The sequence below is a fragment of the Burkholderia sp. Bp9099 genome, assembly GCF_003857805.1.
In the GTDB taxonomy this organism is placed as follows: domain Bacteria; phylum Pseudomonadota; class Gammaproteobacteria; order Burkholderiales; family Burkholderiaceae; genus Burkholderia.
In genome coordinates this window covers 57,672-113,240 of record NZ_QTPU01000019.1, presented here as the reverse complement: position 1 = coordinate 113,240, position 55,569 = coordinate 57,672, and the positions used below count along the sequence as shown (strand labels likewise).

The window sequence follows — 55,569 nt, the reverse complement described above, 5'->3', positions numbered from 1 at the left end:
CGCGGCCGCCGGCTTCAGTTCGCGAGCAGCAGGAAGATGGCGGGGCGCTTCTGCAGATTCGGCGCAGGCGTCTTTTTCCAGTCTGCCACGGAGCGGCTGGCGATCGTCTCGGTCTCGAGGGTCAGGTCGGCCGCGACGCAGATTTGCGTCGACGGCGCGCAGGTCGCGACCAGCGTATCCAGCATCGCCTGGTTCCGGTACGGCGTCTCGATGAAGATCTGCGTCTGGCGCGCCTTGCGTGACAGTTGCTCAAGTTCGCGCAAGCGCTTCGCACGTGCGGCCGCATCGACCGGCAGGTAGCCGTTGAACGCGAAACTCTGGCCGTTCAGGCCCGACGCCATCAACGCGAGCAGGATCGAACTCGGCCCGACGAGCGGCACGACCTTCACGCCGCGCTCGTGCGCGCGGCGCACCAGCAGCGCGCCCGGATCGGCGACGGCCGGGCAGCCGGCCTCCGACACGAGGCCGGCGTCCGCGCCGGCCAGTATGGGCGCGAGCAGCCGGTCGATGGCGCCGGCCGGCGTATTGACGTTCAGTTCGCTGATCTCGATTTCCTGGATCGGCCGCGTCGTGCCGATCTTCTTCAGGAACGCGCGGGTCGTTTTCGCGTTTTCGCCGATGTAATAGCCGAGTGTGCCGGCGCGCGCCTGCACGGCGGCCGGCAGTACGGCGGCGAGCATCGATGCGTCGCCCTCGCCGAGCGTGTTCGGGACGAGATAGAGCGTGCCGGCGGTCATGCGCGGTCTCCTTGGGGGGCGGCGAACAGTGGATAACCGACGGCGCGCAGCATCCGCGTGAGCGCGATCAGCGGCAGGCCGACGAGCGCCGTCGGGTCGTCGGAGTCGATGGCATCCAGCAGCGCGATGCCGAGCCCTTCGGACTTCGCGCTGCCGGCGACGTCGTACGGCGTTTCCGCGCGCAGGTACGCATCGAGTTCGGCTTCGGGCAGCGAGCGAAAGCGCACGTGCGTGACGACGTCCTCGCTCTGCGTTTCGCCGGTGCGGCTGTCGTAAAGGCTGAGCGCGCTGTGGAATTCGACGTCGCGGCCCTGCATCGACAGCAGCTGCGCGAGCGCGCGCTCGTGCGTGCCGGGCTTGCCGATCTGGTGGCCGTCGAACGTCGCGACCTGGTCCGACCCGATCACCAGCACGCCGTCCGGCGCGTCGATCGTCGCGGCGACCGCGCGCGCCTTCGCACCGGCGAGGCGCAGCGCGGTCGCGGCCGGCGCTTCGCCCGCGAGCGGGGTTTCGTCGAGGTCGGGCGACACGACGTCGAACGGCAGGCCGAGGCGCTCGAGGAGCGCGCGGCGGTAGCGGGAACTGGAGGCGAGAATCAGCCGCGGCGGGCGGCAAACGGTATCCGGCATGGTCGGTTGGGTCGGTGAGTCGTCGGGTGTGGCGCGGTGTTGCAAGGGCGCAAGCATAAGTGATTGACCGCAAAAGGTAAAACAGGTATGCTTTCCCGCTTTTCGTCGGCAGGCTTTCCGCAGTGGTGGCGCCTGCCGGGTCTTCGGAAGTAAAGTACGTAATCGTGCGAGGCGTACGCGGCGTGGATCGCGTACGTGCGCGGCGTCAAATGAGTGGCGCCAGCAAGCCGGATCCCGCAAGTCAGCCTGTAGGCAGGAGCGCAACATGAACACTTCTTCTGGCAAGCCTGCGGCAGCGCTTGATCCGCACGCGGTCGATCTGTTCGAATTCGCCCGCAGCGGGCGGCAGGCAGCGGGTGCCGTGCGCCTGTCGCAACTGCCGCGCATGCTGAACGAAGTGCCGGCGGACGCGCCCGATCGCGACACGGTCTTCACGTGGCAGGCCGAAGGGTTCACCCAGAAGGAGTTGCAGGACGACGGCGCCGATGGGCAGCAGCCGTATCTGCGCCTCGCGGTGCATGGCCATGCGTGGCTCACGTGTCAGCGCTGCATGACCCCGTACGACCAGACGTTCGACGTCGACATGACGTACCGGGTCGTTGCGACCGAAGAAGAAGCTGAAGAATTTCCGCTCGACGACGATGAAGCCGATGTGATCGTGGGCTCACGCCAGTTCGATCTCGTCGACTTGATCGAAGAGGAGTTGCTGCTTTCGTTGCCGCTCGTGCCCAAGCACGAGGTTTGCCCGGCAGTTCACGAAAGCCTCGTGTCGGGTGCGAGCGGTCCTTCGGAAGACGCGGACGACGAGTCCGCCGAAGACGAGGACGAAGGCAAACGGCCGAATCCGTTCGCAGCGCTGGAAGCGCTGAAGAAGGGCGGGGACGGCAGCAAGAAACACTAAGCAGTTGTGGCGCGGGAAGGCGTAAGGGCTTTGGGCCAGGGTAGTTAAGCGCCGGATCGGGCTGTGTTAGAATCCGGAAAATTATTTAGGAGTTAGTCATGGCAGTCCAGCAAAACAAGAAGTCGCCGTCGAAGCGCGGCATGCATCGTTCGCACGATTTCCTGACGGCAGCGCCGCTGGCAGTCGAGCCGAGCACGGGTGAAGTGCACCTGCGTCACCACGTCAGCCCGAACGGCTACTATCGCGGCAAGAAAGTCGTCAAGACGAAGAACGACTAAGCGTCAAGTCACGCGTTGCGCGCTACGATCGCCGTTCGCGTGACAACTGGTTCGCTTGACACTTTCCTGGCTCAACAAAAAGGCGGCATTCAACTGCCGCTTTTTTGTGCCTGAAATTCGTCGCATTCCATGACCGTAAAGCTCACAATCGATTGCATGGGAGGCGACCACGGCCCGTCCGTGACCGTTCCCGCGGCAGTCAAGTTCGTCCGCGCGCATCCCGATGCGCACCTGATGCTCGTCGGCATCGAAAGCGCGATCCGCGCTCAGCTGAAAAAGCTGAAAGCCCTCGACGATCCCGCGCTGACCATCGTGCCCGCCACCGAAGTCGTGGCGATGGACGACCCTGTTGAAGTGGCGCTGCGCAAGAAGAAGGATTCTTCGATGCGTGTCGCGCTCAACCACGTCAAGGAAGGCGCGGCCCAGGCCTGTATTTCCGCCGGCAACACCGGCGCGCTGATGGCCGTTTCCCGTTATGTGCTCAAGACGCTGCCCGGCATCGAGCGGCCTGCGATCGCGTTCGCGCTGCCGAACCCGACCGGCTACACGATGATGCTGGACCTCGGCGCGAACGTCGACTGCGAGCCGCAGCACCTGCTGCAGTTCGCGGAGATGGGGCACGCGCTCGTCGCCGCGCTCGAAGGCAAGGAGCGTCCGACGATCGGCCTGCTGAACATCGGCGAAGAGGTCATCAAGGGCAACGAGACCATCAAGCGCGCCGGCGAACTGCTGCGCGCCAGCACGCTGAATTTCCGTGGCAACGTCGAAGGCAACGACATCTACAAAGGCACGGTCGACGTGATCGTCTGCGACGGCTTCGTCGGCAACGTCGCGCTGAAGACGTCCGAAGGGCTCGCGCAGATGCTGTCCGACATCATCCGCGAGGAGTTCGGCCGGTCGCTGATGTCGAAGCTGATGGCGCTGCTCGCGCTGCCGGTGCTGATGCGTTTCAAGAAGCGCGTCGATCACCGCCAGTACAACGGCGCGGCGCTGCTGGGGCTGAAGAGCCTCGTGATCAAAAGCCACGGTTCGGCCGACGCCTACGCGTTTGAGTGGGCGATCAAACGGGGTTATGATGCCGTCAAAAACGGCGTGCTGGAGCGCCTCACGCGTGCGATGGCGGACAATTCGGTGTCGCTCGGCGACGGCGAACACGACGCGGGCGGCGCAGGCCCGACGAGCCCGGCCGCAGGCCACCACGCCGAACCTTCCGCTGCGCAATCCTCTAAAGCATAAATGGCCCAATCGACTCTCTATTCCCGCGTGCTCGGCACGGGCAGCTACCTGCCGCCCGACCGGGTCACGAACCAGCAGCTCGCCGACCGTCTCGCGAAGGAAGGCATCGAGACGAGCGATGAGTGGATCGTTGCGCGCACGGGCATCCATGCGCGCCATTTCGCCGCACCGGACGTCACGACGAGCGATCTCGCGCTCGAAGCGGCGCGCCGTGCGATCGAGGCGGCCGATATCGATCCGCAGTCGATCGACCTGATCATCGTCGCGACTTCGACCCCCGATTTCGTGTTCCCCAGCACGGCTTGCCTGCTGCAGAACAAGCTCGGCATCAAGAACGGCGGCGCGGCATTCGACGTGCAGGCCGTGTGCTCGGGCTTCGCCTATGCGATGGCGACGGCCGACAGCTTCATCCGCAGCGGCCAGCACCGCACGGCGCTCATCGTCGGCGCGGAGACGTTCTCGCGCATTCTCGATTTCAAGGACCGCACGACCTGCGTGCTGTTCGGCGACGGCGCGGGCGCGGTGATCCTGTCCGCCTCGGAAGAGCCGGGCGTGCTCGGCAGCGCGCTGCACGCGGACGGCAGCTATTCGAACATCCTCTGCACGCCGGGCAACGTCAATCGCGGTGTGATCGACGGCAGCGCGTTCCTGTACATGGATGGGCAGGCCGTGTTCAAGCTCGCGGTCAACGTGCTCGAAAAGGTCGCGATCGAGGCGCTCGCCAAGGCGAATCTCGCGCCCGAGCAGGTCGACTGGCTGATTCCGCACCAGGCCAACATCCGCATCATGACCAGCACCTGCCGCAAGCTCGGCCTGCCGCAGGAGCGCATGGTCGTGACGGTCGACCAGCACGGCAACACGTCGGCTGCGTCGATCCCGCTGGCGCTCGACGCCGCGGTGCGTGACGGCCGCATCCAGCGCGGTCAGCACGTGCTGATCGAAGGCGTCGGCGGCGGCTTCACGTGGGGCGCGTCCGTCTTCCGCTACTGATCCGCGGCGCGCAATTGCTGCGCGCGGATCCCGAACCGGCGCGCCGTTCGTGCGCGCCGTCCGAATCGATTCAATTGGGGACGATATGAAATTCGCATTCGTTTTTCCGGGGCAGGGCTCGCAGTCGGTCGGCATGCTCAACGCATTCGCCGATCTCGCCGTCGTGCGCGAGACGCTCCAGGAAGCATCCGATGCACTCAATCAGGATCTCGGCAAGCTGATCGCCGCAGGTCCGGCCGAAGAGCTGAATCTGACCACCAACACGCAGCCCGTGATGCTGACGGCCGCCTACGCGTGCTATCGCGCATGGCAGCAGGCCGGCGGTCCGGCACCGTCGATCGTCGCGGGCCACAGCCTCGGCGAATACACGGCGCTCGTCGCCGCGGGCGCGATCGCGTTCAAGGACGCGGTGCCGCTCGTGCGCTTCCGCGCGCAGGCGATGCAGACGGCCGTGCCGGTCGGCCAGGGCGGCATGGCGGCGATCCTGGGTCTCGATGACGACACGGTGCGCGCCGTGTGCGCCGAAGCCGCGGAAGCGGGCATCGTCGAAGCGGTGAACTTCAACGCGCCGGCGCAGGTCGTGATCGCGGGCGCGAAGGCGGCCGTCGAGAAGGCCTGCGAGATCGCGAAGGCGAAGGGCGCGAAACGCGCGCTGCCGCTGCCGGTATCGGCGCCGTTCCATTCGTCGCTGCTCAAGCCGGCGTCGGACCAGTTGCGCGACTATCTGGCGAGCGTCGACGTGAAGGCGCCGCAGATTCCGGTCGTCAACAACATCGACGTCGCGGTGGTCAGCGATCCGGCCGCGATCAAGGACGCGCTGGTGCGCCAGGCCGCGGGCCCGGTGCGCTGGGTCGAATGCGTGCGGCACATCGCGGGCACGGGCGTCACGCACGTGATCGAATGCGGTCCGGGCAAGGTGCTGGCAGGCCTGACGAAGCGCATCGACGGCAACCTGGTCGGCGCATCGGTGTTCGATCCGGCTTCGCTCGACGAAGCACTGAAGCTGGCGACCGCCTGACGCGGCGCCTTTCCTCAAGAGACGGATATTCGATTCATGGAAAAGACTCTCGATAAACAGGTCGCGATCGTGACCGGCGCATCGCGCGGCATCGGCCGGGCGATCGCGCTCGAACTCGCGCGCCTGGGCGCGACGGTGATCGGCACGGCGACGAGCGAATCGGGCGCCGCCGCGATTACCGCCGGGTTCGCGGAAGCGGGCGTGACGGGCCGCGGCGCGGTGCTGAACGTCAACGACGCGGCGGCAGCCGAAGCGCTGATCGACGCGACCGTGAAGGAATTCGGCGCGCTCCACGTGCTCGTCAACAACGCGGGGATCACGCAGGACCAGCTCGCGATGCGGATGAAGGACGAGGACTGGGATGCGGTGATCGACACCAACCTGAAGTCGGTGTTCCGCCTGTCGCGCGCGGTGCTGCGCCCGATGATGAAGGCCCGCGGCGGCCGCATCATCAACATCACGTCGGTGGTCGGCTCGGCCGGCAACCCGGGCCAGGTCAACTACGCGGCCGCGAAGGCCGGCGTCGCGGGCATGACGCGTGCGCTTGCACGTGAAATCGGCAGCCGTGGCATCACGGTGAACTGCGTCGCGCCGGGCTTCATCGACACCGACATGACGAAGACGCTGCCGGAAGAACAGCAGGCCGCGCTCAAGACCCAGATTCCGCTCGGCCGCCTCGGCAGCCCGGCAGACATCGCCCATGCCGTCGCGTTCCTCGCATCGCCGCAGGCCGGTTATATCACCGGCACGACGCTGCACGTGAACGGCGGCATGTACATGTCGTAACGGTTTTCGTTTACCATCCGCGCCGTATCCCGTTTTTCAGGCGGATCGGTGCTTGATCGACCATCAAGCCAACGCGCGTTTTGCCGTCAGCAAACCTGATAAAATGCGCGCACTTGTAAATCTGAACTTTCCCTCGGAGGGGTAATGGATAACATCGAACAACGTGTCAAGAAGATCGTCGCTGAGCAACTGGGCGTCGCGGAAGCCGAGATCAAGAACGAAGCATCGTTCGTGAACGATCTGGGCGCGGATTCGCTCGACACGGTCGAACTGGTGATGGCTCTGGAAGACGAGTTCGGCATGGAAATCCCGGACGAAGAAGCAGAGAAGATCACGACCGTTCAGCAAGCGATCGACTACGCTCGCGCAAACGTCAAGGCGTAAGCGCCTTTCGCGCTTGTCCGCCACGTCGCCGCGATCTTCGCGATTGACGCGCCATCCTGCCGGCTTCGTGCCGGACGGACTAACAGCCACAGGGCTCGCAGGGCTGGTTCCTGTGGCCACTGTGGCTTTTGTTTTTGTCATCCAATAATGGAAAAGAGGTTACCGTGAGCCGCCGTCGTGTTGTTGTTACAGGCCTGGGGCTGATTTCGCCTGTTGGCAATAATGTTGCCGACGGCTGGGCCAATCTCGTCGCCGGCAAGTCCGGTATCGCCACCGTCACGAAGTTCGATGCGTCGAACCTCGCCTGCCATTTCGCGGGCGAAGTGAAGGGTTTCAGCGCCGAGGAGTACATCCCGGCGAAGGAAGCCCGCAACATGGATACGTTCATCCATTACGGCATCGCAGCCGGCGTCCAGGCGATCCGGGACAGCGGCCTCGAAGTGAACGAAGCCAATGCGGAACGCATCGGCGTGCTGGTCGGCTCCGGTATCGGCGGCCTGCCGATGATCGAAGACACGCACCAGACCTACGTCGATCGCGGCCCGCGCCGGATTTCGCCGTTCTTCGTGCCGGGTTCGATCATCAACATGATCTCGGGTCACCTGAGCATCATGTTCGGCCTGAAGGGCCCGAACCTCGCGGCCGTGACGGCCTGCACGACCGGTCTGCACAGCATCGGCCTCGCGGCGCGCCTGATTCAGGCCGGCGACGCCGACGTGATGGTCGCGGGCGGCGCCGAATCGACGGTGTCGCCGCTGGGCATCGGCGGTTTCGCGGCCGCGCGCGCGCTGTCGACCCGCAACGACGATCCGGCCACCGCGTCCCGTCCGTGGGACAAGGACCGTGACGGCTTCGTGCTGGGCGAGGGTGCAGGCGTGATGGTGCTCGAGGAATACGAGGCGGCGAAGGCACGCGGCGCGAAGATCTATGCGGAGGTCTCGGGCTTCGGCATGACGGGCGATGCGTACCACATGACCGCGCCGAACATGGACGGTCCTCGCCGCTGCATGGTCGCGGCACTGCGCGACGCCGGCGTGAACGCGGACGAGGTCCAGTACCTGAACGCGCACGGCACGTCGACGCAGCTCGGCGACAAGAACGAGTCCGATGCGGTGAAGGCGGCATTCGGCGAGCACGCGTACAAGCTCGTGGTGAACTCGACGAAGTCGATGACGGGTCACCTGCTGGGTGGCGCGGGCGGCCTCGAGTCGGTGTTCACGGTGCTGGCGCTGCACAACAACGTGTCGCCGCCGACCATCAACATCTTCAATCAGGACCCCGAGTGCGATCTCGACTACTGCGCGAACACCGCGCGTGACATGAAGATCGACGTGGCCGTGAAGAACAACTTCGGCTTCGGCGGTACCAACGGCACGCTGGTGTTCAAGCGCGTCTGACGCTGAAATCGCTTGACGAGTCCATTCGATGCTCCGGCCGGGCGTCCGCAATGCTTTGCATTGCGGGCCTCGGCCGTGTCGTATGTGGTGCTGGCCGCGTTCGTCGCGGCGGCGGCCGTCTCCGCGTACCTGTTCTGGGCGCCGCGGGCCGGTGCCGCTGCCGGCGCGTGCGTGTCGGCGGCGACGGCCGCGCTGCTTGCCGTGTGCGCCGCGCGAGCCTGTGCCCGCCGGCTGCCGGCCGAGTTGCGGATCGATGCATTCGGGGAGATTGCGGCGTTTGGCCGCACCGGGCGCTTGCTGGCCCGGGGCCGCGTGACGGGTCATGCACACTGGAGCAGCCTGCTGCTCGTGCTGTCGGTCGGGCAGGGCGCCCGGCGCGCGCGGCCGTTGCTGATTCCGGCCGATGCGCTCGACACCGCGTCGTTCAGCGCGCTGTCCGTGCTGGCGCGTACCGCGGGCACGGCGGGGCGGGCATGACGGCGGCGCGGTTACCAGCCGTAACCAGCGGCCGGCGCCGGAACGCTACAATAACGCTCCGCGTTGCATCCCTAGTTAACGGATTTGTCAGGTGAGTGAAAAAGAAATCGATCAGGCTCTGGTCGAGCGCGTACAGAAAGGCGACAAGGCAGCGTTCGAACTCCTGGTCTCCAAATACCACCGCAAGATCATTCGGCTGATCTCGCGCCTCGTGCGGGATCCCGCCGAGGTCGAGGATGTGGCCCAGGACGCGTTCATCAAGGCGTATCGTGCGCTGCCGCAATTTCGCGGCGAGTCGGCGTTCTACACGTGGTTGTACCGGATTGCCGTCAATACGGCGAAGAACTACCTTGCGACGCAGGGCCGGCGGGCACCGACCTCCACCGAGGCCGATGCCGAGGAAGCGGAAACTTTCTCCGACGCAGACCAACTAAGGGATATCAACACGCCTGAGTCGATGTTGATGAGCAAGCAGATTGCCGAGACGGTCAACGCTGCAATGGCCGTCCTGCCCGAAGAGCTGCGCCAGGCGATTACGCTGCGCGAGATCGAAGGCTTGAGCTACGAAGAGATCGCGGAAATGATGGATTGTCCGATCGGGACGGTCCGGTCGCGGATCTTCCGGGCGCGCGAGGCAATCGCTGCGAAATTGCGTCCGCTGCTCGATACGCCCGAAGGCAAGCGCTGGTAAGCGCGACGGGCGCAACGACGCGGGTCGGGGTCTATTACGGATAGAGTCGTGAAATCACGACGGGGTGTGTGCAAGATGGGGAGCATCATGGGGTCGGTCAATACGCAGTCGCAAGCGTGCTCGCGCGGCGAGCGCCTTTCCGCTCTGGTCGACGGTGAACTGTTCGACGGCCCGGATCACGGGCAGTTTCTGGCTGAGCTCGACCGCGCGGATCGCGCTGCGTGGGCCCATTACCACCTGATCGGCGATGCGCTGCGCTCGGACGAGCTCGCGCTGTCGCCTGCGCTGAGCGTCGCGTTCACCGCGCGCATGTCCGCCGCGCTCGAAAGCGAGCCGCACCTGCTCGCGCCGGCCGCCGCGCCGGTCGCGCGCAAGCTGCTGTCGCTGCGCCGGCGTGTCGTGCCCGCGTTCGCGGTGGCCGCCGCGGCAGCCACGCTGACGTGGATCGTCGTCCCGCAGATGCAGACGGCGGGTGTGCCGGGCGCCGTCCAGGTCGCATCGGCAGGCGCGCCGCAGAGCGGCAACCTGCAGCGCGTGACGGTTGCACAGGCATCCGCGCAGCCGGGCCTGCAGGACGTCAACATCATCCGCGACGCAAGTCTCGACCAATACCTTGAAGCGCATCAGCAATTCGCGCAGCAGCCCGTCGTCACGGGCTCGATGCCGCTGATCCGCGCTGCCGTGACCACCACGCCAGGCCAATAAACCCGATGCGGACATTGCAGTTGAATCACGCCATCTCCGGATGGAAGCGGCTGCCGGCTCTCCTGCTTTGCGCAGCCGCCCTGTTGTCCGTTCAATCCCTGCCTGCCAGCGCCCAGCAACCGGACGATCCCGTCGCGACCCGCAAGGGTGCGGCGGACTGGCTCGACCGCATCCAGCAGGCGGCGCAGCAGCAGAGCTACGAGGGTACGTTCGTCTACCAGCGCGGCGGGTATGTCCAGTCGTCGCGCATCGCGCATGTGGCGTCCCGCGACGGCGAGTTCGAGCGGATCGAGTCGCTCGACGGCAAGCCGCGCAAGGTGCTGCGGCATAACGACGAGCTGTACACGTTCGTGCCCGAGCGCAAGCTGTGCGTGGTCGAGCGCCGCCAGACGCGCGATTCGTTCCCCGCGCTGCTCGGTGCCGGCGGCGAGCACGTGATGTCCGTCTACGACGCGAAGCTGCTCGGCAAGGACCGTGTGGCCGGGATCGACGCGCAGGTGGTCGAGCTCGTGCCGAAGGACGCGTACCGCTTCACCTACAAGCTGTGGGCCGACACCCGCACCGGGCTGCTGCTGCGTTCACAGACGCTCGATGCGAGCGATCACGTGCTCGAGCAGGTCGCGTTTTCGCAGCTGCAGACGGGCGGCGCGACCGGTGACAAATCCGCGATCGCGGCCGGCATGCGCAACCTGAGCGGCTGGACGGTGGTCCGCCCGCCGGTCGCGGCGGTCGACATGGAGGCGCAGGGCTGGCAGATCGCGCCGACCATCGCCGGCTTCCGGAAGATTCGCGAGGTGCGCCGGCCGATGGCCGCGCGTGACGCCGGTGATCCGCCGATTCCGGTCGACCAGGCCGTCTTCACGGACGGCCTCGCGACGATCTCCGTCTTCATCGAGCCGGCCGAAAAGAATACGCGCAAGGAAGGCGCGGGCAGCACCGGCGCGACCCACGTGCTCGTGAAGCGTCGCGGCGACTACTGGATCACCGTGCTCGGCGAAGTGCCGCCGGCCACGTTGCAGCAGTTCGCGTCTGCCATAGAATACAAGGCTTCCAAGTAACGCTACGGCTTCCGACATGACGAAACTCACGCTGCGCAAAGTGTTCGCGGCGGCGGTGCTGTGTGCCTGCCTGCCGCTCGCCCCGCATACCGCGGCCGCGGTCACGCCTCCCGCTGCCAGCCTTCCCGATTTCGCCGATCTGGTCGAAAAGGTCGGGCCGGCTGTCGTGAACATCCGGACCACCGCGAACGTGCCGACGCCCGGCCCGCGCGGCGTGCTCCCGCCAGGCTTCGATAATGGCGACATGTCGGAATTCTTCCGGCGCTTCTTCGGCATTCCGCTGCCGCAGGCGCCCGGCAACGGTGGTGGCGGCGGTAATGGCAATCCGAAGAACGCGCCGGCGCCGGACAATCCGCCCGACACCGAACAGAACCGCGGTGTCGGTTCGGGCTTCATCGTGTCGGCAGACGGCTACGTGATGACCAACGCGCACGTCGTCGACGACGCGGACACCATCTACGTGACGCTGACCGACAAGCGCGAATTCAAGGCGAAGCTGATCGGCGTCGACGACCGCACGGACGTCGCGGTCGTCAAGATCCAGGCGTCGAACCTGCCGGTCGTCGCGATCGGCGATTCGAACAAGGTGCGCGTCGGCGAGTGGGTCGTCGCGATCGGTTCGCCGTTCGGCCTCGACAACACCGTGACGGCCGGCATCGTGAGTTCGAAGAGCCGCAACACGGGCGATTACCTGCCGTTCATCCAGACCGACGTCGCGGTGAACCCCGGCAACTCGGGCGGCCCGCTGATCAACATGCAGGGCGAGGTGATCGGCATCAACTCGCAGATCTACAGCCGCACCGGCGGTTTCATGGGCATTTCGTTCGCGATCCCGATCGACGAGGCGATGCGCGTGGCCGACCAGCTGAAGGCGACCGGCAAGGTCACGCGCGGCCGCATCGCGGTGGCGATCGGCGAGGTGACGAAGGACGTGGCCGACTCGATCGGGCTGCCGAAGGCGGAAGGCGCGCTCGTCAGCAGCGTCGAACCGGGCGGTCCGGCCGACAAGGCCGGTATCCAGCCGGGCGACATCATCCTGAAGTTCAACGGCCGGCCGGTCGATGCGGCGTCGGATCTGCCGCGCATGGTCGGCGACACGAAGCCGGGCACCAAGGCGACCGTCAGCGTATGGCGCAAGGGTCAGGCGCGCGATCTGCCGATCACGATCGCCGAGACGCCGGCCGAGACGACGGCGAAGGCCGAGCAGCGCAAGAGCGCGCCGCAGAAGCCGCGCCAGGCGAATTCGCTCGGCTTGACGGTCAGCGACCTTTCCGCGGATCAGCTGAAGTCGCTGAAGCTGAAGAACGGCGTGCAGATCGACGGCGTCGACGGCCCGGCGGCCCGAGCGGGGCTGCAGCGCGGCGACATCGTGCTGCGCGTCGGCGACACCGACATCACGAGCGCGAAGCAGTTCGCCGACGTGACCGCGCAGCTCGATCCGCAGAAGGCGGTCGCGGTGCTGGTGCGGCGCGGCGACAACACGCAGTTCGTGCCGGTGCGCCCGCGCGCGGTTCAGAAGTAACGCGCCGATGTTCACGCTCTACGGCCGCGGCTGGTGCCATCTGTGCGACGACCTGCGCGATGCGCTGGCGCCGCTGGCGGCCGAATTCGGCGTCGCGGTCGACTACGTCGACATCGATGCGGATCCGGCACTCGTTGCGCGTTACGACGAGGACGTGCCGGTGCTGTTGCTGGATGGCACGGAAGTGTGCCGCCACCGGTTCGACGAGGCGAGGGTGCGCGGCGCGCTCGCGGCTCGGCGCTGAACCCGGCTCTGCTGCCGGCCGGCCGCGCGTTGCGCGGGGCTTCCGGCGGCGGACGCGCCGGCCAGGGCCTCCGGCGGGGCGTCCCTGGCCGGGCGTCCCTGACCGGGCGTCCCTGACCGGGCGTCCCAAATTACCGCCCGGCAAAGGCCTTTTCGGCTAAAATAAGCCGTTTTTTCACCGACTTACAAGGCGTGCTCCGCAGTCGTCGAGCGCGCCTTTTTCGCTTGATCGGCACTGAATGGATCATATTCGCAATTTCTCGATCATCGCGCACATCGACCATGGCAAGTCGACGCTCGCGGATCGCATCATCCAGGTATGCGGCGGCCTCGCCGACCGTGAAATGGAAGCGCAGGTGCTCGACTCGATGGATATCGAGCGCGAGCGCGGCATCACGATCAAGGCGCAGACGGCTGCACTGTCCTATCGCGCTCGCGACGGGAAGGTCTACAACCTCAACCTGATCGATACGCCGGGGCACGTCGACTTCTCGTACGAAGTCAGCCGTTCGCTGTCCGCGTGCGAAGGGGCGCTGCTCGTGGTCGACGCGAGCCAGGGCGTCGAGGCGCAGACGGTCGCGAACTGCTACACGGCGATCGAGCTCGGCGTCGAGGTCGTGCCGGTGCTGAACAAGATCGACCTGCCGGCCGCGAACCCCGAGAATGCGATCGAGGAGATCGAGGACGTGATCGGCATCGACGCGACCGACGCGACGCGCTGCAGCGCGAAGACGGGTCTCGGCGTCGAGGACGTGCTCGAAGCGCTGATCGCGAAGGTGCCGCCGCCGAAGGGCGATCCGGCCGCGCCGCTGCAGGCGCTGATCATCGACTCGTGGTTCGACAACTACGTCGGCGTCGTGATGCTCGTGCGGATCGTCAACGGCACGCTGCGTCCGAAGGACAAGATCAAGATGATGGCGACCGGCGCGCAGTATCCGGTCGAGCACGTCGGCGTGTTCACGCCGAAGTCGCGCAATCTCGACTCGCTGTCGGCGGGGCAGGTGGGTTTCATCATCGCCGGCATCAAGGAACTGACGGCCGCGAAGGTCGGCGACACCGTCACGCACGCGACCAAGGCGGCCGCCGAACCGCTGCCGGGCTTCAAGGAAGTGAAGCCGCAGGTGTTCGCGGGCCTCTATCCGGTCGAGGCGAACCAGTACGACGCGCTGCGCGAATCGCTCGAGAAGCTGAAGCTCAACGATGCATCGCTGCAGTACGAGCCGGAAGTGTCGCAGGCACTCGGCTTCGGTTTCCGCTGCGGCTTCCTTGGGCTGCTGCACATGGAAATCGTGCAGGAGCGACTCGAGCGCGAGTTCGACATGGACCTCATCACGACCGCACCGACGGTCGTCTACGAGGTCGTGCAGAGCGACGGCTCGACGATCATGGTCGAGAACCCGGCGAAGATGCCGGAGCCCGGCCGCATCGCCGAAGTGCGCGAGCCGATCGTCACCGTGAACCTGTACATGCCGCAGGACTACGTCGGTTCCGTGATCACGCTGTGCGAGCAGAAGCGCGGCTCGCAGATCAACATGCAGTATCACGGCCGCCAGGTGCAGCTCACGTACGAAATCCCGATGGCCGAGATCGTGCTCGACTTCTTCGATCGCCTGAAGTCGGTGTCGCGCGGCTATGCGTCGATGGACTACGAGTTCAAGGAATACCGTTCGTCGGACGTCGTGAAGGTCGACATGCTGATCAACGGCGACAAGGTCGACGCGCTGTCGATCATCGTGCACCGGTCGCAGTCGCAATACCGCGGTCGCGAGGTTGCCGCGAAGATGCGCGAGATCATTCCGCGCCAGATGTACGACGTGGCGATCCAGGCCGCGATCGGCGCGCACATCGTCGCACGCGAGAACATCAAGGCACTGCGCAAGAACGTGCTCGCGAAGTGCTACGGCGGCGACATCACGCGAAAGAAGAAACTGCTCGAGAAGCAGAAAGAAGGTAAGAAACGCATGAAGCAGGTGGGTTCGGTCGAGATCCCGCAGGAGGCGTTCCTCGCGATCTTGCGCGTCGAAGACAAATAACAGGACTGATCCTTTTATGAATTTTGCGTTGATTCTTTTTGTGCTCGTCGTCGTGACGGGCGTAGCGTGGGTGTTGGACAAACTGGTGTTCCTGCCGCAGCGGCGCAAGGCGGCCGACGCGGCGATCGAGGAGTTCGATCGTCAGCAGTCGCGTATCGACAAGCGTTTCGCGGACGAAAACGCGGGGCAGACGCGTTCGAAGCTGCGCGACGAAAAACTGCGCCAGCCGTGGTGGCTCGAGTACACCGCGAGCTTCTTCCCGGTGATCCTGGCCGTGTTCGTCGTGCGTTCGTTCATCGTCGAGCCGTTCAAGATCCCGTCGGGCTCGATGGTGCCGACGCTGCTGGTCGGCGACTTCATCCTCGTCAACAAGTTCGAATACGGCCTGCGCATGCCGATCACGAACACGAAGATCACGCAGGGCAGCCCGCTGTCGCGCGGCGACGTCGTCGTGTTCCGTTATCCGAAGGACGAGTCGGTCGACTACATCAAGCGCGTGATCGGCCTGCCGGGCGACACGGTCGCTTACCAGGACAAGCAACTGACGATCAACGGCCAGCCGGTGCCCGAAACGCCGCTGCCGGATTTCTTCGACGACGAGCGCCAGAACTACGCGAAGCAGTTCGAGGAAACGATCGGCACGAAGAAGAACGCGATCCTCAACAATCCCGCCGTGCCGCCGTTCGTGATGGGCGCCTACGACTATCCGTATCGCGACAATTGCACGTACAACAGCCGCGGCGTGATCTGCAAGGTGCCGCCCGGTCACTACTTCATGATGGGCGACAACCGCGACAACAGCGCGGACAGCCGCTACTGGGGTTTCGTGCCGGACAACAACATCGTCGGCCGTGCGTTCTTCATCTGGATGAACTTCGGCGACCTGAAGCGCATCGGTTCCTTCAACTGACCGTATTCGATTCACACGCAATACGCGACGCACGGGCCGCGTCGCGTATTGCCGAACTACTTTAAGAACCGGCGGCAACACCGCCTCGTCACGCCTTTTCGCGTCCGGCCGTGCCGTTTCGGCCCGACCGGCGCCCGCGTTATACTCCTGCACATGCCCCTATCCCAGTTGGAAAGCCGGCTGCGCTACGAATTTCGCAATGCGGAATTGTTGCGCCAGGCTTTGACCCATCGCAGTCACAGTGCCACGCACAACGAACGGCTCGAGTTTCTCGGCGATTCCGTTCTGAATTGCGCGGTGGCCGCCCTTTTGTTCCAGCGTTTCAGCAAGCTGGACGAAGGCGACCTGTCGCGCGTGCGCGCCAATCTCGTCAAGCAGCAGTCGCTGTATGAAATCGCTCAGGCCCTGAATATTTCCGAAGGGTTGCGGCTGGGCGAGGGCGAGTTGCGCAGCGGCGGCTTCCGTCGCCCGTCGATCCTCGCGGACGCGTTCGAAGCCATCATCGGGGCGGTATTCCTCGATGGCGGCTTCGAAGCCGCCCAAGGGGTCATCAAGCGCCTCTATATCCCGATTCTCGACCACATCGATCCGCGCACGCTCGGCAAGGACGCGAAGACGCTGCTGCAGGAATACCTGCAGGGGCACAAGATCGCGCTGCCGACCTACACGGTCGTCGCGACCCATGGTGCGGCGCACAATCAGCAGTTCGAGGTCGAATGCACGGTGCCGAAGCTCGACGTGAAGGTGTCGGGCTCCGGCGCGAGCCGGCGGGCGGCCGAGCAGGCCGCCGCGAAGAAGGCGCTCGACGAGGTGCTGGCAGCCGCGCCGATGCTGGCCGCGAAGCCGAAGCGTTCGAAGAACGCACGCGGGTCGAAGCATGTCGAGCCTGAAATCGTGCCCGGCGTGAAGGGGGTGCAGGAAGCGCTCGACCTGCGTTCTCCGGAGCGCAAGGAGCGTGCGGCGGCGCGCGACGCGAAGGCGGCCGCCGCCGCGTCCGCAGCGGCCGATGCCGGCGCACAGCCGGGCGATCGGCCGGCGCAGGCGCCGATGGCCGCGATTCGCGCGGCGCATGTCGATACAGCCGCGGACAAGGCCGACCGGCCCGCGAAACCGACGGCCGACAAGCCTGGCGAGAAACCTGCCGACAAGGCGACCGACAAACCGTCAGACAAGCCGGCGGATCGCAGCGAACCCGGCGCGCGCGCGGCGGACAAGCCAGCCGAACGCACTGACAAGCCAGCCGAAGGCGCGCCCCGTGCAGCCGACAAGCCGGCGGGCCAGGCGACCGATCCGGCCGTGTCGTCCGCCGACAAGCCTGCTGCCGGTTCCGACGCCGCTTCGCGTGCGACGCCGCGCGCCCGCGACGCCGCGGCGCCCGGCCCCGAGGCGCCGCAGGGCGGCGCAAGCCTCGCTGCCGCGCAGGCGCGCGTGGCCGATGCCGATCACTGAATTGCCCATCGATCGTGCCGCGCGTCGCGCGGCCGTTTCCGAACCTGTCTCCCAAACGATATGAACACTCCCGCTCCTACCGGTTTCCGTTGCGGCATGATCGCGATCGTGGGCCGCCCGAACGTCGGCAAGTCGACGTTGATGAACGCACTCGTCGGCCAGAAGATCAGCATCACGTCGCGCAAGGCGCAAACCACGCGCCATCGCATCACCGGCATTAACACGTTCGACGACGCGCAATTCGTGTTCGTCGACACGCCGGGCTTCCAGACCCGTCACAGCACCGCGCTGAACCGCTCGCTGAACCGCGCGGTCACGTCGACGCTCACGTCGGTCGACGTGATCCTGTTCGTGATCGAGGCCGGCCGCTTCGGGCCCGACGACCAGAAGGTGCTCGACCTGATCCCGCCCGGCATGCCGACGCTGCTGATCGCGAACAAGATCGACCGCGTGAACGACAAGGCTACGCTGTTCCCGTTCATGCAGAAGGTGAGCGAGCTGCGCGAATTCACCGAGCTCGTGCCGCTGTCGGCGCAGAAGCCGGAAGACATCAAGCGCCTGCTGGACACGATCAAGCCGTACTTGCCGGAAGGCGAGCCGATCTACGGCGAGGACGAGCTGACCGACCGCAGCTCGCGCTTTCTCGCGGCCGAAATCCTGCGCGAGAAGGTGTTCCGCTGGACCGGCGACGAACTGCCGTACACGAGCACCGTCCTGATCGACAAATTCGAGGAGGAAGGGCGCCTGAAGCGCATCTTCGCGACGATCCTCGTCGAACGCGATTCGCACAAGGCGATGGTGATCGGCAAGAAGGGCGAGAAGCTCAAGCAGATCAGCACCGAGGCGCGGATGGACATGGAGAAGCTGTTCGACGGCCCCGTGTACCTCGAGACCTTCGTGAAGGTGAAGAGCGGCTGGGCCGACAACGAGGCGGGGCTGCGCGCCTATGGGTACGAATGACGCGCTGACGTCGACCGAAGATGCGGTGACCGCCGGCGCGAACGACGCGCCATTGCCGGCACCGCCCGAACCGCCGCGTCGCAAGGCGCGGCGCGCGACCTCTCGCACGTCCGATTTCCGCGTCGCCGAGCAGCCGGCGTTCGTGCTGCACAGCTATCCGTACCGGGAAACGAGCCTGATCATCGACGTGCTGACGCGCGATCACGGCCGGCTCGCGCTCGTCGCGAAGGGCGCGAAGCGCCCGCACTCCGCGCTGCGCGGCGTGCTGCAGACGTTCCAGCCGCTGCTGCTGTCCTGGTCGGGCAAATCCGAAGTGCGCACGCTGACGGGCGCCGAGTGGGTCGGCGGGATGCTGCCGCTCGGCGGCGACGGGCTGCTGTGCGGCTTCTACGCGAACGAGCTGCTCGTGAAATTCTGCGCGCGCGAGGATCCGCAGCCGCCGCTCTTCAATCATTACGTGCTGACCTTGACGCGTCTCGCGCACGGCGAGCCCGCGGTGCAGGTGCTGCGCTCGTTCGAGCGCGTGCTGCTGCGCGAGACCGGCTATGCGATGGCGCTGAACCGCACGGTCGCGCGCCGGGCGGTCGAGCCCGATCGCCGCTACGTGTTCGATCCCGAGCGCGGCGTGCGCAATGCGGACGACGACGTGCCGTCGCACTGGCCGGTGATTACCGGACAGACGTTGCTCGACATGGAGCAGGACGATTACCATCGAGCCCAGACGGTCGCGCAAAGCAAGACGCTGATGCGCTTCCTGCTGAACACCTATCTCGGCGGTACGCCGCTTGCCACGCGTCAGATCCTGATCGACCTGCAAAACCTATGAGCTTCTTCCTGACAACGCCCACCGTCATCGACCTCGGCGTGAACATCGACCACGTCGCGACGCTGCGCAACGCGCGCGGCACGGCCTATCCCGATCCGATCCGCGCGGCGCTCGCGGCCGAAGAGGCCGGTGCTGACGCGATCACGCTGCACCTGCGCGAGGACCGCCGCCACATCGTCGACGCCGACGTGCGCACGCTGCGCCCGCAGCTGAAGACGCGGATGAACCTCGAATGCGCGGTGACGGCCGAGATGCTCGACATCGCATGCGAAGTGCGTCCGCACGACGCGTGCCTCGTGCCCGAGAAGCGCGAGGAACTGACGACCGAAGGCGGTCTCGACGTCGCCGGCCGCTTCGAGGCCGTGCGTGCGGCATGCCGGCAGCTCGCCGACGCCGGCGTGCGCGTGTCGCTGTTCATCGATCCGGACGAAACGCAGATCCGCGCCGCGCACGAAGCCGGCGCGCCGGTGGTCGAGCTGCATACCGGCCGCTACGCCGATGCGCACGACGAAGCCGAGCAGCAGCGCGAATACGAACGCATCGTCGCGGGCGTGCAGGCCGGCGCGCAACTGGGCCTGAAGGTCAACGCCGGTCACGGACTGCATTACACGAACGTGCAGCAGATCGCCGCGATCGACGGCATCGTCGAGCTGAACATCGGCCACGCGATCGTCGCGCACGCGATCTTCGCGGGCTGGGACAACGCGGTGCGCGAGATGAAGGCGATCATGGTCGCCGCGCGTGTGGCCGCGCTGCACGGCGGCGCGCGCTGACGATGCATTGCGTGCGCGCGCGCTTCGCTCGTCACCCGGCGTCGTCCGTGCGTCACGGCGGGCGCTGACATGGCGATCTACGGCATCGGTACCGACATCGTCCAGGTGAGCCGCATCGCGGCCGTGCTCGAGCGCACGGGCGGCCGGTTTGCCGAGAAGGTGCTGGGCCCCGACGAACTGCGCGTGTTCCATGCGCGCCGCGCGCGCTCCGAGGCGCGCGGCATCGCGTTTCTCGCGACGCGCTTTTCCGCGAAGGAAGCGTTCTCGAAGGCGATCGGGCTCGGCATGCACTGGCCGATGACGTGGCGCGCGCTGCAGACCCTCAACCAGCGCAGCGGCGAGCCGTACGTCGTCGCGTCGGGTGAGCTGGCCGACTGGCTCGCCGCGCGCGGCATCACGGCGCGCGTGACGGTCAGCGACGAACGCGACTACGCGGTGTCGTTCGTGGTCGCCGAGACCGACGCAGCGCCGCCTGCACCCGCACCTGTTTCCCGAACCACTCCCTGACGGACTTTCCGATTCGATGAAAACGACTCCCGGCCCGGTCATGCTCGACGTCGTCGGCACGGCCCTGTCGCGCGACGATGCGCGGCGCCTTGCGCATCCGAACACCGGCGGCGTGATCCTGTTCGCGCGGCATTTCCAGAACCGTGCGCAGCTCACCGCGCTGACCGACTCGATCCGCGCGGTGCGCGAGGACATCCTGATCGCCGTCGATCACGAAGGCGGCCGCGTGCAGCGGTTCCGCACCGACGGCTTCACGGTGTTGCCGGCGATGCGCCGCCTCGGCGAACTGTGGGACCGCGACGTGCTGCTCGCGACGAAGGTCGCGACCGCGGTCGGCTACATCCTGGCGGCCGAGCTGCGCGCATGCGGCATCGACATGAGCTTCACGCCGGTGCTCGATCTCGACTACGGGCACTCGAAGGTGATCGGCGATCGTGCGTTCCATCGCGACCCGCGCGTCGTCACGCTGCTCGCGAAGAGCCTCAACCACGGGCTGTCGCTCGCGGGCATGGCGAACTGCGGCAAGCATTTCCCGGGGCACGGCTTCGCGGAAGCCGATTCGCACGTCGCGCTGCCGACCGACGACCGGCCGCTCGACGCGATCCTCAAGCAGGACGTTGCGCCGTACGACTGGCTCGGCCTGGCGCTGACCGCGGTGATTCCCGCACACGTGATCTACACGCAGGTCGACAAGCGGCCGGCCGGCTTCTCGCGCGTGTGGCTGCAGGACATCCTGCGCGGGCAGCTCGGCTTCACGGGCGCGATCTTCAGCGACGACCTGTCGATGGAGGCGGCACGCGAGGGCGGCACGCTCACGCAGGCGGCCGACGCGGCGCTCGCCGCTGGTTGCGACATGGTGCTCGTCTGCAACCAGCCGGATGCGGCCGAAGTCGTGCTGAACGGCCTGAAGGCGCAGGCGTCGGCCGAGTCGGTGCGGCGCATCAAGCGGATGCGGGCGCGCGGCAAGCCGCTCAAGTGGGACAAGCTGATCGCGCAGCCTGAGTATCTGCAGGCGCAGGCGCTGCTGAGCAGCGCACTGGCGTAAGCGGGAAGGGCGGTGCGAGGCCGCCTGTTCCGTTGCCGAAAGCAAAAAAGCCGCGCTTTTGCGCGGCTTTTTTGCTTTGACGGCGAAGCATGGGGCCACACGCCTTTGCGCAACTAACCGTCAGCTCCGGCCGGCGCCCCGAACAACGGCCGCCCGGTCAGTTGACCTTCATCCGCTGCAACTTGTTGTACAGCGTCTTGGGGCTGATGCCGAGCAGCGTCGCTGCGCGATGGCGCGTGCCGCCGACCGCGTCGAGCGTCGCGCGGATCAGCAGATCCTCGACGTCGGACAGCGGGGTGCCGACCTTGATCTGAACGCTGCTGCCGTTCAGCGCGGCGCCGGCCGCGAAGCTTGCTTCGCCCGCGCGCAGCGTTTCGATGAAATCGCCGGATGCGTCATAGGCGAAGCGCACGCGCTCCTGCAGTTCGCGCACGTTGCCGGGCCATTCGTAGGACACGCATTCGCGCACGAAGCCCGGCGCTGCGCGCTTATCGGTCGTGCTGCGGCCGGTGCCGCGCGCTTCGCGGTTGAGGTCGTCGATCAGCGCGTCCGCGATGGCGAGGACATCGCCGTCGCGTTCGCGCAGCGGCGGCATCGTGATCGACGCCGCATCGAGACGCAGCCACAGATCCTCGCGCAGCATGCCGTTCGCGACCGCCTCGCGGGCCGGGCGGCGCGTGGTCGCGATCAGCCGGAAGTCGCTCGCGATCGAGCTCGTGCCGCCGATCCGCATGAAGTTCTGCGAGTCGAGCGCATGCAGCAGCGCCTCCTGCAGCACGAGCGGCAGTGCGGTGATCTCGTCGAGGAACAGCGTGCCGCCGCCGGCCTGTTCGAACAGGCCCGACTCGCGCCGCTCGGCACCGTCGAACGCGCCGCGTTCATGGCCGAACAGCACGCTGTCGAGCGACGCGCCGTGGCGTCCGGCCTGGGCGATCGTGCGGCAGTCGAACGACACGAACGGCCCTTTGCGGCGCCGGCTCAGGTCGTGCAGCGTGCGCGCGGCCAGCTTCTTGCCGGTGCCGGCTTCGCCGGTGAACAGCACGGCCGTTTCGGTGCCCGCGTTGTGCTCGATCATGTCGTACACGTGCTGCATCGCCTCGCTGCGGCCGACCAGCGCGCCGAAGCGGCCGAGGTGGCGCAGCGACGCGCGCAGCGTCCGCACTTCGTCGATCAGTTCGTAGGGGCGCGGAATCCGGGCCAGCAGGCTGCGCAGGCGCGGAATGTTGATCGGTTTCAGCAGGTAGTCCCAGATGCCGTGACGCAGGCCTTCGATCGCGCTCTCGACCGTCGCGTTGCCCGTCAGCACGATCACCGGCAGCGAGCCGTTCGGTTGCTGCTGCGGCAGGTGCTGGAGCAGATCGAACCCGCTGCCGTCCGGCAGGTTCAGGTCGACCAGGACGACATCGGGAATCGAGCGGCCGAGCGCCGTGCGTGCCTCGGCGAGCGACGTGGCCGTGTCGACCGAGAAGCCGTCTGCGGCGAGCAGCGCGGTCAGGCCGGACAGACTGTTGGGATCGTCTTCGACAATCAGGGCGTGTGGCATGGTGGACGCGAGTCGAGTCAAGAGAGGCGGGCTGTCGGCCATCGAGCCGGCCGCAGCCGCATGTCAGATTAAAAACTGATTTTATGCCCCGCTGAACGCCTGACGTGCATTATTTCTTTCACGCTATAAAACAGTTACCGATGATACAAATTGAATACCTTTAATGCTGGATTTCGTGCTGTCCATGGTGCCCACGCCCGCTGCTGTTGACGCCAGACAAACAAAAAGCGCCCCGCAGGGCGCTTTGTTCGATCCGGAAATCGCAGGCGATTACGCGCGGCTGCGATATTCGTTCGTACGCGTATCGATTTCGATCTTGTCGCCGGTATTGCAGAACAGCGGCACTTGCAGTTCGAAGCCCGTTGCGAGCTTGGCGTTCTTCAGCACCTTGCCCGACGACGTGTCGCCCTTGACGGCCGGTTCCGTGTAGGTGATCTCGCGAACCAGGATCGTCGGCAGTTCGACCGAGATCGCCTTCTCGTTGTAGAACACGACTTCGCACGCCATGCCGTCTTCGAGGTAGTTCAGCGCTTCGCCCATCATTTCCGCTTCGACTTCGTACTGGTTGTAGTCGGCGTCCATGAACACGTACATCGGATCGGCGAAGTACGAGTACGTCACTTCCTTGCGGTCGAGCACGACGACGTCGAACTTGTCGTCAGCCTTGTAGACCGATTCCTGGCCTGCGTTCGTCAGCAGGTTCTTCATCTTCATCTTGACGACGGCGGAGTTGCGGCCCGACTTGTTGTATTCCGCCTTTGCGATGACCCATGCTTCGCTGCCGATCTGCACGACGTTGCCTACGCGGAGTTCCTGTGCGGTCTTCATAAAAACTGTCCTGATCCAATCAAATAAATAGGTGCCTGAGCGTTGCGCAACGGCTGACGGCGCAAGCGGCGGTGCGTTCCGGTAGGTGCCAAGAGCCCCAAACGCGAGCGCTTGCGTGGTCAGCCGTCGGATAACCGCTTATTTTAACTGAGATTTTACGTATTCCGCCAGCTTTCCGGCGAGATCGCCGACGCTCGCCAGCGCGTCGGCCCAGCACGCCGCGTTGGCATCCAGTGCGGCACGGTGTTGCAGCAAATCGGCCCAGTCGGGCGTGCCGGCGCCGTTCCATGCATGCCAGAAGCGCCCGAGTGCCGCGCGCGGTGCGTCGGCGAGGCCGGCCGACAGGTGCGCGAGCGCGGCGTCGAGCTTCGGCAGGTGCGCATCGTCGGCCTGCGGGTAGATGTGCCATACGAACGGCTTGCGCGCCCACTGCGCGCGGACGAACGAGTCCTCGCCGCGCACGAAGTTGACGTCGGCCACCCACAGGAGCGGGTCGTAGTCGGCCTGCGGGACGAACGCGAGCCCGTACGCGGTCAGATTGCCGCGGCTTGCGCGCGCGCCGGCGCCGAACGATTCGACCCCGAAGAAGCGGGCGACGGCCGGCGACACGCGGCCGGCGGGCACGAGCGCGACGACGGGCGACGCGCCGTCGCGCCACTGCGCGAGCAGTGCGTCGACGCCCGGATTCTCATACGCGAACAGGCTGACGACGGTCGTGCCCGGCGCCGGTGGCGCGTCGCCCGTCGCATGCCGCCACCAGGCGGTGCGCGCCGCCGCGTCGGCTTCGAAGGCGGTCCGGCGCGCGTCGAGGTCGCGTTCCTTCAGCACGCCGCCCGTGCCGGCCGACAGTCCCGGGAAGAAGAACGTCTTCAGCAGCGGATAGCGCGGATGCGGCGACGGCCGCAAATGGAAATCGGCGACCCAGTCCTCGGCGCTCAGGTATTCGAGATTGATCCACACCGGGCGGCGCGCGCGGCGCGCCATCGCGGCGAGATAGGCGCCGGGCAGCTCGCACGCGAAGGCCTCGATCACGACGTCGGCGATCTCCAGTGCGTCGCCGACTTCCGCATGCCAGTGCTCGATCACGATGCCGTCGAGCGTCTGCCGCCCGGCATCGGGATCGACCCCCGGCAGCAGCCGCGCGAACGTGCGCAGGTCGTCGATGAACAGGCGCACCTGCCAGCCGTGCTCGTGCGCGAGCTGGCGGGCGAGGCGCCAGCACACGCCGATGTCGCCGAAGTTGTCGATCACGGTGCAGAAGAGGTCGCACGCGATCGGTTCGTCGGGCGCGAGCGGCGCAGCGGAGGCAGGGGAGGCGGGGGCGGTGCGGGGCATCGAAGCGGACCGGTGAATGCTCTAAACTGGCGATTCTAATGGACCCGTTCCGCGCCACAAGGCACCCGAATCGCGCATGACATCCCCAGAAGCCGCCGACACCCCGTTCGAACCGAAGAAGATCCTCGTGCAACTGCCGCACATGCCGGGCGTCTACCGCTACTACGATGCGGCGGGCGCCGTGCTTTACGTCGGCAAGGCGCGCGACCTGAAGAAGCGCGTCTCGAGCTATTTCACGAAGACGCAGCTGTCGCCGCGCATCGCGATGATGGTCACGCGCATCGCGCGCATCGAGACGACCGTCACGCGCTCGGAGGCGGAAGCGCTGCTGCTCGAGAACAACCTGATCAAGGCGCTCGCGCCGCGCTACAACATCCTGTTTCGCGACGACAAGTCGTATCCGTACCTGAAGCTCACCGCGCACCGCTTTCCGCGCATGGCGTACTACCGCGGCTCGGTCGACAAGCAGAACCAGTATTTCGGGCCGTTCCCGAGCGCGTGGGCCGTGCGCGAGAGCATCCAGATCCTGCAGCGCGTATTCCAGTTGCGCACCTGCGAGGATTCGGTCTTCAACAATCGCACGCGGCCGTGCCTGCTGCATCAGATCGGGCGCTGCACGGCGCCGTGCGTCGGCGCGATTTCCGAGGACGACTACGCGATCGACGTGTCGAACGCCGCGCGCTTCCTGCTCGGCCGGCAATCGGAAGTGATGAAGGAACTCGAGCAAAAGATGCACGCGTTCGCGGCCGAGCTGAAGTTCGAGCAGGCAGCCGCCGTGCGCAACCAGATGAGCTCGCTCGCGACGGTGCTGCACCAGCAGGCGATCGAGGTCGGCAGCGACAGCGACGTCGACATCCTCGCGGTGGTCGCGCAGGGCGGACGCGTGTGCGTGAACCTGGCGATGGTGCGCGGCGGCCGGCATCTCGGCGACAAGGCCTATTTCCCGGCGCACGTCGAAAGTGCGCTGACGCTGGCCGAAGGCGGGCTCGGCGACGAGGCCGAGGGCGAGGGCGAGGGCGAGGCAGCGGAGGCTGCCGACGACACCGCTGCGGCGTTGCCCGAGCGGCCCGCGGAAGATGCTGCCGCCGCGCGTGACGCGGGCGCGTCGGTGGAGGCCGAGGTGCTCGATGCGTTCATCGCGCAGCACTATCTCGGCAATCGCGTGCCGCCCGTGCTGGTCGTGAGCCATGCGCCCGCGAGCCGCGACCTGCTCGAGCTGCTGTCCGAGCAGGCCGGTCACAAGGTCTCGCTGGTGCGGCAGCCGCAGGGGCAGCGGCGCGCGTGGCTGTCGATGGCCGAGCAGAACGCGCAGATCGCGCTCGCGCGGCTGCTGTCCGAGCAGGGTTCGCAGCAGGCGCGCACGCGCGCGCTCGCGGAAACGCTCGGCTTCGAAAGCGACGATCTCGCGACGCTGCGGATCGAATGTTTCGACATCAGCCATACGATGGGCGAGGCGACGCAGGCGTCGTGCGTCGTCTATCACCATCACAAGATGCAGTCGGGCGAGTACCGTCGCTACAACATCACCGGCATCACGCCGGGCGACGATTACGCGGCCATGCGGCAGGTGCTGACGCGCCGCTACGAGAAGATGGTCGAGCAGGCCGCGCAGGCGGCGGCCGCCGACGATGCGGCCGGCATCGACGGCGAATCGACGCGCCAGGCCGAGGCATCGAGCCTGCTGCCGAACATCGTGCTGATCGACGGCGGCAAGGGGCAGGTCGAGATCGCGCGCCAGGTGTTCACCGAGCTCGGGCTCGATACGTCGATGCTGGTCGGCGTCGCGAAGGGCGAGGGGCGCAAGGTCGGCCTCGAGACGCTCGTGTTCGCGGACGGCCGCACGCCGCTCGAACTCGGCAAGGAGAGCGCCGCGCTGATGCTCGTCGCGCAGATCCGCGACGAGGCGCACCGCTTCGCGATCACCGGGATGCGCGCGAAACGGGCGAAGGCGCGCCAGACCTCGCGGCTCGAGGAGCTCGAAGGGGTCGGTGCGAAACGCCGGCAGCGGCTGCTTGCGCGGTTCGGCGGGCTGCGCGGTGTCGTCGCGGCGAGCGTCGAGGAGCTGGCGAGCGTCGACGGCATCTCGCACGCGCTCGCCGAGCAGATCTACAAGCAGCTTCACTGATCCGGCCGTGCGACCGGCCGCGCCTGAGCGCGATCTCGCGTTCTTGTGGCAGGCCGGTCGACACGGCACAATTGCGAATCCTTTACTGACCCGCATGCCATGCCGTTCAATTTCCCGATTTTCCTGACGTGGGTACGGATCGTGCTGATCCCGCTCGTCGTCGGCGTGTTCTATCTGCCGGACACGGTGATGGGCGGCGCGCACCGCAACCTCGCGGCGGCGGCGATCTTCATCCTCGCCGCGCTGACCGACTGGTTCGACGGGTTTCTCGCCCGCAAGTGGAACCAGACGTCGTCGTTCGGCGCGTTCCTCGATCCGGTCGCGGACAAGCTGATGGTGACGGCCGCGCTGCTGATCCTCGTGCAGATTTCGCGGGTCGATGCGGCGATCGCGCTCGTGATCGTCGGCCGCGAGATCGCGATTTCGGCGCTGCGCGAATGGATGGCACAGATCGGTGCGTCGAAGAGCGTCGCGGTGAACCAGCTCGGCAAGTTCAAGACCGCGTGCCAGATGGTCGCGATTCCGATGCTGCTGTACTACGGCCCGCTGCCGCTCGGCATCGCGACGATCGACACGCGCGCGTGGGGCGAGTGGCTGATGTACCTCGCCGCGGTGCTGACGATCTGGTCGATGCTGTACTACATGAAGCTCGCATGGCCGCAGATTCGCGAGCGCGGCGGCGCGTGACCGGCCCCTGCACGGTCGTTTCCCAGTTTTTTGGAAAAAGGGCTGGAAAAGCCCTTGACACACGAATGTGCCTTCGACATAATCTCGCTTCTCCGCTGCACGACGAAGTAAGTGTGTGACGGGGAAGCAGTAGCGCAGCAATACGCGGGAGTAGCTCAGTTGGTAGAGCGCAACCTTGCCAAGGTTGAGGTCGCGAGTTCGAGACTCGTCTCCCGCTCCAGATTTTTCTGGCAGCGTGTTGTAAGGCAAAGCGCTGCAGGTGCAGGACAATGCGGGAGTAGCTCAGTTGGTAGAGCGCAACCTTGCCAAGGTTGAGGTCGCGAGTTCGAGACTCGTCTCCCGCTCCAAGTCATGGGGAAGCCACGCTTCCCTTTTTATTTGATGGACTGTTGGTCCTCGAATAAAAAATCTGTCGCTTGCCTCAACGGCATCCGGACAGTCCGCTTTTGGCGCGATAGCAAAGCGGTTATGCAGCGGCCTGCAAAGCCGTTTAGGCCGGTTCGACTCCGGCTCGCGCCTCCAGCAAGAAAAGAAAAGCCCCGCTTCGGCGGGGCTTTTCTTTTTTCTGCGCTCGATCCGCCCGGCTACTCCGCCGGATACGTCAGCGTCACCCGCTCGCACTTCGACGTGCTCTTGCCGCCATAGTCGTAAATCGCGAGCAGATGCCGGCCCTTGCTGTTCAGGATCGGCAGCATGATCGTCCTGCGATTCGGATTGTTGCCGTCGGCCGGTTCGTCTAAAACCTGTTTGCGAATTTCCGATTCGAGATCCGACGGGGTGTCGATGCCGTTTTCCGGACCGCGGCAGCGGCCGCCCGCGTCATCATGAGCGTGCCAAACATTCGGCGATGCCGATCAGCCATCGACCGGCCGAGCCGGCGTGTCGAGCCTCAGCTGATAGAACGCCGCATCGAGCCAGCGGCCGAACTTGAAGCCCGCTTCGGTGATCGTGCCCGAGTGCACGAAGCCGAGGCGCGTGTGCAGCGCGACGCTGCCGCCGTTGGTCGCATCGATGCAGCCGACCAGCACATGCACTTCGGCTTCGCGCGCCCGCCGGATCAACTCGCGCAGCAGCAGCTCGCCGAGCCCGCGGCCGCGATGGTCGCGGTGGACGTACACGCTGTGTTCGACCGTGTACTTGAACGCGGGGAATGCGCGGAACGTGCCCCAGCTCGCGAAGCCGACCAGCGTGCCCGATTCATCCACCGCGCCGACGACCGGAAAACCGCCGGCGCGCTTCGTCGCGAACCACGTGACCATCGCTTCCGGCGGGCGCGGCCGGTAGTCGTACAGCGCGGTCGAATTCACGATCGCGTCGTTCAGGATGTCGAGGATGGCCGCGGCATGCTCGGCCTCGCTGCAATCGATCAGGCGCACGTCTTCGCGCGGTTTCGGGGAATTCATGCGGGCTCCTGCGCCTGTCGGCCTTGAACGGATGAAACACTCCGCGCGCCGGCGGCGGCGGGGACATCGCAGATCGCGACGACATAGCGCGCGACGTGCGACGACGGGTTGCTGAAAATCAGCGGCTGATCGACGCGCATGGCCAGACAGTCGCCTTCGTGAAGTTCGTGAAGCTGGTCGCCGTACGTGACGTCGACGCGCCCGTGGATGACCCATATTTGTTGATGCAGCGCGCTTTCGCGCCCGCCGGAGTCGTACGCGACGCGCGCGCCGGGCGGGAAATCGACTTCGACGAGCTGGATCGGCGACGGCCAGCCGGGTGGCGACAGGTTGCGCCGCACGTAACCGGACGCCGGATCGCGCCATTCCGCCTGCTGCGCGCGCCGCACCAGCGGTTGCGCGGGCGCGTCGTCGCGATCGCCGCCGAACAGCCCGGCCAGCGACACGCCGAGACCGGCCGCGAGCTTGTCGAGCACGACGGCCGTCGGGCTCGCCGACGCGCGCTCGATGAGCGAGATCATCGAACGGCTGACGCCGGAACGCGCGGCGAGCGCATCGAGCGTGTAGCCTCGTAGCGTGCGCAGCTCGCGCACGCGCCGGGCGATGCGTTCGTTGATGCCGGTGTCGTCGCCAGGGGCGTCGGTTGATTCTTTCATGATGGATTTATTTTCCAGCAAGTTGGAATTCGATGTCAACGGGATCCCGGATCGGCGATTCGCCGGCAGCCGGGCGCTTGCCGGGCGACCGGGGTGAGCGTAATATACGAAACGACTATATTTCGTTTAATTAGAGACATATGGGAATCATCAAGATATCCGAGCACATGCACGAACGGCTGCGCTCGACCAGTACCGCGCTGAGCCGTTCGATCAATGCACAGGCGGAGCACTGGCTGCGCGTCGGGATGCTGGCGGAACTCAACCCGTCGCTGTCCTACGGCGATATCTGCCGGCTGCTGATCGAGACCGAAGCGCGCGGCGGCGATGCCGGCCGCACGGAATCGGTCGTCGCCCACGGCATCGAGCAGGTGGCGTAATGGCGAGGCGCGAAATCCCGATCCGCGGTGCCGCGGAAATCGCCAAGTCGCGCGAGGCCGCGAAGCTCGCGTCCCAGGTGCTGACGATGATCACCGAACACGTGAAACCGGGCGTCACCACCGACGAGCTCGACGTGCGCTGCCGCGAATATATCGTCAACGTGCTCGGCGCGATCCCGGCGAACATCGGCTATCACGGTTATCCGAAAACCCTGTGCACGTCGGTCAATCACGTGGTCTGTCACGGCATTCCGTCGTCGCGGCCGATGCGCGACGGCGACATCGTGAATCTCGACATCGCGGTGATCAAGGACGGCTGGTTCGGCGACACGAGCCGCATGTACTTCGTCGGCGAGCCGGGCGAACTCGCGCGGCGCCTCGTCGCGACGACCTATGAGGCGATGCATGCGGGCATCCGCGCGGTGCGTCCCGGCGCGACGCTCGGCGACGTCGGCTATGCGATCCAGCAGGTCGCGCATCGTGAGGGATTCAGCGTGGTCCGCGAGTACTGCGGGCACGGGATCGGCGACGTGTACCACGACGAGCCGCAGGTGCTGCACTATGGTCGCCCGGGCACCGGCGTGCCGCTGCGGCCGGGGATGATCTTCACGATCGAGCCGATGCTGAATGCGGGCAAGCGCGATACGCGCGTGCTGGCGGACGGCTGGACGGTCGTCACGAAGGATCATTCGCTGTCCGCGCAGTGGGAGCACATGGTCGTCGTGACGGAGCAGGGCTTCGAGATCCTGTCGGACGACGTGAAGCCGCCGGCGTTCGCGGCGCTTTCCGGCACGCACGCGGCCTGACACGCGGCGCGCTGCGCGCCGCGACGCAACGAAAACGGGCCCCGCGTGAATGAGCGGGGCCCGTTTTCGTTGGCGGCCAAGCGGCGCGATCAGCAGGCTGCGGCCTCCGCAGCCGCCGCTGGCAGCGTCACGCGGCTCGACCGCGCGCCTTCTGCCACGCGTGTTCGACGAACACGCGGCACAGCGCTTCCATTCCGTTGCGGTCCTCGTCGTCGAAACGCGCGGCGACGGGGCTGTCGACGTCCCACACACCGATCAGCGTGCCGTCGGCAGCGACCAGCGGCACGACGATTTCCGATTCCGACGCGGCATCGCAGGCGATATGGCCGGGGAATGCATGCACGTCGCGCACGACCTGCGTCTCGCGGGTCTGCGCAGCCGTGCCGCACACGCCCTTGCCGAGCGCGATCCGCACGCACGCGGGCTTGCCCTGGAACGGCCCGACCACGAGTTCCGAACCGTCGAAGAAATAGAAGCCGGCCCAGTTCAGGCGGTCGAGCGAGTGATAGACGAGCGCGGAGAAGTTCGCGGCGTTCGCGGTCAGGTCGCGTTCCGATTCGACGAGCGCGCGTGCCTGCTCGACGAGCGTCGCATAGAGTTCGGCCTTGGAGGCGTGAGGGTCGGTGGACAGCGTGAACATGGCTGAAAGGCGAAAAGAGGTTGTGAACAGCGGGGTTGTGAAAACGGCGTGAAAAGCGCGATGCGCGTCCCGCAGTCTACGGCACGCGCGGCCGGTCTGCAGCGTCCGGTTCGCGACGCACACGCCGAACGCCGAACGCGGGGTGACCGCCGTGGCGATGCCGCTCAATCGGGCTCGAGTTCGGCGAACCGCTCGGCCAGGAAATCGAGCAGCGCGCGCACCGCGGGCAGCAGCCCGCGCCGCGACGCGAACACCGCATGCACGATCTCGCGGCGCGGCGCCCAGTCCGGCAGCACGGTCGCCAGTTCGCCGCGCGCGACTTCGTCGCGCACCATCATCGTCGGCAGCTGCACGACGCCGACCCCCGCGACGGCGGCCGCGCGCAGCGCGAGCATGCCGCCCGTGACGAGCCGCGGCTGATGGTGGATTTCCGCATGCGCGCCGTCGGGGCCGCGCAGCCGCCACACGTGCGTGGCCTGCGGCACGCCGTGATCGAGGCTTGGCAGGCGGGTCAGGTCGGCGGGGACGGCCGGCACGCCGCGCTCGCGCAGCAACGCGGGGCTCGCGACGAGGCACTGGCCGCGTTCGGCCAGCACGCGCAGCGCGAGGTCGCTGTCCTCGAGCGGCGGCGGGCGCACGCGGATCGCGACGTCGATCCCTTCGCCGACCACGTCGACGCGCCGGTTGGTCGCTTCCAGGTGAATCTCGACGCGCGGGCACGCGACCATGAACGCGGCGATCATCGTGCCGACCAGCGAATCGAGCAGCACGACCGGGCAACTGAGCCGCACGATGCCGCGCGGCTCCTCGTGCAGCAGCGCGATCGCCTCGTCGGCGGCGTCCGCCTCGACGAGCATCGCGCGACAATGCGCGTAGTAGGTCTGGCCGACGTCGGTGACGGTGAAACGGCGCGTCGAACGCTGGATCAGCCGCATCCCGAGCCGCGCCTCGAGCAGCGCGATGCGGCGGCTCAGCTTCGACTTCGGCATGTTCAGCGCGCGCCCGGCCGGCGCGAAGCCGCCGTGCTCGACCACCTGCACGAAGTAATAGAGATCGTTCAGATCCCGTTCGTTATCGTTCATGAAATAGAACGCTGAGTGCGATTTTGGCAGTCTACCGGATCGATCGTTCCACCTCTATATTCCTACTCAGGTTGCGAAACACGTGTTTCGCCGCAATTCGGAGAAGGCAAATGAAGAAGATCCAGGGTGTGTACAGTGCGCCGCGCGGTCATTGGGTCGGCGACGGTTTCCCGGTGCGTTCGATGTTCAGCTACCAGTCTCACGGGACGCACCTGAGCCCGTTCCTGCTGCTCGACTACGCGGGTCCCGCGAACTTCGAGCCGGCTTCGGCACCGCGCGGGGTGGGCCAGCACCCGCACCGCGGGTTCGAAACGGTGACGATCGTCTATGACGGCGAAGTCGCGCACCGCGACTCGACCGGTGCGGGCGGCGTGATCGGCCCGGGCGACGTGCAGTGGATGACGGCCGCGAGCGGGATCCTGCACGAGGAATTCCACTCGGAAGCGTTCACGAAGCGGGGCGGCCCGCTCGAGATGGTGCAGCTGTGGGTGAACCTGCCCGCCGCCGACAAGATGGGTGCGCCCGGCTATCAGACGATTCTGGACGCGGACATCCCGGTGGTCGAACTGCCGGACGGCGCAGGTCGCGCGCGGATCATCGCGGGCGAATTCGACGGCCGGCGCGGCCCGGCCCGCACGCACACGCCGATCGACGTGTGGGACGTGCGGCTCGCAGCCGGCGGCCGTGCGCGGTTCCCGATCGCCGAAGGGCGCACGCTCGCGGTGGTCGTGCTGAGCGGTACGCTGCTGGTGAACGGCGAGACGGTCGCCCGTGAAGCGCAGTTCGTGCAGTTGAGCCGCGACGGCCGCGACGTCGAGATCGAAGCGAACGGCGACGCCAAGCTGCTGATCCTGAGCGGCGAGCCGATCGATGAGCCGGTCGTCGGTTACGGCCCGTTCGTGATGAACTCGCAAGAGGAAATCCGGACCGCGATCGAGGATTTCAACAACGGCCGCTTCGGCCAGATGCCGGCATGACGGACAGGCCCCGCGCAATGCGGGGCCTTTTTTTCGCGCGCGGAAGGGCGGCACGCGTGCCGCGTGCGCTTCGAGGCATAATCGACGGTTGCCGCGCGCCGGCCGGCGCGCCCGAATCAGGACCGACCATGAATGCTTCCGCACCCGCCGCATCCCTGCATGCCGACGATCTCGACTGGCACTGGAAATTCTTCGACGCGCTGACGGCGCGCGAAGTCTATTCGATCCTCGACGCGCGCAGCGCCGTGTTCGTCGTCGAGCAGAACTGCGTCTATCGCGACATCGACGGTGCGGACCAGGCTGCGTGGCACCTGGCCGCATACGATCCCGCGGGCCGTCTCGCCGGTTACCTGCGCGTGCTGCTGCCGGATGCGCAGCACCCTGACGTGCGCATCGGCCGCGTGCTGACGACCGCCGCGTTTCGCGGCGCCGGCCTCGGTAACGCGCTGCTCTCTCGCGCGATCGGGCACATCCGCGCGCAGTGGCCGGATGCGCAGGTGAGCCTGCATGCGCAGGCGCACCTGCAGCGCTTCTACGGGGCATTCGGCTTCACGCCGAGTTCGGACGTGCACGACGAGGACGGCATCCCGCACGTGTGGATGACCAGCGCGCGCGGCTGACGCGCGGCGCGCCGTCAGTGGGCGGCGCGCGTCACCGGCGGGCGTGCCGCGTGCAGGGCGGCAGCCCGCTCTTCGATCAAGCGGCCGCGCGCGGACAACCGCAACCAGTGCCGCAGCGCGATCAGCGCGCCGATCACGCTCATCATCGAACCCGGAATCCACAGCAGCAGGCCGCCGATCTGCTGGTCGCGCAGCGGGCTGAGCCACGTGAACGCGCGTCCGCAGATCGAGTAGATCGGATACAGCTCGTGCGGCGTGAAGAAGATCAGCGCGCCGAGCGCGATCTGCGGCGGAATCGCCGCGACGACGATCAGGATCCGGCGGCCCGGCGACAGCCGCGCGGGCGGCGCGGGACGCGGATCGACGACGAGCCACCAGAACAGCAGCCCGTCGATCACCATGCTCCAGTTCATCACGCGATACAGGCGCCAGTCGAGCATCGCGACGAAGTGGATCGGCGACAGCAGCCAGAAATAGATCAGCCCGACGAACAGCACGACCGCGACGACCGGATGGAACACCACGTCGAGCGTCGCGCGCACGGGTGCCCACGCGAGCGCGGGGCGCACGAAGCGCTGCCGCCAGCGAAACGGAATGCCCGCGCGGATCGCGGCGCCCGGGTAGGCCAGTGCGATGAAGAACGGCCCGAGGTGATGCAGCACCAGGTGCTGTGCGCGGTGCAGGAAGAATTCGTGCTCGAAGAAGTAGTCGAGCCGCGTATGCAGCGCGATGTAGAGCGCCGTCAGCCCGAGCCAGAACGAGAACTGCCGCAGCGGCGACACCTTCGCCTTCTTCACGCCGCGCGCGAACAGCACGGCGGCCGTCAGCACCGCGATGACCACGGTCGGCGACGGTTCCCACGGATCGAGCCAGTACAGGACGTTCATCGCGCGCGCATCACTTCGCCTGGGCCGGCGACTTCACGGCGAACGGCGTGTCGACCGTTTCGCCGTCGGAGAACTTCAGGCGCAGGCGCACGGTGTCGCCGGGCTTGATCGCGTGCTTCGGTTCCTCGAGCATGAAGTGATAGCTGCCCGGCGCGATGTCGACCTTGCCGCGCGCGGGGATCGTCAGCTTGTCGACCATTTCCATCTTCTGCGTCGAGCCGTTCGACACGGTCTGGTGCAGCATCGCCATCCCGTAGTCGGGGCTGTCGACGTCGACCAGATCGACCGGCTTGTCGCCCGTGTTGACGAGCGTCACGTAGCCGCCCGCGGGCAGCCGGTTCGGCAGCCAGCGCACCCATGCATTCTGCGCGGTGATCGCGCCCGCGGCACAGGCTTGCGCAGCGGTGCACAGCGCGGCGAGGAGGGCGAGCGTCTTGAGGGTCGTCTTCATGTCGGAGATGTCGGAGTTCGGAATTCAGGAGGAGGTGGAGGCAGTGTCGATGATCCGGCGTACATCGGCGGCGATCGCGTCGGGCGAATCGCGGTCGGTCGCGAGCAGGCGCGCGCGGCCGTTCGCGTCGAAGATGTACACGGCCGAGCTGTGCGTGACTTCGTAGCCGCCGGACGGGTCGCGTTTTTCCATCTGGTACGCCACCCGATAGCGTTTCGCGAGCGATTCGATCTGGCCGTCGGTGCCGGTCAGGCCGCGCGCGTGCGCGGCATCGAACGCGGCGACGTACGACTGCATCGCCTGCGGCGTGTCGCGCGCGGGATCGACCGAGACGAACAGGATGCGCACGCCGTTCGCCTGCGGGCCGAGCTTCGCGAGCACTTCCATCAGCCGCGCCATCGTTTCGGGGCAGACGTCGGGACAGTGCGTGTAGCCGAAGTAGACGAGCGCGATGCGGCCGCGAAACGCGTTCGCGTCGACCGTGCGGCCGTCGCCGCCGGTGAGCGTGAACGACAGGTCGGGCAGGTGGCCCGTGACGTTGGTCAGGCGCCAGCCCGGCTCGTCGTGCGTGCAGGCCGCGAGCGCGACGGCGGCGGTCAGCGCCGCGGCCGCGCGGACGAGGCGGGTCAGGCTGAGGAAGCGCCAGTGCGGCGCGGGACGGGCAGACGACATCCTGGGGCTCGATCGGACGGAACGGTCGTCGGCCGGCGCGGCGCCATGCGTCGCGCGGCCGGCGGTTGCCGACTGTAGCGCAATTCCCGCGCCCGCGTCCTTTCGAAACCCGTACGGCACGGGCGAGCGGGGCAATATGTCGCAGTTGACGCGGACGGCGGCGCGAGGCAAGCCCCGCACCGGTTTCGCCCATCTCGGTACGCAGGCGCGGTAAGATGCGCACAATTCCATTCTCGCAGCGGCGGCCCCCGCGTTGGCAGGCCGCTCTCAGACCATCGAATCGATGCAATCCGTTCCGGCTTCCCTGTCCCTGACCGATACCGCGTTCTTTTTCGACTTCGACGGCACGCTCGTCGAGCTGGCGCCGACGCCCGACAGCATTCACGTGCCGGCGTCGCTGCTGACGCTGCTCGATGAACTGCGGCGCCGTTCGCACGGTGCAGTCGCCATCGTGTCGGGTCGCGGCATCGACAACCTCGACACGTTCCTGAACATGCCGGACCTGCCGATCGCCGGCCTGCACGGCGCCGAGCGGCGCGACGCGAACGGCGACACGCAGCGCATCGGCTTCAACGACGAACGGCTGCTGCGCATCGAGCGCGAGCTCGCGGCCGTCGTCGACCGTCATCCGGGCATGCTGCTCGAAATCAAGGGGGCGGCCGTCGCGCTGCACTACCGCAACGCGCCCGAGCGTGAGCCGGCCGCGCGCGCGGCGGCCGAGCGCCTCGTCGCCGAATATGCGGATGCGTACGTGCTGCAGCCCGGCAAGATGGTGTTCGAGATCAAGCCGAAGGGTGTCGACAAGGGGCGCGCGCTGGCCGCGTTCCTCGACGAGCCGCCGTTCGCAGGCCGCGTGCCGCTGTTCGCGGGCGACGACCTGACCGACGAGAAGGGATTCGCGGTGGTCAACGCGCGCGGCGGCCTGTCGATCAAGGTCGGCGCGGGCGAGACGTCGGCCCGCACGCGGCTCGACTCGGTCGACGCGCTGCACGCGCAGATCGCCCGCTGGCTTGGCGCGGAGCTGCAGGGCGCATGAGTCGACTCATCATCGTTTCGAACCGCGTCGCCCCGATTTCGGAAGGCGAGCCGGCGGCGGGCGGTCTCGCGATCGGCGTCTACGATGCGCTGAAGGAGACGGGCGGCATGTGGTTCGGCTGGAGCGGCGAGGTGGTCGCGTCCGGTGCGCCGCAGATCCGCATCGAGGAGCGCGGCCCCGTGACGTTCGCGACCGTCGGGCTGTCGCGCCGCGATTACGACCAGTATTACCGCGGTTTCTCGAACGCGACGCTGTGGCCCGCGTTCCATTACCGCGCGGACCTGATCCAGTACGACCGCCACGAGTTCGACGGCTACGGCCGAGTGAACGTCTGGCTCGCGCAGCAGCTCGTGCCGCTGCTGCGGGACGACGACGTGATCTGGGTGCACGACTATCACTTGATCCCGTTCGCGCGTGCGCTGCGTGCGGCCGGCGTGAAGAACCGCATCGGCTTTTTCCTGCACATTCCGTTTCCGGCCGCGCAGGTGCTCGTCAACGTGCCGCCGCATCGCGAGCTCGTCGAGTCGCTGTGCGCGTTCGATCTGCTCGGCTTCCAGACCGAGCCGGACCTGCGCGCGTTCTGCGACTACATCGAGTTCGAGGCCGGCGGCGAAGTGGCGCGCGAAGGGCACACGGTGCGCGTGAGCGCGTTCGGCAACACGCTGCGCGCGGCCGCCTATCCGATCGGCGTGTATCCGGACGAGATCGCGTCGCTCGCGCAGGCGGGCGAGCACGGCAAGGCCGCGCGCATGGCCACGTCGCTGCGCGGGCGCCAACTGATCATGAGCGTCGACCGGCTCGATTATTCGAAGGGGCTCGTCGAGCGGTTCCGCGCGTTCGAGAAGCTGCTGGAGCACCAGACCTCGATCCGCAACCGCGTGTCGTTCCTGCAGATCGCACCGTCGACGCGCGCCGATCTGCGCGCGTACCAGGACATCCGCCTGCAGCTCGAAGCGGAGTCGGGGCGCATCAACGGCCGCTATGCGGAGCTCGACTGGGCGCCGATCCTCTACATTCACCGCCAGTACGATCGGCAGGTGCTGGCCGCACTGTATCGCCTCGCCCGCGTGGGCTTCGTGACGCCGCTGCGCGACGGGATGAACCTGGTCGCGAAGGAGTACGTGTCCGCGCAGAATCCGGACGATCCGGGCGTGCTGGTGTTGTCGCGCTTCGCGGGCGCCGCGCGCGAGCTGACGGGCGCGTTGATCGTCAATCCGATCGACATCGACGGGATGGCCGATGCGCTGTCGCAGGCGCTGACGATGCCGCTCGCGGAGCGGCGCGCGCGTTATGCGGACATGATCGCGCAGCTGCGCGAAAACAACGTGTCGGTGTGGCGCGACAACTTCCTGCGCGACCTGCAGCGCGCGTAATCCGCGTGCAGCGCGGCGACGGTCGCGCTGCGCCATGAAAAAACCGCCGTGCTTCGCGCACGGCGGTTTTTTTATCGGCTGCCAGGACGGGATGCTGCCTGGGCGGCGTCAGGCCACGCGTTCGCCGGTCGGCGCGGTGCCGTCGGGGGCGTGATGGCGGCCGTGCTGCTTTGCGAGCAGGTCGCGGTACAGGCCCGGACGATTGCGCAGCACGTCGGGGCTGCCGTCGTCGATCACCTTGCCGTTGCTCATCACGATGATCCGGTCGAAGTTGCGCAGCGTCGACAGCCGGTGCGCGATCGCGATCACCGTGCGGCCGACCATCAGGCGGTCGAGCGCACTCTGGATCGCTTCCTCGGATGCGCTGTCGAGTGCGGACGTCGCTTCGTCGAGCAGCAGGATCGGCGCGTCCTTCAGGATCGCGCGCGCGATCGCGATGCGCTGGCGCTGGCCGCCCGACAGTTTCACGCCGCGGTCGCCGACGATCGTGTCATAGCCTTCCGGCATCGCCTCGATGAACTCCGAGCAGCGGGCGTCGCGCGCGGCGGCGAGCACTTCCTCGCGGGTCGCCTCGGGGCGGCCGTACGCGATGTTGTCGTAGATGGTCCGGTGCAGCAGCGAGATGTCCTGCGGCACGAGCGCGATCGCATGGCGCAGGCTGTCCTGCGTGATCGCCTTCACGTCCTGGCCGTCGACCATCACGGCGCCGTCCTGCGTGTCGTAGAAGCGCTGCAGCAGCGCGAGCACGGTCGACTTGCCGGCGCCCGACTTGCCGATCAGGCCGACGCGCTGGCCCGGTTCGATATGGAGATCGAAGTGGTCGAGGATTGCGCGGCGATGCGGATACGCGAACGTCACGCGTTCGAAATCGACGCGGCCGCCCTTGGCCGACAGCGGCTGCGCGTCGGAGCGGTCCGGCATCCCGTGCGGCTCGAGCAGCGTCTTCACGGCTTCGGACAGGCGTGCAACGTGCTGCGTGACGTCGACGAGCGCGACGGCGAGGTCGCGGGTGCCGTGCAGGATCGTGAAGCCGAGCGAGCTGACGAGCACGATGTCGCCCGAGGTCGCGCGGCCCTGGTCCCACAGCCACAGCGCCCAGCCGAGCAGGCCGGCGGACAGCATCGCGGTGATCACCGCGTGCAGCAGGCGCAGCTTCTCGAGGTAGAACAGGCTTTGCTGGCGCGCGTCCATCTCGGCCTTCACCGTCGCGCCGAAGCGCTTCTGTTCGCGCAGCGTCATCCCGAATGCGCGCACGAGGCCCATGTTGCCGATCACGTCGACGAGCTCGCCGTCGACCGCGGCGGCCTTCGACGCGAACGCGTGATGGCGCGCGGAGCCGCGCCCGGCGAGCTTGAACAGCACGACGGAGAGCACGGCCGAACAGCCGAGCAGGCCGGCGGCCATCAGCGGGTTCACGACGATGATCATCAGGATCGCGCCCATCACCGCGATGCACGGCGGCAGCACGTTCCACGCCATCGTGTTCTCCGACGTATAGACGGCGTTCGACGTGGCGGTGATGCGGCTCGCGAGCGTGCCCGGCTGCTTTTCCGAGTAGTAGGTCGGCGAATGGCCGATCAGGTACTGGAACAGGTCGCGCCGCAGGTCGCCGGTGACCGCGACGAACGTGTGCGCGGCGGCCCAGCCGCCGACGCGCCACAGCAGGTTGTCGGCCGCGATCAGGCCGACGAGCAGCGCGAACGCGCTCCACAGCGGGCCCGGATGATGGCGCCCGGTCGCGAGCACGTCGATCAGGTGCTTGATCGCGTATTGCGAGCCGAGCGCGCAGCCGACGGCGGCCAGCACGCTGCAGAGCACGACCAGGTGCGCGACCGGATGCAGGCGGATGTAGCGGAACAGGAACGCGATCGGCCGATGCGCGTAGCTCGACAGCTTCGCGTTGTGGGCGTTGCGCTGGGCAGGGGTGAGAGATTCCAAAATATGCGTGCGGTGATTCGGTGGTTGAGCGGATCGTCAGGATCGCAGCCCACGGCCGCCCGGACTGAATAATCCGGCATTGTAAACAAGGCCGTGCATTGCGCAGCGCGAATCTTGCCTTGGTCAGGGGCGCGCGATCAATTTTGAGATAAAATCCGGCATCCGTCCTGCCGCGTGCACCGGAATCACGATGCCGGCCGTGGCGGATGACTCGGAACGCCAAAAAGAGCCTTCCACTCTAGAACGGACACCCAAGTCCGCGGGTTGCAAAGTGTTGCGCCTTTGTAACAAAGCAAAGAGTTTGAAATGTTGTGCGCCGTATCGGGATTAACCCTAGATAATCGGCTCCGGGTTCGATTCCAGGTTTTTACGAACCCCTGTCAACGGGTCTTCGTTTCAAACGTTCTATGCCTGTCGCGTCGCCGACGCTCCTTGAGCAGCGCGGGTTCGACGCCCCCGGCAGGCTGATTCGTCCGATTTTTCGGATGAAATGCATCCAGCCCGGACCGCCGGCAGGTTGCCGACCCATACCTGGTTTTTAGCCGATTTTTTAGGAGTTACGCATGCGAATCGCCCAAATCGCTCCGTTGCACGAAGCGGTGCCCCCGAAACTGTACGGTGGTACCGAGCGAGTGGTGTCCTACCTCACCGAAGCACTTGTCGAGATGGGGCATGACGTCACGCTCTTCGCGAGCGGCGATTCGCAAACGTCGGCGAAGCTCGAAGCGTGCTGGCCGCAGGCACTGCGCCTCGACCCGACGATCCGCGACGTGATGGCTCCGCATATGCTGCTCCTCGAGCAGGTGCGCCGCCGCGCGGAAGAGTTCGACGTCCTGCACTGCCACATCGACTACTACCCGTTCTCGCTGTTCTCGCGCCAGCCGGTCCCGCATCTGACGACGATGCACGGCCGTCTCGACCTGCCGGAACTGCAGCCGATCTTCAATGCGTTCAGCGACGTGCCGGTCGTGTCGATCTCCGATAACCAGCGTATCCCGCTGCCGCAGGCGAACTGGCTGTCGACCGTGTACCACGGCCTGCCGGAAAACCTGCTGACGCCGATCCCGAACGTGAAGCCGAGCTACCTCGCGTTCCTCGGCCGCATCTCGCCGGAAAAGCGCGTCGACACCGCGATCCGCATCGCCGAGCAGGCCGGCCTGCCGATCAAGATCGCCGCGAAGCTCGACAAGGCTGACCGCGCGTACTACGAAGAGAAGATCAAGCCGCTGTTCGCGCTGCCGCACGTCGAGTACATCGGCGAAATCAGCGAGTCGGAAAAGACCGAATTCCTGGGCAATGCGCACGCGCTGCTGTTCCCGATCGACTGGCCGGAGCCCTTCGGCCTGGTGATGATCGAGGCGATGGCGTGCGGCACGCCGGTGATCGCGTTCAAGCGCGGCTCGGTGCCGGAAGTGATCGAGAACGGCGTGTCGGGCTTCGTCGTCGAAGACGAACTGTCGGCCGTCGCGGCGCTCAAGCGCCTCGATACGCTGCCGCGCGAGAAGGTGCGCGCCGCGTTCGAAGCCCGTTTCTCGTCGAAGGTGATGGCGCAGAACTATGTGAAGGGCTACGAGGAACTGCTGCGCCAGAAGCGCCGCACCGTCCTGCGCGAAGTCAACGCAGGCTGATGCCGGGCCGCCGGCCGCACCGCGGCTGAGGCCCCGTCATCGACGCCCCGTCCGGGTCTCCGGCGGGGCGTTGTCACATCTGCGGCGCGGATCTGTTGTATTCTCGCCGCGCCCGGCGCCACGAACGGCCGCGGAAGCGGTCCGGCACGCCATCCGGCCGTCTGTCCAGACGGTAATGTCCCTATAATGGCCGTGCCGTGAAATCCGGCCCCGCACGAACATCGAGAGGAGAGCAGTCTTGGCGAGAACGAAAACCACGCGCGCAGCACCGGCCCCCGGCGCCGGCGTGATCTTCGCGTTGCGCGCGATCGGTCTCGTGCTGCTCGCGCGCTGGCTGTTCTCGATGTCCCAGATGGGCTATCGCGCGTCGCTGTCGGCGATGGTGTCGTCGCCCTGGGCGTTCGTCTATCTCGTCCTGATCTTCCTGCTGCTCGCGCTGCCGGGCGCCGTCGCGCGCGCCGAGCGGCCGTTCCATCCGCTGCCGCAGTGGCTGCGCCAGGCGCTGCGGGTCTTCGCGCTGATCGGTTTCCTGTTCGCCGTGTGGTCGATCGGCGCATTCGCGTGGGCGGCCGGCTGGCGCCGCGCGCTGCACGCGGTGACGGCGACCAACGGCTGGCTCGTCGCCGCGCCGGCGCTGTATGCGGCGATCGTCTGGATGTGCCGCCCGCGGCCGCTGTGGCGCACCAACGTGGCCGCGCGCCGCTTCGCGGTCGGCCGCTACGCGATCTCGCTCGACACGCTCACGCGTACCGCGATCGTCTGGATGGAGAGCCGCAAGGTCGGTCAGTACGACGCGCGCGAACTGTCGGTGCGCTGGCCCGGCCGGGTCGCGCCCGCCGCGGGCGAGCAGGGTGCGCAGCCGGCCGCCGTGCCGCCGCGTCGCGGCAGCCTGTTCCGGCGGCCGAAGGTGGAGCTGCTGTGGGATTCGCCGGCGGCCGTCGGCCATAACCGGCAGATCGTGATGCGCGCGCCGCTCGCGACCGAGGGCGACCGCGTCGCGGTGCTCGCGCTCGACGCGGCGCTCAAACAGATCGTCTGACAAGGCCTGCGCGGCGCGCGGGCGACAAGGAGGCGCAATGATCGTCCGCTGGTTGCTGGCAGCCGTTCACCTGATGGCATTCGGCGTCGCGTTCGCCGCGATCGCGGGACGCAACCGTGCGCTGCGCCGGGTCATCGCGTCGGCGCAGGCCGCCGACCTGCCCGGCGTGTTCAAGGCCGACGCGGCTTGGGGATTGTCCGCGCTGGTACTGATCGCGACCGGGCTCACGCGCGCATTCGGCGGCTTCGAGAAGGGCTCGGCGTACTACCTTCATGAGCCGCTCTTTCACCTCAAGATGACCGCGCTCGTGCTGATCCTCCTGCTCGAGATCGTGCCGATGCTCGGGCTGATCCGCTGGCGCATCGCCGCGCGGCAGCAGCAGATGCCCGATCTGGGCCGCGCACGGACCTATGTGCGGATCGGCCACTGGCAGGCCGTGCTCGTGATGGTGATCGTGCTCGCCGCGTCGGGGATGGCGCGGGGGATTGGGGCGGCCGGCTAGGTCTGGCCGACTAGGCCCGGCCGGCCGCGCATGCCGACCGGGCGGACCCGCCGCCCGTTTCGTCCCGCGCTCAGCGCACGAGGCAGGGGCGCTTGTTGTTGAACGTCCACCCCGGAATCAGATACTGCATCGCGGCCGCGTCGTCGCGCGCGCCGAGCCCGTGCTGCTTGTACAGTTCGTGCGCGACCGCGACCGCCTCCATGTCGATGTCGATGCCGAGGCCCGGACGCTTCGGCACTTCCACGAGCCCGTTCTCGATCTTCAGCGGCTCGCGCGTCAGCCGTTCGCCGTCCTGCCAGATCCAGTGCGTGTCGATCGCGGTGACATGGCCGGGCGCGGCGGCCGCGACGTGCGTGAACATCGCGAGCGATACGTCGAAGTGGTTGTTCGAATGCGAGCCCCACGTGAGGCCCCAGTCGCGGCACATCTGCGCGACGCGCACCGAGCCCTGCATCGTCCAGAAGTGCGGATCGGCGAGCGGGATGTCGACCGCCTGCAACTGCACCGCGTGGCCCATCTGGCGCCAGTCGGTCGCGATCATGTTGGTGGCCGTCGGCAGCCCGGTCGAGCGGCGGAATTCGGCCATCACCTCGCGGCCCGAATAACCGTTCTCCGCGCCGCACGGATCTTCCGCATACGCGAGCACGTGATGCAGGTCGCGGCACAGCCGCACGGCCTCGTCGAGCGACCATGCGCCGTTCGGATCGAGCGTCACGCGCGCTTCGGGGAAGCGCTCGGCAAGCGCCGTCACGGCGTCGACCTCGCGCGCGCCTTCGAACACGCCGCCCTTCAGCTTGAAGTCGTTGAACCCGTAGCGCGCATGCGCGGCTTCGGCGAGGCGCACGACCGCCTCGGGCGTCAGCGCGGCTTCGTCGCGCACGCGGGTCCAGTCGTCCGTCGCGCAGCGGCCGTCGCGATAGGGCAGCGCAGTTTGCGTGCGATCGCCGATGTAGAACAGATAGCCGAGCATCTCGACGCGCTCGCGCTGCTGCCCTTCGCCGAGGAGGGCAGCCACGGGCACGCCGAGATGCTGGCCGAGCAGGTCGAGCAGCGCGGCTTCGAGCGCGGTGACCGCGTGGATCGTGGTGCGCAGGTCGAAGGTCTGCAGGCCGCGGCCGCTCGCATCGCGGTCGGCGAAGGTGCACCGCACGTCGTTGAGCACCGCATGGTAGTTGCCGACCGGCTGACCGACGACGAGCGCGCGCGCGTCCTCCAGCGTGCGGCGGATGCTTTCGCCGCCCGGCACCTCGCCGACGCCGGTCCGGCCCGCGCTGTCCTTCAGGATCACGAGGTTGCGGGTGAAGAACGGGCCGTGCGCGCCGCTCAGGTTGAGCAGCATGCTGTCGTGGCCGGCGACCGGAATGGCTTGCAGGTCGACGATGCGCGGCGTGTCATGGGAAGGCGAGGCAGTGACGGCGTTCATGGCGGCGGTGGCAAAAGAGTGGGCAATGCCGTGCGGCAAAATCTTTGCTGCGCGCGGCGGGAGGTGCGATCATTCGACAACCGACGTGCGCGGTGCGCAAGCCCCGCATGTCGACAGCAACCCGAAAGGATGGGGGCGACCCGCTCGATGCCGGTGTCGCGACAGGCCGGAGCACGCGCGCAAGCGCGCTTCGATCGGTCCCGAAACCGGGCGCCGGCAGCCGCGCAGAAGCGCGAATGCCGGCCGATCGCGAACCACGGGACCGGGCAGTGCTGGAGCGCCAGCCTCGGTCGACAGGAGATCCGTGTCGCGATCATCAGTCGTCGGATGACTTGTGACGCAGTATAATGAATCATCGGCGTTCGCTCAAACCCCGCGTAAACCCTCGGCTCACATTACGATCATTCAAAAAGGAACCGGCCTCATGTCCGTGCCCACGCTTCCCGCAGCGCCGCGCCGTCGCGCACGCAGCCTCGCACAAGATGTCGTCGACGCGCTGACCGCGCAGATCGAAAACGGCACGCTGCGTCCCGGCGACAAGCTGCCGACCGAAACCGAAGTCATGGCGGCGCAGGGCGTCAGCCGCACGGTCGTGCGCGAAGCGATCTCGCGGATGCAGGCGAGCGGCCTCGTCGAGACGCGCCACGGCATCGGCAGCTTCGTGCTCGAGCCGGCGCGCCGGCAGACGCTCGGCATCGATCCCGCGACCATCACGACGCTGCGCGACGTGCTGGCGGTGCTCGAGCTGCGCATCAGCCTCGAAAGCGAATGCGCGAGCCTCGCCGCGCAGCGCGCGAACGATACCGACCTCGCCGCGTTGCGGCGCGCGCTCGACGCGATTGCGTCGGGGGCGGGCGGCGGCCGTGACACGGCACCACTCGATTTCCAGTTCCACCTGCAGATCGCGCAGTCCACCGGCAACCGCTATTTCGTCGACATCATGACGCAGCTCGGCGCGTCGATCATTCCGCGCACGCGCGTGAATTCGGCGCGCTTCGCCGGCGACGACCTCGAGCGCTATGTCGGCCGGCTCAATCACGAGCATGAAGACATTTACGAGGCGATCGCGCGTCACGACCCGGAAGCCGCGCGCGCCGCGATGCGCACGCACCTGACCAACAGCCGCGAGCGGCTGCGCCGTGCGCACGAAGCGGCCGAGGCGGAACGCGACACGCAGGCCAGCTGACGCGTGGCCGCTGACACGGCCTGCGCGGTGGCGCAGGTCATGACGAATATCGCCATAACATCAGTCATCGTATGAGATCGGTGCGATTGCGCCGATCGTTTTAGTGCCGGCGGCAGATCGTCCGGTCACCTGCATCGTGCGAGGGGCGGCGGGGCAGCGTTCCCGCCGCCGCCCGCGCCCCGGGGCGGCCCGGCTACCCGGACCGCCGGTCCTGCCCGATCAGCCCCCCTTCGTCACGATGGTCTTCCACGCGCCGCTCTTCACCTGGTACAGCGTCGACATCCCGCTCTTCAGCGAGCCGTCGTTCGCGAACGAGATGCGGCCGGTGACGCCTTCGAAGTCGACCTTCTTCAGCGCCGGGCGATAGACCTTCGGGTCGGTCGAGTTGGCCGCCTGCATCGCCTTGATCGCCGCCCACGCCGCGTCGTAGCCGAACTGCGCGTACGACAGCACGTCGACGCCGAAGCGCTTCTTGAAGCGCTGCTCGAAATCCTTGCCCTGCGGCAGCTCGTCGAGCGGCCGCCCGTATTCCCACGCCATCGCGCCTTCCGCGGCCGGGCCGGCGATCTTGATGAACTCGTTGTCCTTCACACCGCCGCCGCCGACGAACTGCGCGTTCAGCCCGAGCTGGCGCATCTGCTTGATGAAGTTCGCGGCGAGCGAGTCGAGACCGCCGAAGAAGATCAGGTCGGGGTTCTTGCCCTTCAGGCTCGTGATCTGCGCGCGGAAGTCGACCGCCTGGTTGCTGGTGAACTCGCGGCCGATGATGTTGCCGCCGGCCGCCTTCACGGCCTTCTCGAACTCGTCGGCCTCACCCTGGCCGAACGCGGTGCGGTCGTCGATGATCGCGATGCGCTTCGCCTTGGTCACGTCGACCGCGTACTTGCCCGCGTTGCCGGCGTTCTGGCCGTCGGTCGCGATCACCATGAACATGTTCGCGAGCCCGCGCGACGTGAGCGTCGGGTTGGTCGCGGCCGGGTCGATCACCGGAATGCCGGCCTTGTCGTAGACCACCGACGCCGGAATCGTCGTGCCCGAGTTGAAGTGGCCGACCACCACCGACACGTTCTGGTCGACGAGCGCCTGCGCGGCCTGCACGCCGATGCGCGGGTCGGCCTGGTCGTCCTGCACGACCAGGTCGAAATGCACGGGCTTGCCGGCGATCTGCACCTTCTGCGCGGCGGCGTCGTCGAGCGCGAGCTGCACGCCGTTCTGGAGATCCTTGCCGTAGCCGGCGTTCACGCCGGTGAGCGGCGCGGCAAAGCCGACCTTCACGTCGGACGCGTCGGCGGCCTGGGCGGCGTGTTGCGAGAGAAGGGCTACCGCGGATACGACCGATACCGACAACAGGGAATGACGGAATGTCATGTTCGTTCCTCTTGTTCTAACACCAGCGGGTGGGTACCGCACGCAGCCGGCGGGCCGGGCGCGTGCGACGGGCGGGCGGTTCGACCGCTTCTCGGAATCGGACGTGGAGGTCGGCTTGCTGATGCTTCCCGGAAAGGACCTCCCGTCAGGCTCTGCGAGGAGCCCCGATCGTCTCGATATATAGGTCGCCGATATGCGCGGGTCTTGGCAATTTGCCGCGCATTCGATGCGGATTTGCGCACAGCTTCCGCGCGAGCGCGGGCGGCTGGTATCGGGAGTTTCCCGTCACGAATGAACGGGAGGCGGGTGCGGGCGGGCGGCGCAACCCCCAGAGGGGGCCGCGCCGCGTTCGCCGTCGTCAGTCGGACAGGGCGTCCGACGCGGCTTCGGCGTCGTCATGCGACGCGTTCGTGCGGATCGCCGGGTCGCTCGTGCTCGGGCGGCCGGTCTCCACGTGGCCCGCGAAACGGCGCAGGAAGCCGAGCGGGCGGCCGTCGCTGACGGTCAGGTCGTACCAGCCGTGGCTGCCGCGCAGATCCCAGTAGTCGTCGACGTGCATACCCGGCTTGAGGTCGAACTCGCGCGCATGGCCGTGGCCGTAGGCGCTCGTCACCCTGAGCCGCACGGCCTGGTGGCCGCGGTTCATCAGGCGCAGCGTGATGTTGCCGTTCGCGACGTCGTAGCCGTAGATCACCTCGGGGTTGATGCTCGCGGGGCCGACCGCCATCGCCGCGGGACTGCGGAAGTGGCAGTAGAAGCCGTTCGGGCCGTACACGTCGAGGTCGTACAGGCCGAGCGACGGCGCCGGGCTCCACAGGTCGGAGAGCCGCTTGCCGGCGTCGACCGTGTAGGTCCACGGGCCGTCGACACGATTGCGCGCCTGGACCTGGAACGCCGCGCCCGCGGTGCCGGTGTTCGCGAAGGTCAGCCGGAACTGGCCGCTCGCATTGTCGATCCGGCCGTGCACGAACAGTTCGTACGGCAGCGCGCGCGCCGGACGCAGGCCTGCCTCCTGCTTCGGCAGATGCTGGACGACCGGCGGCACCGGGATGTAGTCGGGGTGACGGTTGCGGTCGGGCGGCGCGTAGCCGCTCGTGTCCGGGAGCTGCGGCCAGCTTGCGTCGGGCGTCGCGAAGTCGAACGCGGACGTCAGGTTGCCGCACACCGTGCGGCGCCACGGCGACACGTTCGCCGCGGTGACCGCGTACTGCGCGCCGAAGCGTGCTTCGATGAATTGCAGCAGCGACGTGTGATCGAAGGTCTGCGAGCAGACCCAGCCGCCCTTGGTCCACGGCGACACCACCAGCATCGGCACGCGCGGCCCGAGCCCGTACGGGCCGGCCATGTGCGACGCGTCGCCGGCGAATGCCTCGTTGGTCGTCGCGACCGTCGACAGCCCGTTCTCGCGCGACTGCGGTGCGAACGGCGGCGGCACGTGGTCGAAGAAGCCGTCGTTCTCGTCGTAGGTGATGAAGAGCGCGGTCTTGCTCCACACGTCCGGATTCGATACGAGCACCTTCAGCACCTGCTCGATGTACCACGCGCCGTAGTTCGCCGGCCAGTTCGGGTGCTCCGAGTACGCTTCCGGCGCGCAGATCCACGACACCTGCGGCAGCGTGCCGTTCTTCACATCCTGCTGCAGCACGTCGAACAGCGTGCCGCCGGCGCTGATGTTGGTGCCGGTGCGCGCCTTGTCGTACAGCGGCGTGCCGGGCAGCGCGCTGCGGTACTGGTTGAAGTAGAGCAGCGCGTTGTCGCCGTAGTTGCCGATGTACGGGTTCTGCGTCCAGCCCCACGAGCCGTTCGCGTCGAGCCCCGTGCCGACGTCCTGGTAGATCTTCCACGACACGCCGGCCTGCTCGAGCACTTCCGGATAGGTCGTCCAGCCGTAGCCCTTTTCCTCGTTGCCGAGCACCGGGCCGCCGCCCGTGCCGTCATTGCCGACGTAGCCGGTCCACATGTAGTAGCGGTTCGGGTCGGTCGAGCTCGGGATCGCGCAGTGGTACGCGTCGCAGATCGTGAACGCGTCGGCGAGCTGGTAGTGGAACGGGATGTCGTCGCGCTTCAGGTACGCCATCGTCGTGGTGCCCTTGTTCGGCACCCACTGGTCGTAGCGGCCCTTGTTCCATGCGGCGTGCATGTCCTGCCAGCCGTGCGGCAAGTCCTGCAGGAACTGCAGGCCGAGCTTGTCGGCGCCCGGGTGGAACGGCAGCAGCTCGGCCGGGCCGACCGGCTGATGGAACACCGACTTGCCGCTCGCGAGGCGCAGCGGGCGCGGGTCGCCGAATCCGCGGACACCACGCATCGTGCCGAAGTAATGGTCGAACGAACGGTTCTCCTGCATCAGGATCACGATGTGTTCGATATCGCGGATCGTGCCGGTACGGCGGTTCGAGGGGATGGCGAGCGCATCGCGGATCACGGGCGGGAACAGGTTCAGTGCGGCTGCGCCGGCGGTGCCGGCGGCGACGCGCAGGAAGTCACGACGGTTCGATCGGGTCATGGTCGTTATCGTGCGTTAAAGGGGGGAGCCGGTTGGCGGGACATGCGGAAAATGGACGCGCCCCGTGGCGCAGGATGCGGCTGCGCCGGGTCGTGCCGCCGCGAGCATAGCGAGAAATCGGTGTCATTCATGTGAAGTCCGGAAACGTTTGCAGGCGCGGCGTTGAACGGACAACGGCCGACGGTCGCGGTGCAACGGGCAGCGGGGACGCGGATAGCGGGAAAGCGGGAAAGCGGGAAAGCGGGAAAGCGGGAAAGCGGGAAAGCGGGAAAGCGGGAAAGCGGGACAGCGGACAGCAGGACAGCAGGACAGCAGGACAGCAGGACAGCAGGCAGCAGATGGCGCTTGACGCGCGCCGGCGATGCGGATGCAGCGGCGTCAGGCGTCCGTCACCCACGCGCCGAACCATTCGCTCGGGCGCGCGATTTCGTCCTGCGCGGCGACGAGTTCGAGCTCGTAGCGGCGTGCGTCGTAGGTTGCCTTCACGACCGCGTGCACCGCCGCGAGCGTGTGCTCGAACGCGGCGCGCACCGAGTCGCCGCGCAACCGGCGCGCGACGAAAATGGCGCTGGTGAGGTCGCCGACACCGACCGGATGGCGCGGAAACGCATACAGCGGGCGCTGGCCGATCCACGCTTCGGTCTCGGTGACGGCGAGCATGTTGAAGCGGTCGGCCGGGCTGCTGCGGTCGTGCAGGTGCTTGACGAGGATGATTTTCGGCCCGCGGCGGATCAGCGCGCGGCACGCGTCGACGGCTTCGGCGACGGTCTCGATGCGCCGCCCGGCGAGCTTCTGGAGCTCGGTGTGGTTCGGCGACATGCCGTCCGCGAGCGCCGGCATCTCCGCGACGATGAATTCCTCGACGCCGGGTTCGGGGCGGATGCCGCCCGTCTGGCCCATCGCCGGATCGCAGAAGTACCACGCGTTCGGGTTCATCGCCTTCACCGAGCGCACGATCTCGACCGTCGCGCGCGCCTGCGCCGGCGAGCCGAGGAAGCCGGACAGTACCGCGTCGCAGCGCTTGAGCGCGCCGATCGCGGCGACGCCGTCGACCAGCTGCTCCATCTTCGCGGCGTCGATCGCGCTACCGGCCCAGTGGCCGTACTGCATGTGATTCGACAGCTGGACGGTGTTGAGCGGCCAGACGTTGACGCCGAGGCGCTGCATCGGGAACACGGCCGCGCTGTTGCCGGCGTGTCCGTAGATGACGTGCGACTGAATGCTGAGGACGTTTTTCATGAGCGTTCGCCTGCAGGCGTTTCAGGGTCTCGTCACACGATACCCGAGTTCGTCGCGTGCGCGGAAGTCGCTCGGCCGACGAGTGTTGCGCGCCGTCGTCAGCCCGACCGCGTAGAATCGCGGGGCGTGAAGCCGCCCGGCTGACCGCGTGCATTTCCCATTACCGTGAGCGCCATGCCTTCGAATTGCAAGATGTTCTCCCTCGCGCGCGCGGCCGTGCTCGGCGCGGGCGTCGCCGCCGCATGCGCGACGTCGGTCGCGGTCGCCGTCCCGGCACCGGCCGGCAACGACGGGCCCGCGTACGGCCCTCGCCTGGAAGGCTTCGCCTATCCGGAGCCGGTGCATCGCTACGCGTTCGTGTCGCAGCGCGACACCCTCGAGATGATGTACATGGACGTGCAGCCGGCGCACCCGAACGGCCGCACCGTCGTGCTGCTGCACGGGAAGAACTTTTGCGCGGCGACCTGGGAAGACACGATCGGCGTGCTGAGCCGCGCCGGCTATCGCGTGATCGCGCCGGACCAGATCGGCTTCTGCAAGTCGTCGAAGCCCGAGCGCTACCAGTACAGCTTCCAGCAGCTCGCGCGCAACACGCATGCGCTGCTCGAGTCGGTCGGCGTGAAATCGGCGACGATCGTCGGCCATTCGACGGGCGGGATGCTCGCGATGCGTTACGCGCTGATGTACCCGAAGGCGACCGAGCAGCTCGTGCTGGTGAACCCGATCGGCCTCGAGGACTGGAAGGCGCTCGGCGTGCCGCCGCTGTCGGTCGACTACTGGTACGCACGCGAGCAGAAGACGACGGCGGACGGCATCCGCCGTTACGAGCAGGCGACCTACTACGCGGGCAAGTGGGCGCCGTCCTACGAGCGCTGGGTGCAGATGCTCGCCGGCATGTATCGCGGCCCGGGCCGCGACGCGGTCGCGTGGAACTCGGCGCTGATCTACGACATGATCCTCACGCAGCCGGTGGTCTACGAACTCGGCGCGATACGCGTGCCGACGCTGCTGCTGATCGGCGACAAGGACACGACCGCGATCGGCAAGGACGTGGCGCCGCCGGACGTGCACGCGAAGCTCGGCCGTTACCCGGAACTCGCGAAACGCACGCAGGCGGCGATTCCCGGCGCGCAGCTCGTCGAATTCCCGGCGCTCGGGCACGCGCCGCAGATCCAGGATCCGGACGCGTTCCACAAGGCGCTGCTCGACGGGATGGGGGCGGTGCACCCGCAGTGACGCGCAGGCGGGCGCACCCGCCTGGGTGGGCCGCCCGCCGGGTCAGCGGGTTTCGTTCGCGAGTTCGTCGCGGATCTGCGCGGCCAGCTCGAACGAGCGCACGCGCGCGGCGTGATCGTAGATCTGCGCGGTGATGATCACCTCGTTAGCGCCGGTTTGCGCGATCCGGTCGCGCAGCTTGTCGCGCACCGTGTCGCGCGAGCCGACGGCCGCGAACGACAGCGCATGCGCGACGTTCGCGAGTTCGAACTCGCTCGCCTCGAGCGCGTCGACGGGCGGCGGCAGCTTGCCGGGCGTGCCGCGGCGCAGGTTGATGAACTGCTGCTGCAGCGACGTGAAGAGGCGCCGCGCCTCGTCGTCGGTATCGGCCGCGAACACGTTGACGCCGACCATCGCATGCGGCTTCGGCCACGCGGCCGACGGCCGGTACTGCGCGCGATAGACTTCGAGCGCGCGCATCAGGTAGTCCGGCGCGAAGTGCGACGCGAACGCGAACGGCAGCCCGAGCATCGCGGCGAGTTGCGCGCTGAAGAGGCTCGAACCGAGCAGCCACACGGGCACGTCCAGCCCCGCGCCGGGCACCGCGCGCACGCGCTGGCCGGGCACCGGTTCCGCGAAGTAGCGCTGCAGCTCGGCGACGTCGTCCGGAAACGAGTCGGCGCTGCCGATCAGGTCGCGGCGCAGCGCGCGCGACGTGGTCTGGTCGGTGCCGGGCGCGCGACCGAGCCCGAGGTCGATGCGCCCCGGATACAGCGACGCGAGCGTGCCGAACTGCTCGGCGATCACGAGCGGCGCATGGTTCGGCAGCATGATCCCGCCCGAGCCGACGCGGATCGTCTTCGTCGCTCCCGCCACGTGGCCGATCACGACGGCCGTCGCCGCGCTCGCGATGCCGGGCATGTTGTGATGTTCGGCGAGCCAGTAGCGGCGATAACCGAGGCGCTCCGCGTGCTGCGCGAGATCGACGGTGTTGCGGAACGCCTGCGCGGCGTCTGCGCCGGCGGGAATGGGGGCGAGATCGAGTACGGAAAACGGAATCATCGGGTGGCCTTCGGAAGGGAGGGGCGCGGTGATGCGGATGCGCAACAGTTGGCGATGATTTTGCCAAAGGGTTCCGGAACGCGCTGGCGACGCGCGGATACCCATGCGCCTTTCAGGGGCGCAAGGTGGCGCGGGCAACTGTTGCAAAAATCAATCTAATCACCGAATAATTACCGATCTTTACGGCGATTGGGCATGTCTTCGCATCGACATACAAATTTCCACGAAACGTTTGATTTTCAAGACTGCAATCCGCCTGCAAAGTGCTTACGCTAACGTGAACGAGGTGGCACCGGAATGGTTCCCCGGCCGCACAGCTTTGCCGAAATCGCAGTAGTCCGTTTCGCGTGGTGCCAAGCGCGGGGTGGCGCGGGCTGCTAAAATCCGGCGCCTGTCCATGTTGTGCCGACGGTAGCCATTAGAATCTTCCCGCATCCCGTCCGGGCATCGCGCGAGGATGTGCCACGCGATGCCGGGCATGGCCGCTTTCGGGGAAATGGGCCGTGCCTCCCCATTACACAGACGCTGCTGGAACAAGGAGTCGGGTCGTGCCCGCGTTCGTTGCTGTCGGAATACCCAATCACGTTCAACCCGGTTCGATCGGTCGGCAGGGCGCCCGCGTCGCCGGAGGGCGTCGCGCATGACGCCGACCGTCACGCTGCTCGACTGGCTCCTGACCGTGTTCACGCTGGCTGCGGCCGGCTATGCGTTCGTCGCGGCGTTCGCGCCGCGCCCGCGCACGCCGCGCACCGCCGCACGCGACGGTTTCGAGCCCGTCAGCGTGCTCAAGCCGCTGTGCGGCGCCGAGCCGCACCTGTACGAGAACCTCGCGACGTTCTGCGAACAGCGCCACCCGCGCCATGAAGTGCTGTTCGGGGTCGCGTCGGCCTCCGATCCGGCGGTCGCCGTGGTCGAGCGGCTGCGCGCCGATTATCCGGAATGCGACATCACGCTCGTGATCGACGCGCGCGTGCACGGCAAGAACCTGAAGGTCAGCAACCTGATCAATCTCGCCGAACGCGCGAAGTACGGCCGCATCGTGATCGCGGACAGCGACATCGCGGTGAAGCCGGACTATCTGGAGCGCGTGACGGCGCCGCTCGCCGACGCGTCGGTCGGGGTCGTCACGTGCCTGTATCATGCGCGCAGCGTCGGCGGGTTCTGGACGCGGATCGGCGCGCAGTTCGTCGATGCGTGGTTCGCGCCGTCGGTACGGATCACGCACCTCGGCCGCTCGAGCCGCTTCGGTTTCGGCGCGACGCTCGCGCTCACGCGCGACACGCTCGAGCGGATCGGCGGTTTTCTCGCGTTGAAGGACGAGCTGGCCGACGACTTCTGGCTGGCCGAGCTGCCGCGCCGCCTCGGGCGGCGCACCGTGCTGTCCGAGGTCGAGGTCGCGACCGACGTGAT

General features: G+C 67.2%; 54 protein-coding genes and 3 tRNA genes (1 of these 57 cut by a window edge). 39 read left to right on the top strand and 18 right to left on the bottom strand.

The genetic code is table 11. From position 1 onward, the window contains the following. Positions 1-14 precede the first annotated feature (14 nt). A complete protein-coding gene (locus tag DIE17_RS22690; protein WP_124487460.1) occupies positions 15-737 on the bottom strand; it encodes an SAM-dependent methyltransferase in 723 nt (240 codons plus the stop codon). Continuing rightward, positions 734-1,366, bottom strand: coding sequence for a Maf-like protein (locus DIE17_RS22685; protein WP_124487459.1), 633 nt, complete (start codon positions 1,364-1,366; stop codon positions 734-736). Before DIE17_RS22685 ends, DIE17_RS22690 begins: the two co-directional genes overlap by 4 nt. 265 nt (positions 1,367-1,631) lie before the next feature. On the opposite strand from DIE17_RS22685, the gene DIE17_RS22680 reads away from it, so the two are divergent. The 22 genes from DIE17_RS22680 to nagZ all read left to right on the top strand — a co-directional run bounded on the left by DIE17_RS22680 (position 1,632) and on the right by nagZ (position 21,555). After that, the gene (locus DIE17_RS22680) at positions 1,632-2,267 is read left to right on the top strand and encodes a DUF177 domain-containing protein (protein WP_124921309.1); all 636 of its coding nucleotides are present in this window, start codon (positions 1,632-1,634) and stop codon (positions 2,265-2,267) included. Positions 2,268-2,365: 98 nt separating this feature from the next. Next, positions 2,366-2,545 carry a 50S ribosomal protein L32 gene (gene rpmF, locus DIE17_RS22675; RefSeq protein WP_006051932.1) on the top strand — a complete coding sequence of 60 codons (180 nt, stop codon included), beginning with the start codon at positions 2,366-2,368 and terminating at the stop codon, positions 2,543-2,545. A gap of 129 nt (positions 2,546-2,674) precedes the next feature. Next, on the top strand, positions 2,675-3,781 hold the full coding sequence (gene plsX / locus DIE17_RS22670; RefSeq protein ID WP_044844776.1) for a phosphate acyltransferase PlsX: 1,107 nt from the start codon (positions 2,675-2,677) through the stop codon (positions 3,779-3,781). After that, on the top strand, positions 3,782-4,771 hold the full coding sequence (locus DIE17_RS22665; protein WP_044844775.1) for a beta-ketoacyl-ACP synthase III: 990 nt from the start codon (positions 3,782-3,784) through the stop codon (positions 4,769-4,771). A gap of 85 nt (positions 4,772-4,856) precedes the next feature. Next, positions 4,857-5,789 carry an ACP S-malonyltransferase gene (fabD, locus tag DIE17_RS22660; RefSeq protein WP_124487458.1) on the top strand — a complete coding sequence of 311 codons (933 nt, stop codon included), beginning with the start codon at positions 4,857-4,859 and terminating at the stop codon, positions 5,787-5,789. Between the two features lie 36 nt (positions 5,790-5,825). Continuing rightward, positions 5,826-6,575: a 3-oxoacyl-ACP reductase FabG gene (fabG, locus tag DIE17_RS22655; protein WP_044844773.1), complete on the top strand. Its 750-nt coding sequence runs from the start codon at positions 5,826-5,828 to the stop codon at positions 6,573-6,575. A 144-nt stretch (positions 6,576-6,719) separates the two neighbouring features. Then, on the top strand, positions 6,720-6,959 hold the full coding sequence (gene acpP, locus DIE17_RS22650) for an acyl carrier protein (RefSeq protein WP_004197638.1): 240 nt from the start codon (positions 6,720-6,722) through the stop codon (positions 6,957-6,959). 164 nt (positions 6,960-7,123) lie between these two features. Next, positions 7,124-8,356, top strand: a complete 1,233-nt coding sequence (gene fabF, locus DIE17_RS22645; RefSeq protein ID WP_044844772.1) for a beta-ketoacyl-ACP synthase II — start codon at positions 7,124-7,126, stop codon at positions 8,354-8,356. A gap of 12 nt (positions 8,357-8,368) precedes the next feature. After that, entirely contained in the window at positions 8,369-8,833 is a 465-nt protein-coding gene (locus tag DIE17_RS22640; protein WP_124487457.1) for a hypothetical protein, read from the top strand. 91 nt (positions 8,834-8,924) lie between these two features. Then, positions 8,925-9,524 carry an RNA polymerase sigma factor RpoE gene (rpoE, locus tag DIE17_RS22635; protein WP_006752490.1) on the top strand — a complete coding sequence of 200 codons (600 nt, stop codon included), beginning with the start codon at positions 8,925-8,927 and terminating at the stop codon, positions 9,522-9,524. A gap of 87 nt (positions 9,525-9,611) precedes the next feature. Next, on the top strand, positions 9,612-10,229 hold the full coding sequence (locus tag DIE17_RS22630; RefSeq protein WP_124487502.1) for a sigma-E factor negative regulatory protein: 618 nt from the start codon (positions 9,612-9,614) through the stop codon (positions 10,227-10,229). Between the two features lie 5 nt (positions 10,230-10,234). Beyond that, entirely contained in the window at positions 10,235-11,287 is a 1,053-nt protein-coding gene (locus DIE17_RS22625) for a MucB/RseB C-terminal domain-containing protein (RefSeq protein WP_124487456.1), read from the top strand. 16 nt (positions 11,288-11,303) lie between these two features. Beyond that, positions 11,304-12,809 carry a DegQ family serine endoprotease gene (locus tag DIE17_RS22620; protein ID WP_124487455.1) on the top strand — a complete coding sequence of 502 codons (1,506 nt, stop codon included), beginning with the start codon at positions 11,304-11,306 and terminating at the stop codon, positions 12,807-12,809. 7 nt (positions 12,810-12,816) lie between these two features. Then, positions 12,817-13,053, top strand: coding sequence for a glutaredoxin family protein (locus tag DIE17_RS22615; protein ID WP_124487454.1), 237 nt, complete (start codon positions 12,817-12,819; stop codon positions 13,051-13,053). 238 nt (positions 13,054-13,291) lie between these two features. Then, complete coding sequence (lepA, locus tag DIE17_RS22610) at positions 13,292-15,085, top strand: translation elongation factor 4 (protein ID WP_044844766.1); 1,794 nt, start codon at positions 13,292-13,294, stop codon at positions 15,083-15,085. 16 nt (positions 15,086-15,101) lie between these two features. Beyond that, positions 15,102-15,995, top strand: coding sequence for a signal peptidase I (lepB, locus tag DIE17_RS22605; RefSeq protein WP_124487453.1), 894 nt, complete (start codon positions 15,102-15,104; stop codon positions 15,993-15,995). A 153-nt stretch (positions 15,996-16,148) separates the two neighbouring features. Further along, positions 16,149-17,444, top strand: coding sequence for a ribonuclease III (rnc, locus tag DIE17_RS22600; protein ID WP_124487452.1), 1,296 nt, complete (start codon positions 16,149-16,151; stop codon positions 17,442-17,444). 60 nt (positions 17,445-17,504) lie between these two features. Then, entirely contained in the window at positions 17,505-18,404 is a 900-nt protein-coding gene (gene era, locus DIE17_RS22595; RefSeq protein ID WP_006476493.1) for a GTPase Era, read from the top strand. Next, positions 18,391-19,230: a DNA repair protein RecO gene (gene recO, locus DIE17_RS22590; protein WP_014897645.1), complete on the top strand. Its 840-nt coding sequence runs from the start codon at positions 18,391-18,393 to the stop codon at positions 19,228-19,230. Before era ends, recO begins: the two co-directional genes overlap by 14 nt. After that, the gene (gene pdxJ, locus DIE17_RS22585; protein ID WP_124521374.1) at positions 19,227-20,003 is read left to right on the top strand and encodes a pyridoxine 5'-phosphate synthase; all 777 of its coding nucleotides are present in this window, start codon (positions 19,227-19,229) and stop codon (positions 20,001-20,003) included. Before recO ends, pdxJ begins: the two co-directional genes overlap by 4 nt. Before the next feature lie 69 nt (positions 20,004-20,072). Next, positions 20,073-20,510 carry a holo-ACP synthase gene (gene acpS / locus DIE17_RS22580; RefSeq protein ID WP_044844762.1) on the top strand — a complete coding sequence of 146 codons (438 nt, stop codon included), beginning with the start codon at positions 20,073-20,075 and terminating at the stop codon, positions 20,508-20,510. Positions 20,511-20,526: 16 nt separating this feature from the next. Continuing rightward, positions 20,527-21,555: a beta-N-acetylhexosaminidase gene (nagZ, locus tag DIE17_RS22575; protein WP_124521372.1), complete on the top strand. Its 1,029-nt coding sequence runs from the start codon at positions 20,527-20,529 to the stop codon at positions 21,553-21,555. A gap of 157 nt (positions 21,556-21,712) precedes the next feature. Here nagZ and DIE17_RS22570 read toward each other — a convergent pair whose 3' ends face one another. The 3 genes from DIE17_RS22570 to earP form a co-directional block, all read right to left on the bottom strand. Further along, complete coding sequence (locus DIE17_RS22570) at positions 21,713-23,098, bottom strand: sigma-54-dependent transcriptional regulator (protein WP_044844760.1); 1,386 nt, start codon at positions 23,096-23,098, stop codon at positions 21,713-21,715. Between the two features lie 270 nt (positions 23,099-23,368). Further along, positions 23,369-23,926: an elongation factor P gene (gene efp / locus DIE17_RS22565; RefSeq protein WP_044844759.1), complete on the bottom strand. Its 558-nt coding sequence runs from the start codon at positions 23,924-23,926 to the stop codon at positions 23,369-23,371. A 138-nt stretch (positions 23,927-24,064) separates the two neighbouring features. Continuing rightward, the gene (gene earP, locus DIE17_RS22560) at positions 24,065-25,261 is read right to left on the bottom strand and encodes an elongation factor P maturation arginine rhamnosyltransferase EarP (RefSeq protein ID WP_124521370.1); all 1,197 of its coding nucleotides are present in this window, start codon (positions 25,259-25,261) and stop codon (positions 24,065-24,067) included. A gap of 76 nt (positions 25,262-25,337) precedes the next feature. On the opposite strand from earP, the gene uvrC reads away from it, so the two are divergent. The 5 genes from uvrC (at position 25,338) to DIE17_RS22535 (ending at position 28,595) form a co-directional block, all read left to right on the top strand. Then, positions 25,338-27,386 carry an excinuclease ABC subunit UvrC gene (uvrC, locus tag DIE17_RS22555; RefSeq protein ID WP_124521368.1) on the top strand — a complete coding sequence of 683 codons (2,049 nt, stop codon included), beginning with the start codon at positions 25,338-25,340 and terminating at the stop codon, positions 27,384-27,386. A 99-nt stretch (positions 27,387-27,485) separates the two neighbouring features. Next, a complete protein-coding gene (pgsA, locus tag DIE17_RS22550; protein ID WP_124487447.1) occupies positions 27,486-28,073 on the top strand; it encodes a CDP-diacylglycerol--glycerol-3-phosphate 3-phosphatidyltransferase in 588 nt (195 codons plus the stop codon). 144 nt (positions 28,074-28,217) lie between these two features. Next, positions 28,218-28,293 (top strand) — tRNA-Gly (locus DIE17_RS22545). Positions 28,294-28,344: 51 nt separating this feature from the next. Next, positions 28,345-28,420: transfer RNA gene (locus DIE17_RS22540), tRNA-Gly, on the top strand. A gap of 101 nt (positions 28,421-28,521) precedes the next feature. Continuing rightward, a tRNA-Cys gene (locus DIE17_RS22535) sits at positions 28,522-28,595 on the top strand. 332 nt (positions 28,596-28,927) lie between these two features. On the opposite strand, the gene DIE17_RS22525 is transcribed toward DIE17_RS22535, so the two are convergent. Then, on the bottom strand, positions 28,928-29,476 hold the full coding sequence (locus DIE17_RS22525) for a GNAT family N-acetyltransferase (protein ID WP_044844756.1): 549 nt from the start codon (positions 29,474-29,476) through the stop codon (positions 28,928-28,930). After that, positions 29,473-30,132 carry a helix-turn-helix domain-containing protein gene (locus DIE17_RS22520; protein WP_124521366.1) on the bottom strand — a complete coding sequence of 220 codons (660 nt, stop codon included), beginning with the start codon at positions 30,130-30,132 and terminating at the stop codon, positions 29,473-29,475. Before DIE17_RS22520 ends, DIE17_RS22525 begins: the two co-directional genes overlap by 4 nt. Positions 30,133-30,272: 140 nt before the next feature. On the opposite strand from DIE17_RS22520, the gene DIE17_RS22515 reads away from it, so the two are divergent. Continuing rightward, positions 30,273-30,512: a ParD-like family protein gene (locus tag DIE17_RS22515; RefSeq protein WP_124521364.1), complete on the top strand. Its 240-nt coding sequence runs from the start codon at positions 30,273-30,275 to the stop codon at positions 30,510-30,512. After that, positions 30,512-31,318: a type I methionyl aminopeptidase gene (gene map / locus DIE17_RS22510; RefSeq protein WP_124521362.1), complete on the top strand. Its 807-nt coding sequence runs from the start codon at positions 30,512-30,514 to the stop codon at positions 31,316-31,318. Before DIE17_RS22515 ends, map begins: the two co-directional genes overlap by 1 nt. Positions 31,319-31,445: 127 nt before the next feature. On the opposite strand, the gene DIE17_RS22505 is transcribed toward map, so the two are convergent. Both DIE17_RS22505 and DIE17_RS22500 read right to left on the bottom strand, forming a co-directional pair. Beyond that, entirely contained in the window at positions 31,446-31,958 is a 513-nt protein-coding gene (locus DIE17_RS22505; RefSeq protein ID WP_124487423.1) for a GAF domain-containing protein, read from the bottom strand. A gap of 164 nt (positions 31,959-32,122) precedes the next feature. After that, positions 32,123-33,040: a LysR family transcriptional regulator gene (locus tag DIE17_RS22500; RefSeq protein WP_124521360.1), complete on the bottom strand. Its 918-nt coding sequence runs from the start codon at positions 33,038-33,040 to the stop codon at positions 32,123-32,125. A 110-nt stretch (positions 33,041-33,150) separates the two neighbouring features. Here DIE17_RS22500 and DIE17_RS22495 point away from each other — a divergent pair, with 110 nt between their 5' ends. Both DIE17_RS22495 and DIE17_RS22490 read left to right on the top strand, forming a co-directional pair. Further along, the gene (locus DIE17_RS22495) at positions 33,151-34,017 is read left to right on the top strand and encodes a pirin family protein (RefSeq protein WP_124521359.1); all 867 of its coding nucleotides are present in this window, start codon (positions 33,151-33,153) and stop codon (positions 34,015-34,017) included. A gap of 128 nt (positions 34,018-34,145) precedes the next feature. Then, on the top strand, positions 34,146-34,637 hold the full coding sequence (locus DIE17_RS22490; RefSeq protein ID WP_124487421.1) for a GNAT family N-acetyltransferase: 492 nt from the start codon (positions 34,146-34,148) through the stop codon (positions 34,635-34,637). 14 nt (positions 34,638-34,651) lie between these two features. Here DIE17_RS22490 and DIE17_RS22485 read toward each other — a convergent pair whose 3' ends face one another. From DIE17_RS22485 to DIE17_RS22475, 3 genes are read right to left on the bottom strand one after another with little or no spacing between them, the layout of a single operon-like run. Beyond that, the gene (locus tag DIE17_RS22485; protein ID WP_124521357.1) at positions 34,652-35,524 is read right to left on the bottom strand and encodes a cytochrome c oxidase assembly protein; all 873 of its coding nucleotides are present in this window, start codon (positions 35,522-35,524) and stop codon (positions 34,652-34,654) included. A gap of 10 nt (positions 35,525-35,534) precedes the next feature. Then, positions 35,535-35,975, bottom strand: a complete 441-nt coding sequence (locus DIE17_RS22480) for a copper chaperone PCu(A)C (protein ID WP_124521355.1) — start codon at positions 35,973-35,975, stop codon at positions 35,535-35,537. A gap of 24 nt (positions 35,976-35,999) precedes the next feature. Then, positions 36,000-36,647 carry an SCO family protein gene (locus tag DIE17_RS22475; RefSeq protein ID WP_124521353.1) on the bottom strand — a complete coding sequence of 216 codons (648 nt, stop codon included), beginning with the start codon at positions 36,645-36,647 and terminating at the stop codon, positions 36,000-36,002. Positions 36,648-36,930: 283 nt separating this feature from the next. Here DIE17_RS22475 and otsB point away from each other — a divergent pair, with 283 nt between their 5' ends. Continuing rightward, on the top strand, positions 36,931-37,683 hold the full coding sequence (otsB, locus tag DIE17_RS22470) for a trehalose-phosphatase (RefSeq protein WP_124487418.1): 753 nt from the start codon (positions 36,931-36,933) through the stop codon (positions 37,681-37,683). Continuing rightward, positions 37,680-39,056: an alpha,alpha-trehalose-phosphate synthase (UDP-forming) gene (gene otsA / locus DIE17_RS22465; RefSeq protein WP_124521351.1), complete on the top strand. Its 1,377-nt coding sequence runs from the start codon at positions 37,680-37,682 to the stop codon at positions 39,054-39,056. The genes otsB and otsA overlap by 4 nt, the downstream gene beginning before the upstream one ends. A 108-nt stretch (positions 39,057-39,164) precedes the next feature. On the opposite strand, the gene DIE17_RS22460 is transcribed toward otsA, so the two are convergent. After that, positions 39,165-40,994 (bottom strand): ABC transporter ATP-binding protein, encoded by a 1,830-nt coding sequence (locus tag DIE17_RS22460; RefSeq protein ID WP_044844743.1) that lies wholly within the window; start codon positions 40,992-40,994, stop codon positions 39,165-39,167. A gap of 563 nt (positions 40,995-41,557) precedes the next feature. Here DIE17_RS22460 and DIE17_RS22455 point away from each other — a divergent pair. From DIE17_RS22455 to DIE17_RS22440, 3 genes are all read left to right on the top strand, one after another. Next, positions 41,558-42,622, top strand: coding sequence for a glycosyltransferase family 4 protein (locus tag DIE17_RS22455; protein ID WP_044844742.1), 1,065 nt, complete (start codon positions 41,558-41,560; stop codon positions 42,620-42,622). Between the two features lie 238 nt (positions 42,623-42,860). Further along, positions 42,861-43,661 (top strand): hypothetical protein, encoded by an 801-nt coding sequence (locus tag DIE17_RS22445; protein ID WP_124487414.1) that lies wholly within the window; start codon positions 42,861-42,863, stop codon positions 43,659-43,661. Positions 43,662-43,698: 37 nt separating this feature from the next. Continuing rightward, complete coding sequence (locus DIE17_RS22440) at positions 43,699-44,163, top strand: DUF2214 family protein (protein ID WP_124521349.1); 465 nt, start codon at positions 43,699-43,701, stop codon at positions 44,161-44,163. Between the two features lie 70 nt (positions 44,164-44,233). On the opposite strand, the gene gudD is transcribed toward DIE17_RS22440, so the two are convergent. After that, the gene (gudD, locus tag DIE17_RS22435; protein ID WP_124521347.1) at positions 44,234-45,586 is read right to left on the bottom strand and encodes a glucarate dehydratase; all 1,353 of its coding nucleotides are present in this window, start codon (positions 45,584-45,586) and stop codon (positions 44,234-44,236) included. A 424-nt stretch (positions 45,587-46,010) separates the two neighbouring features. Here gudD and DIE17_RS22425 point away from each other — a divergent pair, with 424 nt between their 5' ends. Beyond that, a complete protein-coding gene (locus tag DIE17_RS22425) occupies positions 46,011-46,772 on the top strand; it encodes a FadR/GntR family transcriptional regulator (RefSeq protein WP_124487410.1) in 762 nt (253 codons plus the stop codon). A gap of 219 nt (positions 46,773-46,991) precedes the next feature. Here DIE17_RS22425 and DIE17_RS22420 read toward each other — a convergent pair whose 3' ends face one another. From DIE17_RS22420 to pdxY, 3 genes are all read right to left on the bottom strand, one after another. Further along, positions 46,992-48,140 (bottom strand): branched-chain amino acid ABC transporter substrate-binding protein, encoded by a 1,149-nt coding sequence (locus DIE17_RS22420; protein WP_044844737.1) that lies wholly within the window; start codon positions 48,138-48,140, stop codon positions 46,992-46,994. A gap of 358 nt (positions 48,141-48,498) precedes the next feature. Continuing rightward, the gene (locus DIE17_RS22410) at positions 48,499-50,643 is read right to left on the bottom strand and encodes a phosphocholine-specific phospholipase C (RefSeq protein ID WP_124921308.1); all 2,145 of its coding nucleotides are present in this window, start codon (positions 50,641-50,643) and stop codon (positions 48,499-48,501) included. A 378-nt stretch (positions 50,644-51,021) separates the two neighbouring features. Beyond that, positions 51,022-51,882 (bottom strand): pyridoxal kinase PdxY, encoded by an 861-nt coding sequence (gene pdxY / locus DIE17_RS22405; protein WP_124487408.1) that lies wholly within the window; start codon positions 51,880-51,882, stop codon positions 51,022-51,024. A 174-nt stretch (positions 51,883-52,056) separates the two neighbouring features. On the opposite strand from pdxY, the gene DIE17_RS22400 reads away from it, so the two are divergent. After that, the gene (locus DIE17_RS22400) at positions 52,057-53,118 is read left to right on the top strand and encodes an alpha/beta fold hydrolase (protein ID WP_124487407.1); all 1,062 of its coding nucleotides are present in this window, start codon (positions 52,057-52,059) and stop codon (positions 53,116-53,118) included. Between the two features lie 42 nt (positions 53,119-53,160). Here the strand turns inward: DIE17_RS22400 and DIE17_RS22395 are convergent, their stop codons facing one another. Continuing rightward, entirely contained in the window at positions 53,161-54,159 is a 999-nt protein-coding gene (locus tag DIE17_RS22395) for an LLM class flavin-dependent oxidoreductase (protein ID WP_124487406.1), read from the bottom strand. A 640-nt stretch (positions 54,160-54,799) separates the two neighbouring features. Here DIE17_RS22395 and hpnI point away from each other — a divergent pair. Then, positions 54,800-55,569: the 5' portion of a bacteriohopanetetrol glucosamine biosynthesis glycosyltransferase HpnI gene (gene hpnI, locus DIE17_RS22390; protein ID WP_124521343.1), read on the top strand. 406 nt of this gene lie beyond the right edge of the window; 770 of the gene's 1,176 nt are visible here — the first part of the coding sequence; its start codon is at positions 54,800-54,802; the stop codon falls past the right edge of the window.

Coding starts and splice junctions, on each gene's coding strand:
- DIE17_RS22690 (WP_124487460.1), bottom strand. CDS start 737: ATGACCGCCGGCACGCTCTATCTCGTCCCGAACACGCTCGGCGAGGGC.
- DIE17_RS22685 (WP_124487459.1), bottom strand. CDS start 1,366: ATGCCGGATACCGTTTGCCGCCCGCCGCGGCTGATTCTCGCCTCCAGT.
- DIE17_RS22680 (WP_124921309.1), top strand. CDS start 1,632: ATGAACACTTCTTCTGGCAAGCCTGCGGCAGCGCTTGATCCGCACGCG.
- rpmF (WP_006051932.1), top strand. CDS start 2,366: ATGGCAGTCCAGCAAAACAAGAAGTCGCCGTCGAAGCGCGGCATGCAT.
- plsX (WP_044844776.1), top strand. CDS start 2,675: ATGACCGTAAAGCTCACAATCGATTGCATGGGAGGCGACCACGGCCCG.
- DIE17_RS22665 (WP_044844775.1), top strand. CDS start 3,782: ATGGCCCAATCGACTCTCTATTCCCGCGTGCTCGGCACGGGCAGCTAC.
- fabD (WP_124487458.1), top strand. CDS start 4,857: ATGAAATTCGCATTCGTTTTTCCGGGGCAGGGCTCGCAGTCGGTCGGC.
- fabG (WP_044844773.1), top strand. CDS start 5,826: ATGGAAAAGACTCTCGATAAACAGGTCGCGATCGTGACCGGCGCATCG.
- acpP (WP_004197638.1), top strand. CDS start 6,720: ATGGATAACATCGAACAACGTGTCAAGAAGATCGTCGCTGAGCAACTG.
- DIE17_RS22630 (WP_124487502.1), top strand. CDS start 9,612: ATGGGGTCGGTCAATACGCAGTCGCAAGCGTGCTCGCGCGGCGAGCGC.
- DIE17_RS22625 (WP_124487456.1), top strand. CDS start 10,235: ATGCGGACATTGCAGTTGAATCACGCCATCTCCGGATGGAAGCGGCTG.
- DIE17_RS22620 (WP_124487455.1), top strand. CDS start 11,304: ATGACGAAACTCACGCTGCGCAAAGTGTTCGCGGCGGCGGTGCTGTGT.
- DIE17_RS22615 (WP_124487454.1), top strand. CDS start 12,817: ATGTTCACGCTCTACGGCCGCGGCTGGTGCCATCTGTGCGACGACCTG.
- lepA (WP_044844766.1), top strand. CDS start 13,292: ATGGATCATATTCGCAATTTCTCGATCATCGCGCACATCGACCATGGC.
- lepB (WP_124487453.1), top strand. CDS start 15,102: ATGAATTTTGCGTTGATTCTTTTTGTGCTCGTCGTCGTGACGGGCGTA.
- rnc (WP_124487452.1), top strand. CDS start 16,149: ATGCCCCTATCCCAGTTGGAAAGCCGGCTGCGCTACGAATTTCGCAAT.
- era (WP_006476493.1), top strand. CDS start 17,505: ATGAACACTCCCGCTCCTACCGGTTTCCGTTGCGGCATGATCGCGATC.
- recO (WP_014897645.1), top strand. CDS start 18,391: ATGGGTACGAATGACGCGCTGACGTCGACCGAAGATGCGGTGACCGCC.
- pdxJ (WP_124521374.1), top strand. CDS start 19,227: ATGAGCTTCTTCCTGACAACGCCCACCGTCATCGACCTCGGCGTGAAC.
- acpS (WP_044844762.1), top strand. CDS start 20,073: ATGGCGATCTACGGCATCGGTACCGACATCGTCCAGGTGAGCCGCATC.
- nagZ (WP_124521372.1), top strand. CDS start 20,527: ATGAAAACGACTCCCGGCCCGGTCATGCTCGACGTCGTCGGCACGGCC.
- DIE17_RS22570 (WP_044844760.1), bottom strand. CDS start 23,098: ATGCCACACGCCCTGATTGTCGAAGACGATCCCAACAGTCTGTCCGGC.
- efp (WP_044844759.1), bottom strand. CDS start 23,926: ATGAAGACCGCACAGGAACTCCGCGTAGGCAACGTCGTGCAGATCGGC.
- earP (WP_124521370.1), bottom strand. CDS start 25,261: ATGCCCCGCACCGCCCCCGCCTCCCCTGCCTCCGCTGCGCCGCTCGCG.
- uvrC (WP_124521368.1), top strand. CDS start 25,338: ATGACATCCCCAGAAGCCGCCGACACCCCGTTCGAACCGAAGAAGATC.
- pgsA (WP_124487447.1), top strand. CDS start 27,486: ATGCCGTTCAATTTCCCGATTTTCCTGACGTGGGTACGGATCGTGCTG.
- DIE17_RS22525 (WP_044844756.1), bottom strand. CDS start 29,476: ATGAATTCCCCGAAACCGCGCGAAGACGTGCGCCTGATCGATTGCAGC.
- DIE17_RS22520 (WP_124521366.1), bottom strand. CDS start 30,132: ATGAAAGAATCAACCGACGCCCCTGGCGACGACACCGGCATCAACGAA.
- DIE17_RS22515 (WP_124521364.1), top strand. CDS start 30,273: ATGGGAATCATCAAGATATCCGAGCACATGCACGAACGGCTGCGCTCG.
- map (WP_124521362.1), top strand. CDS start 30,512: ATGGCGAGGCGCGAAATCCCGATCCGCGGTGCCGCGGAAATCGCCAAG.
- DIE17_RS22505 (WP_124487423.1), bottom strand. CDS start 31,958: ATGTTCACGCTGTCCACCGACCCTCACGCCTCCAAGGCCGAACTCTAT.
- DIE17_RS22500 (WP_124521360.1), bottom strand. CDS start 33,040: ATGAACGATAACGAACGGGATCTGAACGATCTCTATTACTTCGTGCAG.
- DIE17_RS22495 (WP_124521359.1), top strand. CDS start 33,151: ATGAAGAAGATCCAGGGTGTGTACAGTGCGCCGCGCGGTCATTGGGTC.
- DIE17_RS22490 (WP_124487421.1), top strand. CDS start 34,146: ATGAATGCTTCCGCACCCGCCGCATCCCTGCATGCCGACGATCTCGAC.
- DIE17_RS22485 (WP_124521357.1), bottom strand. CDS start 35,524: ATGAACGTCCTGTACTGGCTCGATCCGTGGGAACCGTCGCCGACCGTG.
- DIE17_RS22480 (WP_124521355.1), bottom strand. CDS start 35,975: ATGAAGACGACCCTCAAGACGCTCGCCCTCCTCGCCGCGCTGTGCACC.
- DIE17_RS22475 (WP_124521353.1), bottom strand. CDS start 36,647: ATGTCGTCTGCCCGTCCCGCGCCGCACTGGCGCTTCCTCAGCCTGACC.
- otsB (WP_124487418.1), top strand. CDS start 36,931: ATGCAATCCGTTCCGGCTTCCCTGTCCCTGACCGATACCGCGTTCTTT.
- otsA (WP_124521351.1), top strand. CDS start 37,680: ATGAGTCGACTCATCATCGTTTCGAACCGCGTCGCCCCGATTTCGGAA.
- DIE17_RS22455 (WP_044844742.1), top strand. CDS start 41,558: ATGCGAATCGCCCAAATCGCTCCGTTGCACGAAGCGGTGCCCCCGAAA.
- DIE17_RS22440 (WP_124521349.1), top strand. CDS start 43,699: ATGATCGTCCGCTGGTTGCTGGCAGCCGTTCACCTGATGGCATTCGGC.
- gudD (WP_124521347.1), bottom strand. CDS start 45,586: ATGAACGCCGTCACTGCCTCGCCTTCCCATGACACGCCGCGCATCGTC.
- DIE17_RS22425 (WP_124487410.1), top strand. CDS start 46,011: ATGTCCGTGCCCACGCTTCCCGCAGCGCCGCGCCGTCGCGCACGCAGC.
- DIE17_RS22420 (WP_044844737.1), bottom strand. CDS start 48,140: ATGACATTCCGTCATTCCCTGTTGTCGGTATCGGTCGTATCCGCGGTA.
- DIE17_RS22410 (WP_124921308.1), bottom strand. CDS start 50,643: ATGACCCGATCGAACCGTCGTGACTTCCTGCGCGTCGCCGCCGGCACC.
- pdxY (WP_124487408.1), bottom strand. CDS start 51,882: ATGAAAAACGTCCTCAGCATTCAGTCGCACGTCATCTACGGACACGCC.
- DIE17_RS22400 (WP_124487407.1), top strand. CDS start 52,057: ATGCCTTCGAATTGCAAGATGTTCTCCCTCGCGCGCGCGGCCGTGCTC.
- DIE17_RS22395 (WP_124487406.1), bottom strand. CDS start 54,159: ATGATTCCGTTTTCCGTACTCGATCTCGCCCCCATTCCCGCCGGCGCA.